Annotated in this window: 56 protein-coding genes, 1 tRNA gene and 1 riboswitch (1 of these 58 running past the window's edge); of the genes, 42 read left to right on the top strand and 15 right to left on the bottom strand. The window is 71.7% G+C overall.

The genetic code is table 11. The features are described 5' to 3' along the window. From ACYVIH_RS03230 to ACYVIH_RS03210, 5 genes are all read left to right on the top strand, one after another. Positions 1-1,008 carry the 3' portion of a hypothetical protein gene (locus ACYVIH_RS03230; RefSeq protein ID WP_460865929.1) on the top strand. 210 nt of this gene lie to the left of the window's left edge, so the window shows 1,008 of its 1,218 coding nt (coding positions 211-1,218); its start codon lies beyond the left edge, outside the window; the stop codon is at positions 1,006-1,008. Continuing rightward, positions 1,008-2,207 (top strand): hypothetical protein, encoded by a 1,200-nt coding sequence (locus tag ACYVIH_RS03225; protein ID WP_460865927.1) that lies wholly within the window; start codon positions 1,008-1,010, stop codon positions 2,205-2,207. The genes ACYVIH_RS03230 and ACYVIH_RS03225 overlap by 1 nt, the downstream gene beginning before the upstream one ends. Positions 2,208-2,422: 215 nt before the next feature. Continuing rightward, the gene (locus tag ACYVIH_RS03220; protein ID WP_460865924.1) at positions 2,423-2,608 is read left to right on the top strand and encodes a DUF5302 domain-containing protein; all 186 of its coding nucleotides are present in this window, start codon (positions 2,423-2,425) and stop codon (positions 2,606-2,608) included. Between the two features lie 109 nt (positions 2,609-2,717). Then, positions 2,718-3,251 carry a MaoC family dehydratase gene (locus tag ACYVIH_RS03215; protein ID WP_460865922.1) on the top strand — a complete coding sequence of 178 codons (534 nt, stop codon included), beginning with the start codon at positions 2,718-2,720 and terminating at the stop codon, positions 3,249-3,251. 83 nt (positions 3,252-3,334) lie between these two features. After that, positions 3,335-4,798, top strand: a complete 1,464-nt coding sequence (locus ACYVIH_RS03210; RefSeq protein ID WP_460865920.1) for a peptide MFS transporter — start codon at positions 3,335-3,337, stop codon at positions 4,796-4,798. Positions 4,799-4,808: 10 nt separating this feature from the next. On the opposite strand, the gene ACYVIH_RS03205 is transcribed toward ACYVIH_RS03210, so the two are convergent. Continuing rightward, positions 4,809-5,237 carry an NUDIX domain-containing protein gene (locus tag ACYVIH_RS03205; RefSeq protein WP_460865918.1) on the bottom strand — a complete coding sequence of 143 codons (429 nt, stop codon included), beginning with the start codon at positions 5,235-5,237 and terminating at the stop codon, positions 4,809-4,811. A gap of 61 nt (positions 5,238-5,298) precedes the next feature. On the opposite strand from ACYVIH_RS03205, the gene ACYVIH_RS03200 reads away from it, so the two are divergent. The 3 genes from ACYVIH_RS03200 to ACYVIH_RS03190 are packed head-to-tail and all read left to right on the top strand — an operon-like array spanning position 5,299 to position 7,465. After that, positions 5,299-5,934 (top strand): DUF6758 family protein, encoded by a 636-nt coding sequence (locus tag ACYVIH_RS03200; protein WP_460865916.1) that lies wholly within the window; start codon positions 5,299-5,301, stop codon positions 5,932-5,934. A gap of 32 nt (positions 5,935-5,966) precedes the next feature. Then, positions 5,967-6,848 carry a PHP domain-containing protein gene (locus ACYVIH_RS03195; protein ID WP_460865914.1) on the top strand — a complete coding sequence of 294 codons (882 nt, stop codon included), beginning with the start codon at positions 5,967-5,969 and terminating at the stop codon, positions 6,846-6,848. After that, complete coding sequence (locus ACYVIH_RS03190; RefSeq protein WP_460865912.1) at positions 6,845-7,465, top strand: MarC family protein; 621 nt, start codon at positions 6,845-6,847, stop codon at positions 7,463-7,465. The genes ACYVIH_RS03195 and ACYVIH_RS03190 overlap by 4 nt, the downstream gene beginning before the upstream one ends. A gap of 38 nt (positions 7,466-7,503) precedes the next feature. Here ACYVIH_RS03190 and ACYVIH_RS03185 read toward each other — a convergent pair whose 3' ends face one another. Then, positions 7,504-8,268, bottom strand: coding sequence for an SDR family NAD(P)-dependent oxidoreductase (locus ACYVIH_RS03185; protein ID WP_460865910.1), 765 nt, complete (start codon positions 8,266-8,268; stop codon positions 7,504-7,506). Positions 8,269-8,330: 62 nt separating this feature from the next. Here ACYVIH_RS03185 and ACYVIH_RS03180 point away from each other — a divergent pair, with 62 nt between their 5' ends. Together ACYVIH_RS03180 and ACYVIH_RS03175 are read left to right on the top strand one after the other, a co-directional pair. Beyond that, positions 8,331-9,101 (top strand): ParA family protein, encoded by a 771-nt coding sequence (locus tag ACYVIH_RS03180; protein ID WP_460865908.1) that lies wholly within the window; start codon positions 8,331-8,333, stop codon positions 9,099-9,101. Between the two features lie 11 nt (positions 9,102-9,112). Further along, entirely contained in the window at positions 9,113-9,781 is a 669-nt protein-coding gene (locus tag ACYVIH_RS03175) for a L,D-transpeptidase (RefSeq protein WP_460865906.1), read from the top strand. A gap of 1 nt (position 9,782) precedes the next feature. Here ACYVIH_RS03175 and ACYVIH_RS03170 read toward each other — a convergent pair whose 3' ends face one another. Further along, complete coding sequence (locus ACYVIH_RS03170) at positions 9,783-11,216, bottom strand: DEAD/DEAH box helicase (RefSeq protein WP_460865904.1); 1,434 nt, start codon at positions 11,214-11,216, stop codon at positions 9,783-9,785. Positions 11,217-11,297: 81 nt separating this feature from the next. On the opposite strand from ACYVIH_RS03170, the gene ACYVIH_RS03165 reads away from it, so the two are divergent. Then, a complete protein-coding gene (locus ACYVIH_RS03165; RefSeq protein ID WP_460865902.1) occupies positions 11,298-12,035 on the top strand; it encodes a ferritin-like fold-containing protein in 738 nt (245 codons plus the stop codon). A 12-nt stretch (positions 12,036-12,047) separates the two neighbouring features. Here ACYVIH_RS03165 and ACYVIH_RS03160 read toward each other — a convergent pair whose 3' ends face one another. Together ACYVIH_RS03160 and ACYVIH_RS03155 are read right to left on the bottom strand one after the other, a co-directional pair. After that, positions 12,048-12,272: a DUF3107 domain-containing protein gene (locus ACYVIH_RS03160; protein WP_460865901.1), complete on the bottom strand. Its 225-nt coding sequence runs from the start codon at positions 12,270-12,272 to the stop codon at positions 12,048-12,050. 145 nt (positions 12,273-12,417) lie between these two features. Continuing rightward, a complete protein-coding gene (locus tag ACYVIH_RS03155; RefSeq protein ID WP_460865970.1) occupies positions 12,418-13,035 on the bottom strand; it encodes a TetR/AcrR family transcriptional regulator in 618 nt (205 codons plus the stop codon). A gap of 426 nt (positions 13,036-13,461) precedes the next feature. Between ACYVIH_RS03155 and ACYVIH_RS03150 the strand changes: the two genes are divergently transcribed. The 10 genes from ACYVIH_RS03150 (at position 13,462) to ACYVIH_RS03105 (ending at position 28,564) form a co-directional block, all read left to right on the top strand. Beyond that, entirely contained in the window at positions 13,462-15,345 is a 1,884-nt protein-coding gene (locus tag ACYVIH_RS03150) for a hypothetical protein (RefSeq protein WP_460865899.1), read from the top strand. Beyond that, positions 15,320-16,015, top strand: coding sequence for a class F sortase (locus ACYVIH_RS03145; RefSeq protein ID WP_460865897.1), 696 nt, complete (start codon positions 15,320-15,322; stop codon positions 16,013-16,015). The genes ACYVIH_RS03150 and ACYVIH_RS03145 overlap by 26 nt, the downstream gene beginning before the upstream one ends. Positions 16,016-16,341: 326 nt before the next feature. Continuing rightward, positions 16,342-17,826 carry a hypothetical protein gene (locus ACYVIH_RS03140; protein WP_460865895.1) on the top strand — a complete coding sequence of 495 codons (1,485 nt, stop codon included), beginning with the start codon at positions 16,342-16,344 and terminating at the stop codon, positions 17,824-17,826. A gap of 229 nt (positions 17,827-18,055) precedes the next feature. After that, a complete protein-coding gene (locus ACYVIH_RS03135; protein WP_460865893.1) occupies positions 18,056-18,466 on the top strand; it encodes a class F sortase in 411 nt (136 codons plus the stop codon). A gap of 132 nt (positions 18,467-18,598) precedes the next feature. Then, the gene (gene moeZ, locus ACYVIH_RS03130) at positions 18,599-19,789 is read left to right on the top strand and encodes an adenylyltransferase/sulfurtransferase MoeZ (protein ID WP_460865891.1); all 1,191 of its coding nucleotides are present in this window, start codon (positions 18,599-18,601) and stop codon (positions 19,787-19,789) included. 84 nt (positions 19,790-19,873) lie between these two features. After that, entirely contained in the window at positions 19,874-20,737 is an 864-nt protein-coding gene (locus ACYVIH_RS03125) for a hypothetical protein (RefSeq protein ID WP_460865889.1), read from the top strand. A 72-nt stretch (positions 20,738-20,809) separates the two neighbouring features. Beyond that, positions 20,810-21,694, top strand: coding sequence for a hypothetical protein (locus tag ACYVIH_RS03120; RefSeq protein ID WP_460865887.1), 885 nt, complete (start codon positions 20,810-20,812; stop codon positions 21,692-21,694). Between the two features lie 24 nt (positions 21,695-21,718). Beyond that, positions 21,719-22,042 (top strand): MGMT family protein, encoded by a 324-nt coding sequence (locus tag ACYVIH_RS03115; RefSeq protein ID WP_460865883.1) that lies wholly within the window; start codon positions 21,719-21,721, stop codon positions 22,040-22,042. Between the two features lie 13 nt (positions 22,043-22,055). Next, the gene (locus tag ACYVIH_RS03110) at positions 22,056-25,295 is read left to right on the top strand and encodes an ATP-dependent helicase (protein ID WP_460865881.1); all 3,240 of its coding nucleotides are present in this window, start codon (positions 22,056-22,058) and stop codon (positions 25,293-25,295) included. Then, a complete protein-coding gene (locus ACYVIH_RS03105) occupies positions 25,292-28,564 on the top strand; it encodes a UvrD-helicase domain-containing protein (RefSeq protein ID WP_460865879.1) in 3,273 nt (1,090 codons plus the stop codon). Before ACYVIH_RS03110 ends, ACYVIH_RS03105 begins: the two co-directional genes overlap by 4 nt. Before the next feature lie 224 nt (positions 28,565-28,788). Here the strand turns inward: ACYVIH_RS03105 and deoD are convergent, their stop codons facing one another. Next, positions 28,789-29,499 (bottom strand): purine-nucleoside phosphorylase, encoded by a 711-nt coding sequence (gene deoD / locus ACYVIH_RS03100; RefSeq protein ID WP_460865877.1) that lies wholly within the window; start codon positions 29,497-29,499, stop codon positions 28,789-28,791. 23 nt (positions 29,500-29,522) lie between these two features. On the opposite strand from deoD, the gene nudC reads away from it, so the two are divergent. Continuing rightward, positions 29,523-30,425, top strand: a complete 903-nt coding sequence (gene nudC, locus ACYVIH_RS03095; protein WP_460865875.1) for an NAD(+) diphosphatase — start codon at positions 29,523-29,525, stop codon at positions 30,423-30,425. Positions 30,426-30,439: 14 nt separating this feature from the next. Here nudC and ACYVIH_RS03090 read toward each other — a convergent pair whose 3' ends face one another. Beyond that, positions 30,440-30,712 (bottom strand): mycoredoxin, encoded by a 273-nt coding sequence (locus tag ACYVIH_RS03090; protein WP_460865872.1) that lies wholly within the window; start codon positions 30,710-30,712, stop codon positions 30,440-30,442. Positions 30,713-30,843: 131 nt separating this feature from the next. On the opposite strand from ACYVIH_RS03090, the gene ACYVIH_RS03085 reads away from it, so the two are divergent. The 6 genes from ACYVIH_RS03085 (at position 30,844) to ACYVIH_RS03060 (ending at position 34,530) form a co-directional block, all read left to right on the top strand. After that, positions 30,844-32,967: an ATP-dependent helicase gene (locus ACYVIH_RS03085; RefSeq protein ID WP_460865869.1), complete on the top strand. Its 2,124-nt coding sequence runs from the start codon at positions 30,844-30,846 to the stop codon at positions 32,965-32,967. Positions 32,968-33,135: 168 nt separating this feature from the next. Continuing rightward, positions 33,136-33,387, top strand: a complete 252-nt coding sequence (locus ACYVIH_RS03080; RefSeq protein WP_460865867.1) for a hypothetical protein — start codon at positions 33,136-33,138, stop codon at positions 33,385-33,387. 104 nt (positions 33,388-33,491) lie between these two features. Next, on the top strand, positions 33,492-33,770 hold the full coding sequence (locus ACYVIH_RS03075) for a WhiB family transcriptional regulator (protein WP_460865865.1): 279 nt from the start codon (positions 33,492-33,494) through the stop codon (positions 33,768-33,770). A gap of 77 nt (positions 33,771-33,847) precedes the next feature. Continuing rightward, complete coding sequence (locus ACYVIH_RS03070) at positions 33,848-34,012, top strand: hypothetical protein (RefSeq protein WP_460865863.1); 165 nt, start codon at positions 33,848-33,850, stop codon at positions 34,010-34,012. Between the two features lie 63 nt (positions 34,013-34,075). Further along, positions 34,076-34,270 carry a hypothetical protein gene (locus ACYVIH_RS03065; protein WP_460865860.1) on the top strand — a complete coding sequence of 65 codons (195 nt, stop codon included), beginning with the start codon at positions 34,076-34,078 and terminating at the stop codon, positions 34,268-34,270. Positions 34,271-34,365: 95 nt separating this feature from the next. After that, a complete protein-coding gene (locus ACYVIH_RS03060; RefSeq protein ID WP_460865858.1) occupies positions 34,366-34,530 on the top strand; it encodes a hypothetical protein in 165 nt (54 codons plus the stop codon). A gap of 13 nt (positions 34,531-34,543) precedes the next feature. Here the strand turns inward: ACYVIH_RS03060 and ACYVIH_RS03055 are convergent, their stop codons facing one another. From ACYVIH_RS03055 to ACYVIH_RS03045, 3 genes are all read right to left on the bottom strand, one after another. Further along, positions 34,544-35,881, bottom strand: a complete 1,338-nt coding sequence (locus ACYVIH_RS03055) for an ABC1 kinase family protein (RefSeq protein ID WP_460865856.1) — start codon at positions 35,879-35,881, stop codon at positions 34,544-34,546. A gap of 42 nt (positions 35,882-35,923) precedes the next feature. Continuing rightward, on the bottom strand, positions 35,924-36,904 hold the full coding sequence (locus ACYVIH_RS03050) for a hypothetical protein (RefSeq protein ID WP_460865854.1): 981 nt from the start codon (positions 36,902-36,904) through the stop codon (positions 35,924-35,926). A 141-nt stretch (positions 36,905-37,045) separates the two neighbouring features. After that, positions 37,046-37,204, bottom strand: coding sequence for a DUF5679 domain-containing protein (locus tag ACYVIH_RS03045; RefSeq protein WP_011754982.1), 159 nt, complete (start codon positions 37,202-37,204; stop codon positions 37,046-37,048). A gap of 300 nt (positions 37,205-37,504) precedes the next feature. Here ACYVIH_RS03045 and ACYVIH_RS03040 point away from each other — a divergent pair, with 300 nt between their 5' ends. Then, positions 37,505-38,299: an enoyl-CoA hydratase/isomerase family protein gene (locus ACYVIH_RS03040; RefSeq protein ID WP_460865851.1), complete on the top strand. Its 795-nt coding sequence runs from the start codon at positions 37,505-37,507 to the stop codon at positions 38,297-38,299. Positions 38,300-38,366: 67 nt separating this feature from the next. Here the strand turns inward: ACYVIH_RS03040 and ACYVIH_RS03035 are convergent, their stop codons facing one another. After that, a complete protein-coding gene (locus ACYVIH_RS03035) occupies positions 38,367-38,942 on the bottom strand; it encodes a hypothetical protein (RefSeq protein ID WP_460865849.1) in 576 nt (191 codons plus the stop codon). A gap of 436 nt (positions 38,943-39,378) precedes the next feature. Between ACYVIH_RS03035 and ACYVIH_RS03030 the strand changes: the two genes are divergently transcribed. Next, positions 39,379-40,410: a PHP domain-containing protein gene (locus ACYVIH_RS03030; protein ID WP_460865847.1), complete on the top strand. Its 1,032-nt coding sequence runs from the start codon at positions 39,379-39,381 to the stop codon at positions 40,408-40,410. Positions 40,411-40,420: 10 nt separating this feature from the next. Next, positions 40,421-41,029, top strand: a complete 609-nt coding sequence (locus ACYVIH_RS03025) for a M48 metallopeptidase family protein (protein WP_460865845.1) — start codon at positions 40,421-40,423, stop codon at positions 41,027-41,029. A 3-nt stretch (positions 41,030-41,032) separates the two neighbouring features. Here the strand turns inward: ACYVIH_RS03025 and ACYVIH_RS03020 are convergent, their stop codons facing one another. Genes ACYVIH_RS03020 through ACYVIH_RS03010 form a run of 3 tightly spaced genes read right to left on the bottom strand, consistent with a single transcriptional unit; the run spans position 41,033 to position 44,153 of the window. Next, positions 41,033-42,229 carry an amidohydrolase family protein gene (locus ACYVIH_RS03020; protein ID WP_460865842.1) on the bottom strand — a complete coding sequence of 399 codons (1,197 nt, stop codon included), beginning with the start codon at positions 42,227-42,229 and terminating at the stop codon, positions 41,033-41,035. Between the two features lie 7 nt (positions 42,230-42,236). Further along, positions 42,237-42,788, bottom strand: coding sequence for an NUDIX hydrolase (locus ACYVIH_RS03015; protein WP_460865840.1), 552 nt, complete (start codon positions 42,786-42,788; stop codon positions 42,237-42,239). A 3-nt stretch (positions 42,789-42,791) separates the two neighbouring features. Beyond that, positions 42,792-44,153: a zinc-dependent metalloprotease gene (locus ACYVIH_RS03010; protein WP_460865837.1), complete on the bottom strand. Its 1,362-nt coding sequence runs from the start codon at positions 44,151-44,153 to the stop codon at positions 42,792-42,794. 43 nt (positions 44,154-44,196) lie between these two features. Between ACYVIH_RS03010 and ACYVIH_RS03005 the strand changes: the two genes are divergently transcribed. The 11 genes from ACYVIH_RS03005 to bluB all read left to right on the top strand — a co-directional run bounded on the left by ACYVIH_RS03005 (position 44,197) and on the right by bluB (position 54,813). Beyond that, the gene (locus tag ACYVIH_RS03005) at positions 44,197-44,631 is read left to right on the top strand and encodes a molybdenum cofactor biosynthesis protein MoaE (RefSeq protein ID WP_460865835.1); all 435 of its coding nucleotides are present in this window, start codon (positions 44,197-44,199) and stop codon (positions 44,629-44,631) included. A gap of 59 nt (positions 44,632-44,690) precedes the next feature. After that, the gene (locus tag ACYVIH_RS03000; protein ID WP_460865833.1) at positions 44,691-44,966 is read left to right on the top strand and encodes a hypothetical protein; all 276 of its coding nucleotides are present in this window, start codon (positions 44,691-44,693) and stop codon (positions 44,964-44,966) included. Positions 44,967-44,992: 26 nt separating this feature from the next. Then, on the top strand, positions 44,993-46,048 hold the full coding sequence (locus tag ACYVIH_RS02995; RefSeq protein WP_460865830.1) for a YlbL family protein: 1,056 nt from the start codon (positions 44,993-44,995) through the stop codon (positions 46,046-46,048). A 4-nt stretch (positions 46,049-46,052) separates the two neighbouring features. Then, positions 46,053-46,613, top strand: coding sequence for a PPA1309 family protein (locus ACYVIH_RS02990; RefSeq protein WP_460865828.1), 561 nt, complete (start codon positions 46,053-46,055; stop codon positions 46,611-46,613). Positions 46,614-46,626: 13 nt separating this feature from the next. After that, positions 46,627-49,599, top strand: coding sequence for a UPF0182 family membrane protein (locus ACYVIH_RS02985; protein ID WP_460865825.1), 2,973 nt, complete (start codon positions 46,627-46,629; stop codon positions 49,597-49,599). Between the two features lie 62 nt (positions 49,600-49,661). Next, a tRNA-Met gene (locus ACYVIH_RS02980) sits at positions 49,662-49,735 on the top strand. Between the two features lie 393 nt (positions 49,736-50,128). Further along, positions 50,129-50,312, top strand: a riboswitch (cobalamin riboswitch). Positions 50,313-50,368: 56 nt separating this feature from the next. Beyond that, the gene (locus ACYVIH_RS02975) at positions 50,369-51,214 is read left to right on the top strand and encodes a nitrite reductase (RefSeq protein ID WP_460865823.1); all 846 of its coding nucleotides are present in this window, start codon (positions 50,369-50,371) and stop codon (positions 51,212-51,214) included. Continuing rightward, the gene (locus ACYVIH_RS02970) at positions 51,211-51,876 is read left to right on the top strand and encodes a precorrin-8X methylmutase (RefSeq protein ID WP_224131692.1); all 666 of its coding nucleotides are present in this window, start codon (positions 51,211-51,213) and stop codon (positions 51,874-51,876) included. The genes ACYVIH_RS02975 and ACYVIH_RS02970 overlap by 4 nt, the downstream gene beginning before the upstream one ends. Next, positions 51,873-53,402, top strand: coding sequence for a precorrin-3B C(17)-methyltransferase (gene cobJ / locus ACYVIH_RS02965; RefSeq protein ID WP_302709887.1), 1,530 nt, complete (start codon positions 51,873-51,875; stop codon positions 53,400-53,402). The genes ACYVIH_RS02970 and cobJ overlap by 4 nt, the downstream gene beginning before the upstream one ends. After that, positions 53,399-54,172 carry a precorrin-4 C(11)-methyltransferase gene (gene cobM, locus ACYVIH_RS02960; RefSeq protein ID WP_224131696.1) on the top strand — a complete coding sequence of 258 codons (774 nt, stop codon included), beginning with the start codon at positions 53,399-53,401 and terminating at the stop codon, positions 54,170-54,172. Before cobJ ends, cobM begins: the two co-directional genes overlap by 4 nt. Beyond that, complete coding sequence (gene bluB, locus ACYVIH_RS02955; RefSeq protein ID WP_302709885.1) at positions 54,172-54,813, top strand: 5,6-dimethylbenzimidazole synthase; 642 nt, start codon at positions 54,172-54,174, stop codon at positions 54,811-54,813. The genes cobM and bluB overlap by 1 nt, the downstream gene beginning before the upstream one ends. Here the strand turns inward: bluB and cbiE are convergent. Continuing rightward, positions 54,788-55,970: precorrin-6y C5,15-methyltransferase (decarboxylating) subunit CbiE (gene cbiE, locus ACYVIH_RS02950; protein ID WP_460865819.1), on the bottom strand; the 1,183-nt coding region annotated here is incomplete at its 5' end. The genes bluB and cbiE overlap by 26 nt on opposite strands.

The raw sequence follows: 55,970 nt of genomic DNA, 5'->3' as shown, positions 1-55,970 counted from the left end.
GACCGGCTGGTGGCGGAGATGCGGGCCTGGCCCTCGGACGCGCTGATGTCCATGGAGTGGCTGTGCATGGCCACCGCCGCGCAGGTGGTGCGGATCGCCGACGACCTCGCCGACACCGAGACGCACGTCGTGTTCACCGTCCGCGACGTCGGCCGGACCGTGCCGGCGGCGTGGCAGGAGTTCGCGCAGAACCGGTCGACGTGGCGCTGGCCGGAGTTCCTCGAGCAGGTCAGCTCCGAGCAGGCGATGGAGACCGAGGCCGGGCTGGCCTTCTGGCAGCAGCAGGACATGGAGCTGCTGCTGGAGCGCTGGTCGGCGCTGGCGCCGCCGGAGCGTCTCCACGTGATCACCCTCCCGCAGAGCGGCGCCGACCCGGCCGAGCTGTGGCGGCGGATGGCCGCGGTCCTGGGGATCGACGCCGAGGGCTACGACCTCAGCGACCTGGGCTCGAACGCCTCGCTCGGCATGGAGTCCGCGGAGCTGATGCGCCGGATCAACGAGCGGCTGCGGGGGCGCGGGATCGGCATGCCCGCCTACAACAACCTGTTCAAGCACCGGCTCGCCAAGCAGGTCCTCGCGGCACGGAAGGCCGAGGAGTCCAAGGTCGTGCTGCCCGCGGAGTACCACGACTGGGCCCGGGCCCGCGCCGACCAGCAGATCCGCGCGATCCAGGCCTCCGGCGCACAGGTGGTCGGCGACCTCGAGGACCTGCGGCCCCGGCTGGACGCCGCGAAGGCCCCGGCCCGCGCCGTCGAGCCGGACCCGGCGGCGGTCCTGGACGCCGCGGTCGAGGCACTGATCCCGTTCGTCCTGGACTCGCGGCGCCGACGTGGGGCGCCGAGGCGCCTGGCCCCCGCCCCGGCGGTGCCTGCCGCCGAGCCCACCACGCCCGGCGGGCCGATCGCCCGGGCCCGGCACGCGGTGGCCGAGCGGGTCCGCGGCCGTTCCGCCAAGGAGCTCCTCCTGGCCGCCGGCCGGCGCGTGCGCCCGACCACGGGTGCCCGCTGATGGCACGCCGGGTCTTCCTGCACGTCGGCAGCCCGAAGACGGGTACGACGTTCCTGCAGGAGGTGCTCTGGTCGCAGAAGGACCTCGCCGCACAGCAGGGCCTGCTCCTGCCGTTGGACGCGTTCTTCGACCACTACCTCGCCACGCTCGAGGTGCGTGACATCGAGCCGCAACCGCAGGACCTCGAGCGAGCGGCCGGGGTGTGGGGCCGCATCGTCGAGGCCGCCCACGACTGGGACGGCGACGTGCTCGTCTCGCACGAGCTGTTCGCGCCCGCCACCGCCGAGCAGGCGCAGCGGGCGATCGCGTCGTTCGGACCGGGCACCGAGATCCACCTCGTGCTGACGGTGCGGGACCTGGTCCGCCAGATCCCCGCCGAGTGGCAGGAGCACGTCAAGCACCGCTCGACGTCGACCTTCGACGAGTTCGTCGCCGACCTGCGCCGGGAGGACCCCCGGACCTGGTTCTGGCAGGTCCAGGACTTCGTCGACGTCCTGCGGCGGTGGGGCTCCACCCTCCCGCCCGAGCACGTCCACGTCGTCACGGTCCCTGCGCCGGGGCAGCCGCCGACACTGCTGTGGGAGCGGTTCGCCGGCCTCCTCGGGCTGGACCCCTCGACGTTCACGACGACCGGGCTGCGCGCGAACACCTCGCTCGGCTACGAGCAGGCCGAGCTGCTGCGCCGGGTCAACTCCGCGCTCGGCGACCGGCTGCCGCTGCCCGGCCCCTACGCCCCCGACGTGAAGTCGATGTTCGCCGAGCGGGTGCTGGCCGCCCAGCCGGGCTCGAAGCTCGCGCTCGCCGGGGAGGGCCACGGCTATGCCGTCGAGCGCTCCGAACGGCTGGCCCGGGACATCGCCGCCCTCGGCGTCGACGTGGTCGGCGACCTCGGCGAGCTGGTGCCCGACGCCGCGGCGGCCACCGCCCCGGTGCCTCCGCCGGACGACGCCGCGGTGCTCGGCGAGGCGGTGGCCGCGCTGACCGGCCTGCTCGAGGAGTACTCCGCGCTGCGACGACGCGCCCAGCGCGAGCGGGTCGAGCTGCAGGAGCTGCGCCTGCACGAGCACGAGATGCGCGAGCACACCACCAAGCAGGTCCTGCGCGTGCTCAGCGAGCGCTGGGAGTGGGCCGGGAAGGCTCGAGGGGTTGCCCGTCGTACCCGGGACCGGGTGCGCGAGGTCCGCGGCGACCGGGGCTGACCGCTCGGGCCGGCCGGTCGGTCACGACGAGCCGGTTCGTCACAACAGGTCAGCTGAACGGTTGTGACGGTGAGATGGCCGGTTCGGCTGTCACAACAGCTCACCTGAACGGTGGTGACGGTGGGAGGAGCGGGCGGGGCCGGAGGCGGAAACCGCTCGACCCGGGCATCGGCCCATGGCAGGCTGGCACCCGAACCGCACCGAGGAGGTTGGCAATGGCCGCGAAGAGCAACGGCTCGGGCAACAACGAGGACCTGAAGGCCAAGATGCGGGAGGCCCTGGCGCGCAAGCAGGGCAACGACCGCGGCGTCGACCACCCCGCCGGCAACCGGGAGAAGGCACACGGTCCCGAGGTGCTCGGGGGAGCCCCGAAGATGCACCGCCGCAAGGCCGGGGGCTGAGCCGCGGGCTACGCGTGAGTAACACCACCCGCCCCGGCACTCCCGCGCGACGCCGCGTTTCGGCACGATAGGGCGCACCGCCGACGTCGAGACAACAGGAGTGTGTGGGATGCAGTTCGGTCGCAGCTACGAGGAGTTCGAGGTCGGGGCCACCTACAAGCACTGGCCCGGCAAGACGGTCACCGAGTACGACGACCACCTGTTCTGCCTGCTCACGATGAACCACCACCCGCTCCACATGGACGTCAACTACGCCGAGAACACCACCCAGTTCGGCAAGAACGTCGTGGTCGGCAACTACGTCTACTCGCTGCTGCTCGGGATGAGCGTGCCCGACATCTCCGGCAAGGCGATCGCCAACCTCGAGATCGAGTCGCTGCGCCACGTCGCGCCGACCTTCCACGGCGACACCATCTACGGCGAGACCACCGTGCTCGACAAGTGGGAGAGCAAGTCCAAGGACGACCGCGGCGTCGTCCACGTTGAGACCATCGGCTACAACCAGGACGGCAAGGTGGTCTGCATCTTCCGCCGCAAGGTGATGGTGCCCAAGGAGAACTACCTCGCCGAGCGCGGCGGCGAGCAGCCGGGTCGCCCGGTGCCGCAGCCGGACAAGAACTGGCCGGGCGAGAAGACCGACTGAGCGACTCCCGTCCGGGCAGACCGTGAGGAGAACCACGCCCTCACGGTTTGTCCGGTCGCGCGTGCCGTGGCAACGTCGAGACAGTGAGTGTCCAGACAGCCCCTGACAAGGCACAGCAGAAGACGTTCTTCGGACAGCCCCCGGTCCTGGCCAACCTGTTCGGCGTCGAGCTGTGGGAGCGGTTCTCCTTCTACGGCATGCAGGGGATCCTGCTGATCTACCTGTACTACGCCGCAGCCGACGGCGGTCTGGGGATGGACAAGGCGACCGCGGCCGGGATCGTCGGCGCCTACGGCGGTCTGGTGTACCTGTCGACGATCCTCGGTGCCTGGGTCGCCGACCGGCTTCTCGGCTCCGAGCGCACGCTCTTCTACAGCGCCTCCGTGATCATGCTCGGGCACATCGCGCTGGCGCTGCTGCCCGGCTACCTCGGGGTCGGCGCGGGCCTGATCCTGGTCGGCGTCGGCTCGGGTGGGCTCAAGGCCAACGCCACGTCGCTCGTCGGCAGTCTGTACGACGAGCAGGACCCCCGCCGTGACGCCGGCTTCTCGCTGTTCTACCTCGGCATCAACCTCGGTGCGCTCGCCGGGCCGCTGCTCACCGGTCTGGCGCAGAAGAACTGGGGCTTCCACTTCGGGTTCGGCCTCGCCGCGATCGGCATGGCCGCCGGCCTGGTGCAGTACACCCTGGGCCGGAGCCGGCTGCCGGAGCAGTCGCACCACGTCAGCAACCCGCTGCCGCCGGAGCGTCGTCGGGTGGCCGGTGCTGTCGCGGTCGCGGCGGTCGCCCTGATCGTCGTACTCGTGCTCTCGGGGCTGCTCACGGCGACCAACCTCGAGAACGTCGTGATCGGCGCGATCATCGCGGCATCCGTGGCGTACTTCGTGGTGATCCTGACCAGCTCGCGGGTCACCAGCGTCGAGCGCAGCCGGGTGGTGGCGTTCATCCCGATGTTCATCGCCAGCGCGGCCTTCTGGTCGCTGTTCCAGCAGCAGTTCACGGTGGTCACGATCTACTTCGACGAGCGTGTCGACCGGACGATCCTCGGCTGGGAGATGCCGGTGTCGTGGGCGCAGTCGATCAACCCGGTGTTCATCATCCTCATGGCCGGCGCGTTCGCCGGCCTGTGGACCCGCCTCGGCACGCGCCAGCCGTCGACGCCGGTGAAGTTCGCGCTGGGCACCGCACTGATGGGTGTCGCGTTCCTCGCCTTCATCCCGATGGCCGGCGGCGGCGCCAACAGTGCGCCGTTCCTCGGCCTGGTCGGGGTGCTGTTCCTGTTCACCGTCGCCGAGCTGCTGCTCTCCCCGGTCGGTCTGTCGCTGGCGACCAAGCTGGCGCCGGCGATCTTCCGGACCCAGATGGTCGCGCTGTTCTTCCTGTCGGTGGCGCTGGGCTCGGCGATGTCGGGCTGGCTGGCCGGCTTCTACAGCGCCGAGAACGAGACTGCCTACTTCGGGGTGCTCGGTGGGGTGGCGATCGGGCTCGGTGTCCTGCTCGCCGCGGCCAGCCGGCCGATCCGCAAGCTGATGGCCGGAGTGCACTGAGCCTGCGACCTCAGCCGGACCCGCGGTCGTCCAGCACGCCCCAGCCGTCGAGGGCCTCCACGAGCCCGGGCGCGCAGTCGAGCGCACGCACCTCGTCGGGCGTGAACCAGCCCACCTCGGCGGCGTCGTCGCCGGCGACCGCAGATGCGGGGTCGGCGTCGGGGGAGAGCCGGCAGCGGTAGTCGCTGATCGCGTACACCGACCCGTCGGGCGCGTCGCGCTCCACGGTCCCGACCAGCTCGTGCACGCTGACGGCGAGGCCGGTCTCCTCCAGCACCTCCCGGGCGGTGGCCGCGGCGTCGGCCTCACCGGCCTCGACACGGCCCCCGGGGACCGACCAGCGGCCCTGCGCCGGCTCCTGGCCGCGTCGGACGAGCAGGATCCGGCCGTCCGCGTCGTGCACCACGGCGCCGACACACGGCACCCGCCTGCGCTCCATGCCACACAGGGTATGCCGCGCCTTCCTTGACGCGGACCGGCCAGGGCAGGACGGTTAGCCCATGAGTCTCGCCGCCGGCTGCCCTCGCTGCACGTCGCCCGTGTCCGAGGACGACGACGGCTGGCACTGCGACACCCACGGTCGGATCAGCCCGTTGTGGCGGCCTGGGGTCGCCGCCTACGAAGGGATCGCCGAGCACCTGCGACGCGCCGGTGCGACCCCGACCCTGGTGCCGTGGCCGCTGGCCCCCGGCTGGATGATCACCGACTTCGGGTGCGTGGCCGACGGTGGCCAGGACGCGCACGCAACCCTGGTCTCGTGCAACGGGGTCACCGACGCCGACGGCGTGGTGGAGCTGACCATTGTCTCGGAGGAGCCCGGCGTCGGGCTCGGCGCGCGTTGCGCCGGTCTCGACCGCACCGACCCCGGCGCCGAGATCGGCGACGGTCCGCCGCACGCGAGAGTGCGGATCGACGGCGTGACCCTTCCGCTCTGGTCGGTCTCGACCGCGGACGCCACGGCCGACCTGGACCGTTCGGTGTTCGCGGGGGAGGCGCACGGGCGCTGGCTGTGGCTGGTGCTGCGCCCGGCGTCGGCCGCGCTGCTGCTGTGCGACGAGTGGCTCCTCGCCGACGTGGCCGGGCTCGGTCCGGAGCTGCTCGAGATGCCCTTCGGCGGAAACCCGCCTCCCTGGTGAGGGGTGTCGCCGGGCCCCACTAGGCTGCCTGGGTGCGCATCGACCTCCACACCCACTCCGACCGGTCCGACGGCACCGACACGCCGCGTGACCTGGTGCGGCGGGCCAAGGAGTGCGGGATCGACGTGCTGGGGCTGACCGACCACGACACCACCGAGGGCTGGGCCGAGGCGGCCGAGGCAGCCCTGGAGGCGGGCATCACGCTGGTCCGCGGCCTGGAGATCAGCTGCAAGCTCGCCGGCCACGGCGTGCACCTGGCGGCGTACCTGCCCGATCCGACCTACGAGCCGCTCGCGGCCGAGCTGCGCCGGATCCTCGACGGCCGCGACGCCCGCCTGCCGGCCACGCTGCAGAAGCTCCGCGACGTGGGGATCGACATCCACGAGCACGACGTACGCCGGCTCGCCTCCGGCGCCGCGGCGGTCGGCCGACCCCACGTGGCCGACGCCCTGGTGGAGAAGGGGGTGGTCACCCACCGCGGCGAGGCCTTCGACAAGCTGCTCGGCTCGCACGGGCCCGCCTACGTCCCGCGCTACGCCGCCCCGCTGGAGGCGATGGTGCGCACGGTCCGCGAGGCCGGCGGCGTCAGCGTCATCGCCCATCCCTGGGCCAAGCGGCACAACTTCGAGGCGCTCGACGAGGAGCGGTTCGCCGCGCTGAAGGAGCTCGGCCTGGCCGGCCTGGAGGTCGACCACGAGGACCACGACCCGCAGACCCGGGACCGGCTGCGCGCGGTCGCCCGCAACCTCGGGCTGGTCGTGACCGGCTCCAGCGACTACCACGGTGAGGGCAAGCTCGACCACGAGCTCGGCTGCAACACCACCGCCCCCGACGAGTACGCCCGGCTGATCGAGCTGGCCCATGCCTCGGCCGCATCCTCCGGCCGCAGCACACCCGAGGTGCTCAACCCGTGAGCTGGCTCGACTACGTGCTGATGACCGAGGTCTTCGTGACGCTGTTCGTGATCATGGACCCGATCGGCACCATCCCGATCTTCCTGTCCCTGACCAGTGGCCGCTCCTTCGACGCGATGCGCCGCGCCGCGTGGCAGGCCGTCGCGGTGTCGTTCGGCGTGATCGTGGCGTTCGCGTTCTTCGGCCAGCAGATCCTCGACTACCTCAACATCTCGCTGCCCGCGCTGCAGATGGCCGGTGGCCTGCTCCTGCTGCTGATCGCCCTGGAGCTGCTGACCGGCAAGCAGTCCTCGGTCAGTGCCGGTCCCGAGGGCAACGTCAACGTCGCCCTCGTGCCGCTCGGCACGCCGATGATGGCCGGACCGGGTGCCATCGTCGCCACGATGGTGTTCTCCGACCGCGTCGACGGGGTGGCGACGTTCGGCGGGGTCGCGCTCGGCGTGGTGCTGGTGCACGTCGCGCTGTGGGTGTCGATGCGGTTCTCGGTGCCGATCCTGAAGGTGATCCGCGAGAGCGGAGTGCTGCTGGTCTCCCGGATCGCCGGTCTGCTGCTCTCGGCGATCGCGGTGCAGCTGATGGCGAACGCGATCCGGGCGTTCCTGGCGGGCGAAGGCTGAGCCCCTGCGACGCGGCCCAGTCGCGCGGCGCGCGAGTGCTACTTGCGGCCGAGGCCCTGGAACCGGGCCTGCAGCGAGGACGGCGTGTAGCGCGCGACCGCGGCGAGCACCTTGTAGCGCTTGCTCGGGATGGACACCGACTTCCCGCGGTCGAGGTCGGCGAGGGCGTCGCGGACCAGCCGGTCGGCGTCGAGCCACATCCACCGCGGCGCGGAGTCGCGGCCCACTCCCATCCGCTGGTGGAACTCCGTGCGGACAAAGCCCGGGCACACCGCCATCGCGCGGACCCCACGGTCACGGTAGGTCAGGTCCAGCCACTCGCTGAACGACACGACGTAGGCCTTCGCGGCGCTGTAGGTGCCGCGCGGCAGGAACGCAGCGACGCTGGCGACGTTGACGATCCACCCCTCGCCCCGCTCGAGCATCGGCCCGATCGCGGCGTGACTGAGCCGCAGCACCGAGGTGACCAGTACGTCGAGCATCTCCTGCTCTGCCTCGATCGGGTTCTCGGTGAACGGGTGCTTGTGGCCGAACCCGGCGTTGTTGACCAGCACCGAGACCGGGCGGGCCGGGTCGGCCAGACGCGCCTCCACGACTGCCAGGTCGTCGCGGTCGGCGAGGTCGGCGGCGATCACCTCGACCTCGACCGCGTGCTCGGAGCGGAGCTGCTCGGCCAGCTGGTCCAGTCGGGTCCGGTCACGGGCCACCAGGACCAGATCGTGCCCTCGGGAGGCGAGCGCCTCGGCGAAGGACCGGCCGATCCCGGCGGTGGGGCCTGTGACGAGGGCGGTTCCACGGGGCATGGCGCACAGCATTCCACGAGACGGCAGCGCCCCCGCCAGGGGTCTCGGGCACAATGAACGCGATGAAGACTCAGATCCTCGCCGTCGCGAACCAGAAGGGCGGCGTCGCCAAGACGACCACGGTGGCCTCCCTCGGCGCGGCGCTGGCCGAGCAGGGCAAGCGGGTCCTGATCGTGGACCTGGACCCCCAGGCCTGCTTGACCTTCTCGCTGGGTGTGGACCCCGAGGACCTCGACCTGTCGGTCCACCACGTGCTGACCAAGGGCGTCGACGCCGCGGACGTGATCCTCGAGACCGACGACGGCGTCGACCTGCTGCCCGCGACGATCGAGCTCGCCCGAGCCGAGGCCGACCTGCTCACCCGCACCGGGCGGGAGTACGTGCTGCGCGCCGCGCTCGAGAACCTCGAGGGCTACGACTGGGTGCTGCTGGACTGCCCGCCGTCGCTGGGGGTGCTCACCGTGGCGGCGCTCACCGCAGCCGGCGGCGTGCTGATCCCGCTGCAGTGCGAGACCCTCTCGCACCGCGGTGTGGGGCAGCTCCTCGACACCGTCCACGACGTGCGCCGGTTCACCAACAAGAAGCTCTCGGTGTGGGGCGTGCTGCCCACGTTGTACGACGGGCGCACCAACCATGCGCGCACCGTGCTGGAGACCATCTCCGACACCTACGACCTCGACGTGATCGAGCCGCCGATCCCGAAGTCGATCCGGTTCGCCGAGGCTCCGGCGGCCGGCCGGTCGATCCTGGCCACCGCCCGGAAGACCCGCGGCGCCGACGCGTACCGCGACGTGGCCGTCAACCTCATCGAGAAAGCGACGTCGGGCTCCTAGACTCAGGCGGCATGAGGCAGCGTTCCGGGGCGCACGTGTCTGCCCGCCGGGTCCGCCCGCGTTATGGGCGGATCGCCTCGATGCTGTGCTCGGTGGCGGTGACCTCCGTGGCGGTGCTCGGCGCCGCCGGGGTGCTCCCCACGACGACGGGGCGGCCCTCGCCCCTCGAGGTGACCGCCGCGAGCGTCGTACCCGTCGAGGAGGCGATGCGGCTCACTGGCTTCACCGCACCGGTCCGGAGCACGGCCGCGGTCGCGGCCGTCACCGCCGAGTCCGACGAGCTGCCGACCTCGTCCGGCCACGGCAGGCGGGTGGTGTTCGACATCAGTGCGCAGCGGGTCTGGCTCGTCGACGACGGGGACCGGGTGCGGCGCACCTACCTCGTCTCGGGCAGCCTGACCGACAACCTGCAGCCGGGACGCTACGAGGTGTACTCCACCTCCCGGCACGCCGTGGGCGTCGACGACTCCGGCACCATGCAGTACATGGTCCGGTTCGCCCACGGCGAGCAGGCGCCGATCGGCTTCCATGACATCCCCGTCGACCGTGGCGAGCTCGTGCAGACACGTGCCGAGCTCGGCACCCCCCAGTCGCACGGCTGCATCCGGCAGTGGCGTCCGGACGCCCGCGCGCTGTGGTACTTCGCGACCGTCGGCACGAAGGTGGTCGTGACCGCCTAGGTCAGTCGTTCGAGGTCTTGGCCGCCTCGTTGCTGCGCGTCCGGCGACGCCTGCGGTTGCGGCTGCGCGCCGGCTTCTCCTCACCGTCGGCGGGTGCCTGCGTCGCGGTGGCCTCGGACGCGCCACCCTGGTCGGCCTGGCCACCGCGGGTCCGGGTCCTGCTGCGCTCGCGGCGCGGCCGCTCGCTGCGTCCGCTGCCCGCCTCGCGCGACCTCGGCTCGCGGGCCGACGGCTCCGCGGGCTTCTCGGGCACGATCCGGCCCTTGGTGCCCGGCGCGATGCCCTGGTCGTGGAAGAAGTGCTCCGAGGTGGAGTACGTCTCCGGCGGGTCTTCGAACGGCAGGTCGAGCGCCTTGTTGATCACCTTCCACCGGGTGATGTCGGCCCAGTCCACGAAGGTGATCGCGATGCCGGTGGCGCCGGCGCGCCCGGTGCGGCCGATCCGGTGGACGTAGGTCTTCTCGTCCTCGGGGCAGCTGTAGTTGATCACGTGGGTCACGTCCGCGACGTCGATGCCGCGGGCCGCGACGTCGGTGGCGACGAGGACCTTGAGCTTGCCCTCGCGGAACTTGGTCAGCGCCTTCTCGCGGGCCACCTGGGGCATGTCCCCGTGCAGCGGGCTGCTCGGGAAGCCGCGCTCGGCCAGGTCGTCGGCCACCCGCTGCGCCTGACGCTTGGTGCGGGTGAAGACGATCGTGATCCCGGAGTTCTCCGCCTGCAGGATCCGCGCGAGCATCTCGGGCTTGTCGAGGTCGTGGACCTGGTAGATGAACTGTGCCGTCGCCGGCACGGTCTGCTCGTCGGAGGAGGACTCCGCGCGGATGTTCATCGGGTGGCGCATGTGGACGCGGGCCAGGCTCACGATCGCGGCCGGCATGGTGGCCGAGAAGAGCATCGTCTGCCGGGTCTCGGGCGTCTTCGCGAGCAGCTTCTGCACGTCGGGCAGGAAGCCGAGGTCGAGCATCTCGTCGGCCTCGTCGAGGACCAGGACCTTCACGTGCGAGAGGTCCAGCGACCGGCGGTTGGCCAGGTCGAGCAGCCGGCCCGGCGTACCGACCACCACGTCGACGCCGGCCGCGAGGGCGTCGAGCTGGGGCTCGTAGCCGACGCCGCCGTAGACGGTGAGGATCCGGGTGCCGCGGTCGGCGGAGGCCGTCTTGAGGTCGTTGGTGACCTGGAGGGCCAGCTCGCGCGTCGGCGCGATGACCAGCGCCTGCGGCTTGCCGGGCGCCGCGAGGTCGGCGAAGTCGGGGTCGTGCGGGGCCAGCGTGCGCTGGATCAGGGGGATGCCGAAGGCGAGCGTCTTGCCGGTGCCCGTGCGTGCCTGGCCGATCAGGTCGGTGCCCATCAGGGCCACCGACAGGGTCATCTCCTGGATCGGGAAGGGGGTCGTGATGCCGGCGCGCTCGAGGGCGTCGGCGATCTCGGGGAGCACCCCGAGTTCTCTGAAGGTAGTCAGGGGTCTTGCCTGTCTCTCTACGTAATGTCTCCCCGAGTCTATCGGTAGGCTGCGCGCATGACCGACTTGCCGCTGGAGCCCCCTGCTACGGAGCCCGTCCCCGGCGGTGCCGGACAGACCCCGCTGGTGTTCTCCGACCCGACCTACCGGGCGGCGGTGGTGGACCTGCTCGGTGCGATCGCCTACGGCGAGATCTCGGCGTTCGAGCGGCTCGCGGAGGACGCGAAGATGGCTCCGGCCCTGGAGGACAAGGTCGAGCTGGCAGCCATGGCCTCGCGCGAGTTCGGGCACTTCGTCAGCCTGCGCGACCGGCTCGCAGAGCTCGGCGCGGACCCGTTCGCGGCGATGGAGCCCTTCCGCGGACCGGTCGAGGCCTTCCACGCCCACACGGCACCCCGGGACTGGCTCGAGGGGCTGATCAAGGCGTACGTCGGAGACGGGCTGGCCGCCGACTTCTACCGCGAGATCGCTGCCTTCCTCGACGTCGAGACCCGCGAGCTGATCATCGACGCGCTCGAGGACTCCGGCCAGGCGGAGTTCGTCGTCGACCGGGTCCGCAAGGCCATCGACGCCGACCACCGGGTCGGGGGTCGGCTGGCGCTGTGGGGACGGCGGCTGATGGGCGAGGCGCTCTCGCAGGCCCAGCGGGTCGCTGCCGAGCGCGACGCGCTGGCCGCGCTGCTGTCCGGCGGCGTGGACCGGCCGGGCATGGACCTGGCCGCGATCGGCCGGATGTTCACCCGGCTGACCGAGAACCACGCCAAGCGGATGGCCGCGCTGGGCCTGGCCTCCTGACAGCCGCTGCGGTCAGCTGCGGAAGCCGACCTGGCCGATCGTGGGGGAGCCGAGCTCGACGTAGGCCAGCTTGTCGAGCGGAACGATCACCCGGCGGCCCTTGTTGTCGGTCAGGGAGAGGACCCCGCCCTCACCGGCCAGTGCCTTCTCCACGGCAGCCACGATCTCGTCGCCCTCCTGGTCGGTGTCGAGGACCAGCTCACGGTTCACGTTCTGGACGCCGATCTTGACCTCCATGGGAGGACCTCCTCGTTGCTCGCGCCGGGACCGACCCGGCGGTGATCAGGGAACCCTCGGCTCTCGCCGGGGCGTGTACGACGACCCTACAGTCGCCCGGGGCAGCGGCTGAGTCCGCAGGATCGACCCGTGCCTGCTCGGCCGGTCAGGGCTCCTCGTGGCGGGGGAAGCCGCTGATGCCTCGCCAGGCCAGGCTCGAGACCAGGTTTGCCGCGTCGTGCTGGCCGATCCCGCGCCGGTCGTCGAGCCAGAACCGTGCGCTGACCTGCGCCATGCCGACCAGGGAGACCGCGAGCAGCCGGGACTGCGCGTCCGGCAGGCCGGTGTCGTCGTGGATCACCGCGGCGACCAGCGAGGCGGTCTCGGTCGTCACCCGGTCGACCCGCTCGCGCACCGCCGGCTCGTTGGTGAGGTCGGACTCGAACACCAGGCGGAAGGCGCCGTGCGCGTTGGCGACGTAGTCGTAGAAGACCCGCATCGTCGCGGCGACGCGCTCCTTGTTGTCCTCTGTCGACTCCAGCGCCTTGCGGGTCGCCTCGATGATCGTGTCGCAGGACTGGTCGAGCAGCGCGAGGTAGAGCTCGAGCTTGCCGGGGAAGTGCTGGTACAGCACCGGCTTGGAGACGCCGGCGCGCTCGGCGATGTCGTCCATCGCGGCAGCGTGGTAACCCTGGGCGACGAAGACGCCGAGCGCGGACTCCAGCAGCTGGGCTCTGCGGGCCGTACGGGGCATGCGACCGCCGCGCGGCCGCTCCTCATCCATGGTGGACACGTGTCGTCGCCTCTTTCGGTTCTCGTGCCGACGGAGCAGAAGACTACTCTCCGGTAATCCTCGTATCCGGACGATGTCCGAGGACGCGCCCTCAGGTCCTCACCTGCCGTCCCCGGAACTCACTAGTGAACCTGGGCCATTTCGGCAGGACAAAGCCGGACGTAGCGCGACCGGGTGGGGCCATTCAGGTCCAACGGCCTTGTGGCCCGCGACGGGCAGGTCGATAGTGAGAGCAGGGGGTTGGAACCTTCGGGGAGGGGTCCCCGAAGGAAAGGTTGGGGGGCTACACATGCGCCCGACGACGTTCTCGGGCAAGCGACCGGTGCACGTCCGGTCGGGGGATCACTTGTGCTCACAGGCTCCATGTCGGCCTGCCCACGGATGCTCGCATCGGGCAACAGATGGGGTGGGATGGCGATGCGCACAACACGCAAGGCCCGGAGGCTCCGGGAACGGCTGACGGCCGTACTGGCGGTGGCGGGGGCCGCAACACTCATGACGGGGTTCATCGTCACCGGCACGGCCGGGACGGCTTCCGCCGAGGTCGGGAGCGAGGGACGCGGTGGTCAGGACCACTGGTACGTCTGCAAGTACGTCGGGAAGCCAGGGGTCGACGAGCGGCTGCAGACGGGGAACAACCCGATCCGGCTCGCAGCCCCGGCGATCAAGATCAGTCCTGTGGTTCCCGGGAAGTACTTCGCGGACGCGCAGGACGATTCCTATGTGCTGGTGAAGGACGAGGGGCAGCCAGCACCGACCGTGGCCGACTGCCCGGCTCCGCGACCGACCGTTGTCACACCGGCAGCACCGACCTTCACGGACCCGACGTGTGACAACAAGAAGGCGACCCTGACCGGTGCCGACGACACCGATGCTGTCGACTACACGGTGGAGGGTCCGATGGCTCCGGGCGGCACGGTGGTCGTGACCGCCCAGGCGAAGGCCGGCTACGCATTCCCCGAGGATGTGGTCACCAGTTGGTCGCACAACTATCCGACGATCGAGTCGCTGGAGTGCGGCGGCGGTCACCAGACCATCGTCGTCACGCCCGAGGGGGAGCCGGTGTTCAAGGACCCGTGCGGCACGAAGTTCGACAAGACGATCGTGCCGGAGGACACCCGCCTGGTCGACTGGGAGAAGACGTACGAGGGCAGCACGGTCACGGTGACCGCGCAGCTGCGGCCCAACCTGCCATCGCACTACGTCCTGGCCGAGGGGGACTGGACGTGGACGTACACGTTCACCGACGAACCCTGCTTCGTGAAGGTCGACCTGGACCTGAGCTTCGTGCCGGACTGTGTGGCCACCCACCAGTGGAAGGTGACCAACCCGTCCGACGTCGCGGTGACGGCCTGGTACGGCCTGGGCAAGTCGGTGCTGGTGCCGGCCCACGGGACCGCGACCTTCACCACGGATGCGGAGAAGGACTACGCGTGGATCTTCTGGGGTGGCAAGGGGACCGGCATCTGGCCGGGATTCGACAAGGAGCACGCCGGTGCCGACCGCACCGACTGCAACTACACGCCGCCCCCGCAGCCGGTGCTGATCCCGGTGACGCCTGAGATCACCTACACCGACCCGTGCGGCACCGAGGACGACACCGTCAACGGTGTGACCAAGGCCGGCTACACGTTCGTGGTGGACCAGGTCGCGGGCAAGGTCACGTTCACGGCGGCCCCGGGGTACTACATCTCGGGTCCGGCGACGCTGACCGCGCCGTGGACCGACGTCCCCTGCCCGGTCGAGGCGACCCCAGTGGCGCCGACGGTCGTGCAGTCCGACGAGTGTGAGGTCGAGGGCAGCTACACGATCCCGGACACCCCGGGCGTGCAGTACCTCATCGACGACGAACCGGTCGAGCCCGGCACCTATGAGGGTCCGATCGCGGCCGTGGTGACCGCGGAGGCGGTGGGCAACACCGTCCTGACGGTCGAGGACTGGTCGTTCGACCTGGTGGTCACGCCGGCCACCGACTGTGAGGTCGCACCGACCGAGGCCGCCGACGTCTGCACCAACATCAAGGGTGCCCAGACGGAGGTCCCCGAGGGGTACTCGCTGGTCGAGGGTCTGTGTGTCGCGGACGAGGTCGCACCGACCGAGGCCGTGTCGCCGGCAGCGCCGGCTGTCGGACCGGTGGTCGTCCCCACCGCGGTCGACGCCGGACTGCCCGGCCCGACCAGTGTTGAGACCGGCATCGGATCGCCGCTCGGGCTCGGCCTGATCGGCGCGGGTCTGATGATGCTCCTCGCAGCCGGAGCGCTGCAGACGGGTCGACGTGAGCGTGGGACTCACGAGTTCTAGGAGGAGACGACCCGGGCGCGGAGGCCTCTCCCTGACGGTCTCCGCGCTCGGGCTTGCCCTGGCCGTGGTCGGTGGCGTCGTCGCCGCACGGTCGGGTCCGCCGCCGGAAACGGCGGTCGCCGAGCCGGGGTCGCAGCAGGTGCCGCCGTTCGTGGCGGCGCCGCGGGTCCGGCTCGAGCCCATCAGCGGGAAGCGAGCGCGACCTCATCCGGGCCGGCCCCGGGCTGATCGGGCGCGTGGTGTCCCGCTCAGGCTGGCGCTGCCACGGCTCGGTGTCGACGTCCCGGTCGTCGAGACGACCGCCCCGGCAGGGATCCTCGAGCCGCCGCCCGATCCCCAGGTGCTCGGCTGGTGGGCCGACGGCGCGGTGCCCGGGGCCCGCCGAGGCTCGGCGCTGGTCACCGGCCACACGGTCAGCACCGGTGGCGGGGCCCTGGACGACCTGGAGCTGATGCGGGTCGGCGACCGGGTGAGGGTCCGTACGGCGACCGGCGTGATCGGCTACCGGGTGACCGGGGTGCGCACCTACCGCAAGGCCAGCCTGGCCCAGGACGCGCACGAGCTGTTCAGCCAGACCGTCCCGGGTCGCCTCGTGCTGGTCACCTGTGAGGACTGGGACGGGTCCGTGTGGCGCAGCAACGTGGTCGTGATGGCCCGACCGGTCGGCTGAGGGGCCGCCCCGGACCGACACAACACGCGACGCTCCACCGATCGGACAGTGCGGCGGCGCCGTACGACCGGCGTACGGGCCGACGTTCGGCCGACCGGTCTAGGGAGAGCGGACCACGCGCGACCGGCCGAACGGGTGATCTTTGCGCGACACAAGCCCACCAATCCGGACAGGTCGGACTTGGTCGTCTCGCAGGCGATTGTCGCCACTGCGGGCCGACGGAAGACTGACCCGTGGGGGGGGGCAGACCGACAGGATCGGTCACGGCGGCCGTGTCGCATGCGCGCAGGCAGCCGGCCCTGGGGAAACCAGTGGGGTGGATTCACATGCACAGCAGGACTCTGCGTGCGCGCAGCCGTCGCAACGTCCTTCGCAGGACATTCGCGACCGGCGGCGTCGTCGCGCTCCTCATGAGCCTCTTGGTCATCGTCGGCGCCGGCACCGCGCAGGCTGCCGGAACGCCGGCCGCCGGTGGCGCGAAGACCGCCACGGCCTCGATGACCTGGGGCAGCGACTGCTACTCCAAGGCGGTCGTCAGCCGGACCAAGTCCGGCAAGGTCAAGCTGACCGGCGGGGGCCACGACAAGTGGGGCGGCAAGGACAAGTGGGGCAAGGACCACGACAAGAAGTGGGACTGGAAGGACTGGGACTGGGACAAGAAGAAGAAGGACTGTCCGCCGCCCAAGAAGCCAGACCCGATCGTCAAGGAGGTGCCCTCCACCACGGTGGACTGCGCCAGCGAGAAGGTCGTCACCACGATCACCCGCACGACCATCGACTGGGTCCTGGTGGGCAAGAAGTGGGTCCAGACCGCGCCGGTGGTGACCACCAGGACCGAGTCCCGCTCGGCCACCAAGGCCGAGCTGAACCAGGCGAACTGCCCACCACCGAGCAAGCCGGACCCGATCAGGTCGGCCGTGCCCTCCGAGCGGGTGGACTGCACCTCGCAGGAGGTCATCACCACCACGAGGTTCACCACGATCGACTGGAGCTACGACGCCGCGAGCCGCACCTGGGTCAAGCAGGCTCCTGTCGTCGAGGAGCGAATCACCGGCCGTCGTCCGGCCACTGCCGCGGAGCTGAACCAGGCCAACTGTCCGCCGCCGACCAAGCCGCGGCGTGAGGTGACCGTCGAACGGTCGAGCAGGGTCGACTGCACGAGCAAGAACGTCGTCACCACGACGATCACCACCACCGTCGAGTACGTGTACAACTCCACGACCCGCACCTGGGTCAAGGGGACGCCGGTGGTCACCCGGGACACGGCGAGCCGCCCGGCGACCGACGCCGAGCTCGACGCCGCGGGATGCGAGCAGCCCGAGGAGCGCCGGCCGATCGTCCGGTACGACGTCGTCGAGACCGTCGACTGCACCGCGGACGTGGTGACCACCAAGACCACCCGGACGACGAGGACCTGGTCGCAGGTCAACGGCACCTGGGTGCTCGGTGACCCGGTCACCGTCGTGGTCGACACCAGCACCCGCAAGCCCACGCAGGCCGAGTGCCCGGACGAGGTCGCGGGTGTCGAGACCGAGGCGCCGACGCCGTCGCCGGTGGCCCCGCCCACGACGTCGTCGCCGACGCCGATCGCCCCCGTGGTGGTCGCGCCGACCCCGACGCAGAGCGTGGTCGTCCCCGAGGCCGTGCCGACCTCCGTCGCGGCCGGGGTGGACAGCGAGGCGGCACCGTCCCGTGCCGTCGAGGCGATCACCCGCAGCATGGTCGGTCCGCTGCTGGTGGGCGCCGGACTGCTGGTCATCCTCGTCGCGGTGCACCTGAGGCGTCGCGGACGTGGCGTCCACGAGGTCTAGGCCGACGTCCGGGCGCGGGGGCCTGTCCCTGACGGTCTCCGCGCTCGGGCTCGCCCTCGCGGTGAGCGGTGGCGTCGCGACCGCCCGGTCGGCGGACGGCTCACTGCGCGCGGGCGAGGGTTCGCGGGCATCCCTGCCGCCCTACACGGTGGCGCCCGCGGTCCGGTTCGAGGCGGCTAACCCCCCAGGGCCGCCTCGAACCACCCCCCGGCCACCGCGTCGGCTCGTCGTGCCCCGCCTGGGGATCGACGCCAAGGTGGTCGGGGTCGAGGCGCCCGGCGGTGTCCTGCTGCCGCCGGCCGACCCTCAGGTGCTGGGGTGGTGGCGCTCGGGCGCCCGCCCCGGCGCCGTACGCGGCTCCGCCCTGATCACCGGCCACACGGTGAGCAGCGGCGGCGGGGCCTTCGACGACCTCGAGCGGCTACGCCGTGGTGACCGGGTGAGGGTCCGTACGGCGGCCGGGTCGCTGCTCTACGAGGTCAGCGGCGTCCGGATCTACCGCAAGGCCGGCCTGGCCCGGGACGCCGCGGAGCTGTTCAGCCAGTCCGTGCCCGGACGGCTGGTGCTCGTCACCTGCGAGGACTGGAACGGCACGACGTACCTCAGCAACGCCGTCGTCGTCGCCGAACCCGTGCCCTGACCGCGCCGCCGGGGTCCGGATCGCGGACCGCCGGCCACGCTCGTCGCCGGCCCGGGAGAGCATGAGGGAACATGCTGGACCGCTCGGTTGTTCAAACCAGACCGGCAGTCCGAAAACCCACGAGGAGCACGCGTGTCCCTTCCAGCCCTGGTCGAGCCCGCCGACGAGCTCACCATCGACGAGGTCCGCCGATACAGCCGGCACCTGATCATCCCCGACGTCGGGATGACCGGGCAGAAGCGGCTGAAGAACGCCCGGGTGCTGGTGATCGGCGCCGGTGGTCTCGGCAGCCCGGCGCTGCTCTACCTCGCCGCTGCCGGTGTCGGCACGATCGGCATCGCGGAGTTCGACGAGGTCGACGAGTCCAACTTGCAGCGCCAGATCATCCACGGGCAGAGCGACATCGGGAAGTCCAAGGCGCAGTCGGCCAAGGAGTCGATCCTCGAGGCCAACCCGTACGTCGACGTCGTGCTCCACGAGGGCCGGCTCGACAACGACAACGTGCTGGGCATCTTCGAGCAGTACGACCTGATCGTCGACGGCACCGACAACTTCGCGACCCGCTACATGGTCAACGACGCCGCCGTCCTCCTCGGCAAGCCCTACGTGTGGGGGTCGATCTACCGCTTCGACGGGCAGGCATCGGTGTTCTGGGCCGAGCACGGCCCTTGCTACCGCTGCCTCTACCCCGAGCCCCCGCCGCCGGGCATGGTCCCCTCGTGCGCCGAGGGCGGCGTGCTCGGCGTGCTGTGCGCCAGCGTCGGCTCGATCCAGGTCAACGAGGCGATCAAGCTGCTGACCGGGATCGGCGAGCCGATCCTCGGGCAGCTGATGATCTACGACGCCCTCGAGATGGAGTACCGCAAGATCAAGGTCCGCAAGGACCCCAACTGCGCGATCTGCGGCGAGAACCCGACGGTGACCGAGCTGATCGACTACGACGCGTTCTGCGGTGCGATCAGCGAGGCCGCGGCCGACGCCGCCGTCGGCTCGACGATCTCGGTGACCCAGCTCGAGACGATGCTCAAGGAGCGGGAGAACGGCGAGCGCGACTTCGTGCTGATCGACGTACGCGAGCCCAACGAGTTCGAGATCAACCAGATCCCCGGCTCGGTGCTGATCCCCAAGGGCGACTTCCTCAACGGCACCGCCATCGAGCAGCTGCCGCACGACAAGCAGATCGTGCTGCACTGCAAGTCCGGCGTGCGGTCCGCCGAGGCGCTCGCGGTCGTGAAGGGCGCGGGGTTCAACGACGCCGTGCACGTGGGCGGCGGCGTGGTGGCCTGGGTGAACCAGATCGACCCGTCGCAGCCGTCGTACTAGACCAGCGTTTGGGGCGTGACCTCCCGAGGGCATCGTCGTTGTGCTTGCCACAACCCTGATGCTCTCGGGAAGGAGCACACCTTCATGGCCGTTCGGACCCGCGCCGCTGTTGCCACGCTCGCCAGCGCCGTCCTCGCCACCGCCGCCATCGCGGCGACCAGCACGTCGACCGCAGCCGCCCCCACCTGGGCGCCCGCGGACTCCGCGACCATCCACCCGGGCGTGCAGATGTACACCGCAGGCGCCCAGTGCACCGGCAACTTCGTCTTCACCGACAGCTCCTCCAACGTCTACGTCGGCTACGCCGCGCACTGCGCCGGCACCGGCGAGGCCACCGACACCGACGGCTGCGACGCGGGCTCCCTGCCGCTCGGCACGAAGGTCGACTTCGTCGAGGGCGGCAGCCTGGTGACCTCCGGTCAGACGGTCGGCACCGGCACCCTGGTCTACAGCAGCTGGCTGGCCATGCAGGAGGCGGGCACCACCGACGCCGACACCTGCGCCTACAACGACTTCGCGCTGGTCAAGGTCGACTCGCAGTACGTCGGCGACGTCAACCCCTCCATCCCGTTCTGGGGTGGCCCGATGGGCATCAACACCGACGGCACCGGGATCGGTGAGACGGTGTACTCCTTCGGCAACTCCAGCCTCCGCGGGGGCATCGAGGTGCTCTCGCCGAAGCAGGGCACGAGCCTCGGCACCTCCGGCGGCGGGTGGACCCACCCGGTCTACACCCTGACCCCGGGAGTCCCCGGTGACTCGGGCAGCGCCTTCCTCGACGCCGAGGGCAACGCGCTCGGCACCCTGTCGACGCTGGCTCTGGCACCGCTGGCCGGTTCCAACGGTGTGGGCGACCTGAACCACGAGCTCAACTTCGCCAAGCAGCACTCCGGCATCGCCGGTCTGTCCCTGGTCCAGGGCACCGAGCCGTTCTCTCCGCTGCTCTGATCCCTGCCCAGCACGTCGAGCAGGGCCCGCTCCCCAGCCGGAGCGGGCCCTGTGTCTTCCCCGGAGGTAGTTGTGCCCACCCCTCGCACCGCACGGCGCCGTCCTGTCCGCCGGCTGGCCCTGGCTCTCGCCGCTCTGCTGAGCGTCGCGCCTGCGAGCCCGTCCCTGGCCGTCGCGCCGGCCGACGGAGGACGCTGGGCCCCGGCTGACCGGGCGACGATCACGCCCGGGGTGCAGATGTACACCGCAGGCGGCCAGTGCACCGGCAACTTCGTGTTCACCGACCGGCGCCGGCGCGTCTACGTCGGCTACGCCGCGCACTGTGCGGGCACCGGCGAGGCGACCGACACCGACGGCTGCCGGGCGGGCTCCCTGCCCCTGGGCACGCGTGTCCGGTTCGCTCGCGGCGGCTCCGCCGTCACCGAGGGCACGACGGTGGGGTCGGGCCGGCTCGTCTACAGCTCCTGGCTCACCATGCGCCGGCTGGGCACGGACGATCCGGACGCCTGCGCCTACAACGACTTCGCCCTGGTCCGGGTCGGCCCGGCACACGTGCGCAAGGTCAACCCCAGCGTGCCGTTCTGGGGCGGTCCCGTGGGGCTGCGCCGGACCCTCCCCGCCGAGGGCGAGATCGTGCACTCCTTCGGCAGCTCCAGCCTGCGCGGCGGCCTCGAGCCGCTCTCACCCAAGCAGGGGCTCGCGCTCAGCAGCTCCGGCGGCGGCTGGAGCCACCTGGTCCTCACCCTGACCCCCGGTGTCCCGGGCGACTCCGGCAGCGGGTTCCTCGACGCGGAGGGCCGAGCCGTCGGCACGCTGTCCACGCTGACCATCGCGCCGCTGGCCGGGTCGAACGGGGTCGGCGACCTGCACCGCGAGCTCGCCTTCGCGCGCCGGCACGCCGGCATCCCCGGGCTCCGGCTGGTGCGCGGGACCGAGGAGTTCTCCCCGATCCTGTGAGCTCGCGGCACTACCCTGGGCGCCGTGGACCGTGAGGAGTACGTCGAGCGGGTGCTCGCCGTGGTCGAGACGATCCCGCCCGGCCGCGTGATGAGCTACGGCGCGATCGCCGAGGTGGTCGGCGTCGGCGGCCCGCGACAGGTCGGCCGGGTGATGTCGATCGAGGGCTCCGCCGTACCGTGGTGGCGGGTCGTGCGCGCCGACGGCGGCCTGCCGGTGTGCCACGACGGCGAGGCGCTGGCCCACCACCGCGCCGAGGGAACCGCGATGCGTGGCTCCGGCCGGGTCGACATGGCGGTGGCCGCGTGGTGGCCGGACGCGGGCGAGGAACCTGTCGGTCGGCTCTGATGAGATGGGGAGCATGACGAAGTACCGCCTCGTGCCCCCGACCGCGGGACGCACCGCCGCGCCGCTGCTGGACTCCTTCCAGCAGTCGGTGGTCGACCACGAGGCCGGTCCGTTGCTGGTGCTGGCCGGCCCGGGCACGGGCAAGACCACCACCCTGGTCGAGGCGATCGTCGACCGGATCGAGCGGCGCGGGGTCTCCCCGGAGGCCGTGCTCGCCCTCACGTTCAGTCGCAAGGCCGCCGAGCAGCTGCGGGACCGGGTGACCGCACGCGTCGGCCGGACGATGTCGACCGCATTGAGCTCGACCTTCCACTCCTTCGCCTACGGCCTGGTGCGCGCGCACGGCCCCAAGGGTCTGTACGACGAGCCGCTGCGCCTGCTGAGCGCTCCAGAGCAGGACGTGGTGCTCCAGCGGCTGCTGACCCACGAGGCCGAGTCCGTGCGTTGGCCGGCCTCGCTGGACCGGGCGGTCGGCACCCGGGGATTCGCCCGTGAGGTGCAGAACGTCCTCGCCCGCGCCCGCGAGAAGGGCCTGGACCCGGCCGACCTGGTCGAGCTGGGTCGTCGCGAGGACCATCCCGCGTGGGAGGCCGCGGGGCTGTTCATGGAGCAGTACCTCACCATCCTCGACAACGAGAGCGCGATCGACTACCCCGAGCTGGTCGCCCGCGCGGTCGCGCTCGCCGAGCAGCCCGAGGTGCAGCAGCGGCTCCGCCGGCAGTACTCCTGGGTCTTCGTCGACGAGTACCAGGACACCGACCCCGCGCAGGTGCGGCTGCTCCAGGCCCTCGCCGGCGACGGGCGCAACCTGGTCGTGGTCGGCGACCCGGACCAGTCGATCTACGCCTTCCGGGGTGCCGAGGTGCGGGGGATCCTCGACTTCCCCGACCAGTTCCGGACCCGGGAGGGCGAGCGTGCGCGCACGGTCGCACTGCGGGTGACCCGCCGATTCGGGCCGGTGCTGCTCGAGGCCTCGCGCGCCGTCGCCGGAGCGATCCCGACCAGGGGCGCGATCGACGCCGAGCTGTTCGGGGCGTTCCGCAACCCCCGCCCCACCGACACCCCGTTCGGGCCGGGCGAGGTCGTCGTGCGCACCTTCGACACCCCCCGGGCAGAGGTGGAGCACGTCGCCGACCTGCTCCGCCGCGCTCACCTCGAGGACGGCATTCCCTGGTCGCAGATGGCCGTGCTGGTCCGCTCCGGCCGCAGCTCGATCCCGGCGCTGCGCCGCGGCCTCGGTGCCGCGGGGGTGCCCGTGGAGGTCGCAGCAGACGACACGCCGCTGGTGCGGGAGCCGGCCGTGGCGACCCTGCTCGACGCTCTCCACATCGTGGTCCACCTCGACGACACCGATCGTGGCGACCACGACTACGTCGGCACGGACCGGATCGAGTCCCTGCTCGCCTCCCCGCTGGCCGGCCTCGACGCCACCGAGGTGCGTGCTCTCGCGCGGGGCCTGCGGGCGTGCGAGAAGGTCGCAGCCGGCTCCGCGGACCGCACGCCCCGGCCCTCGCCGGAGCTGCTGCGGGAGGCGGTGCTCCAGCCCGACGTGCTGGCGGACGTGGAGGGCCGGGCGGCGGCGAAGGTCACCCGGCTCGGCCGGCTGCTGCGGGAGGCGCGCGAGCAGCTCGACGCCGGCGCCACCGCCGAGGAGGTGCTGTGGACGCTGTGGAGCGGCACTCGGTGGCCGCAGCGGCTCCGGGGGATGGTGGACGAGGGCGGCGCCGCGGCCCGCATGGCCCACCGCGACCTCGACGCGCTGTGCGCGTTGTTCGACGTGGCCGCGCGCACCGAGGAGCAGCGCGGCCACACCAGCGTCGCGAGCTTCCTGGCGACCTTGGTCGCTCAGCAGATCCCCGCCGACACCCTCGCCGAGCGGGGGGTCCGTGGCGACGCGGTCCGCCTGTTGACCGCCCACCGCTCCAAGGGCCTGGAGTGGCGGCTCGTCGTCGTGGCTCAGGTGCAGGAGGACGGCTGGCCCGACCTGCGGCGCCGGAGCACGCTTCTGCAGGCGGACCGGATCGGCGCCGACGGGATCCTCCCGCCGGTGACCATGGCGTCACTGCTGGCCGAGGAGCGGCGGCTGTTCTACGTCGCCTGCACCCGAGCCGGCCAGCGGCTGCTGGTCACCGCGGTGCAGTCCCCGGAGGAGGACGGCGACCAGCCGTCGCGCTTCCTCGACGACCTCGGCGTTCCGGTGGTCCCGGTCAAGGGCCGTCCGCCGCGCCCGCTGTCGCTGGCCGGCCTCGTCGCCGACCTGCGTCGCACGGCCTCCGACCCCGACGCATCCGACGCGCTGCGCCGGGCCGCAGCCAAGCGACTGGCCCGGCTCGCCGTGGTCACCGCCAACGGCAAGCCGCTGGCGCCGCAGGCCGACCCTGCCCACTGGTGGGGCACCCGCGGCCGCAGCCTCGCGGACCACCCGGTCCGCAGCGCCGACGAGCCGGTCCGGCTCTCTGCCAGCGCGCTCGAGGCGATCCTGGCCTGCCCGGCCAAGTGGTTCCTCGAGCGTGAGGCCGGAGGCGCGACCCCGTCCACGGCGGCCCAGGGGTTCGGCCTGGTCGTGCACGCGCTGGCCGACCGGATCGGCAAGGGCGAGCTCGCCGGCAGCGACGACCTGATGGCCTACGTCGACCGGGTCTGGACCCGGTTGCACTTCCGGACCCCGTGGTCGAGCACCCGCGAGCGGCAGGAGGTCGAGGCCGCCCTGCGCCGGTTCCTGGCCTGGCACTCGCGACCCGGCGCCCGCACCGTGATCGGCACCGAGCAGCACCTCGCCGCCGAGGTCACGCTGCCCGACGGGTCACAGGTGCGCCTCAACGGCTACGCCGACCGGCTCGAGCTCGACGAGGACGGCCGCGTGGTGGTGATCGACCTGAAGACCTCGAAGTACCCTCCCGCCGACAAGGACCTGCCCACCAACGCCCAGCTCGGGCTGTACCAGTACGCCGTCGACCACGGCGCGGCCGACGAGCTCCTCGCCGAGCACCCCGACCGGGCGCCGGGGCCGGTGCGCGCCGGAGGCGCCGAGCTGGTGCAGCTGCGCAAGGAGGTGCGCGGCGCGGCGAAGGTGCAGCCCCAGGCGCCGCAGGAGCCGGATGCCGATGGGCACCTGCCGATCGAGAAACAGCTGATGGAGGCGGTGCGCGTGGTGCGCGGCGAGGCGTTCGAGGCTCGAGCCGGCGCCCACTGCGACCACTGCTCCTTCCACGCGATCTGTCCGGTCAAGGGCGCCGGTACGGTGCTGTCGTGACCGGGCCGTTCCGTCCCCGGCCGGTGGACACCCCCGAGCAGCTGCGCGCGCTGATGCAGGAGGACTTCACCTTCAGCGACCAGCAGTTCGCGGTGGTGACCGCGCCGCTGTCGCCGCACGTCGTGATCGCCGGTGCCGGCTCGGGCAAGACCACCGTGATGGCCGCACGGGTGGTGTGGCTGGTGGCCACCGGCCAGGTCCGCCCCGACCAGGTGCTCGGCCTCACCTTCACCACCAAGGCCGCGGGCGAGCTCGCCTCCCGGATCAGGTCGGGCCTTCGCGCGGCAGGGATCCTGCCTCCACCCGGTGCCCGGCGCCTGCTCAGCGACGAGGAGATGGCGGAGGAGCCCGAGGAGCCCGTGGTGGCGACCTACAACGCCTACGCCGCGGGGCTGCTCACCGAGCACGGCCTGCGGATCGGCCACGAGCCCGACACCCGGGTCATCGCCGACGCGTCGCGCTACCAGCTCGCCGCCCGCGCGATCGCCCGCTACGACGGCCGGGTCGAGCTGCTCAGCGACCACCCGCCCACGGTGATCAACTACCTGCTCGCCCTCGACGGCGCGATGGCCGAGCACCTGCTCACCCCCGACGACGTGCGTGCCTTCCACGCCGAGCAGCGTCCCCGTGTCGTCGCCGCCAAGGCGGCCGAGACCGGGAAGACGAAGATCGCCGAGGTCGACAAGGTGCTCAGCTCCATCGACCGGCGCGAAGAGCTCCTCGGCCTCGTCGAGGCCTACCGCAGGTTGAAGGCGCACCTGGGGCTGATGGACTTCTCCGACCAGATCGCACTCGGCGCCCGGCTGGCCTCCGAGCAGCCCGAGGTCGGCACGGCCGAGCGCGAGCGCTACCGGATCGTGCTCCTCGACGAGTACCAGGACACCTCCGTCGCCCAGGCCACGATGCTGAGCCGGCTCTTCTCCGGTGACTCTCCGGAGCAGGGCCGGGGGCACGCGGTCACCGCCGTCGGCGACCCGAACCAGGCGATCTACGGCTGGCGCGGCGCGTCGGTGTCCAACATCCTCGGCTTCGGCCGCGACTTCCCGCGTGCCGACGGTTCGCCCGACGTCGACACGTTCTCGCTGACCGTCAACCGGCGTTCCGACGGGCGGATCCTCGAGCTGGCCAACGCGCTGGCCCGGCCGCTGTACAACCGGATGCCGCAGGTGCAGCCCCTCGAGCCGAAGCCGGGTGCGGCACCCGGCACGGTCCGCAGTGCGGTGCTCGAGACCTATCCGGAGGAGCTCGCCCACCTTGCCCGCGAGGTGATCCGCGCCCACGACGAGATGTTTGAGCCGGCGTGGTCGAAGATCGGGGTGCTCACCCGCGACAACTCCCACGCCGCGGACGTCTTCGACGCCCTGAGCGAGGCGGAGGTGCCGGTCGAGATCGTCGGCCTGCAGGGCCTGCTCAGGTTGCCCGAGGTGGCCGAGGTGGTCGCCACCTTGACGGTGCTCCACGACCTGACCGCCAACGCCGAGCTGCTCACCTTGCTGTCGGGGCCACGCTGGGCGGTCGGAGCGCGCGACCTGGCGCTGCTGGGCCGGCGGGCCAGGCAGCTCGCCGACGTCGCCGGCGCCGGTGCCCGAGAGGCCGTCCGCAGCGTCGACGAGGAGCTCGCCGCGGCGGTGGAGGGCGCCGACCCGACCGAGGTGGTCTCGCTCGGTGACGCCCTGGACGACCCCGGCGACCTGCCCTACTCCACCGAGGCTCGCGAGCGGTTCGGGTTGCTCTCCCGCGAGCTGCGGGACCTGCGCGGCTACGCCGGCGAGCCGCTGCTCGACCTCGTGCGCCGGATCATCGACACCACCGGCATCGACGTCGAGCTCGCCTCGTCCGTCAGCCCGGCTGCACACGCGCGACGCGACAACCTCGACCTCTTCGTCAAGGCGGTGGCCGACTTCCAGGCCGTCGACGGCAACGTCACCCTGCCTGCGCTGCTCGCCTACCTCCAGGCCGAGGACGAGCACGGCAACGGCCTCGACGTGGCCACCCCGACCGAGGCGGACTCGGTGAAGCTGCTGACCGTGCACCGGGCCAAGGGCCTGGAGTGGGACGCGGTGTTCCTGGTCGGAGTCGCCGAGGACAAGTTCCCCACCTCGCGGGCCCGCACCAAGTGGACCGCCGGTCCCGAGGTGCTGCCCTACCCGCTGCGCGGGGACGCCGCCGACCTGCCGGTGCTCAAGGGCTACTCGGCCGAGGAGCTCAAGGACTTCGCCGCGGCCTGCAAGGACCACGAGCTCGAGGAGGAGCTGCGTCTGGGCTACGTCGCCTTCACCCGGGCGCGACACCTGCTGTCGGTGTCGTCGTACTGCTGGAGCGCCTCCCGGCAACGCTCCCTGGGCCCCTCGGCCTACCACCAGGTCGTGCGCACCAAGCTCCAGGAGTGGGGGGAGCGGTGGGAGCCCTGGCTCGACAAACCCGCGAAGGAGGCGGACAACCCGCTGCGTGCCCAGCCCGTCAGCCGACCCTGGCCGGTCGAGGCGCACGCCGCCGAGGTGGCCAGACGAGCGGAGGCTGCAGCGCTGGTGCGGTCGGCGGTCGCGGACCTGCAAGCCTCGGGAGGGGCGGAGCAGCTGCCGCTCGACGCCGGGCTCACCGCCGAGGAGGCCGCGCAGGTCACGGTGTGGGACGACGAGCTCGACCGGCTCCTCGAGGAGGCGCGAGCCGGGATCTCCGACGAGGTGGTGGTGCCGCTGCCCTCCAGCCTGTCCGCGACCTCGCTCGCCCGGCTCCGTGACGACGCCCAGGCTCTGGCCGCCGACCTGGCCAGGCCGATGCCGCGCAAGCCATCGCCGGCGGCGCGGTTCGGCACACGGTTCCACGCCTGGGTCGAGGCACGGTTCGGGCAGCAGCAGCTGGTCGACCTCGACGAGCTGCCTGGCCGCGGTGACGAGGGCATCGAGGACGAGCGCGAGCTGCACGAGCTGGTGGAGCGGTTCACCGCAGGACCGTTCGGCGACCGGGTGCCGCACGCGATCGAGCCGCCGTTTGCCCTGGTGCTCGCCGGGCAGGTGGTGCGCGGGCGCATCGACGCGGTCTACGAGACCGACACCGGGTTCCTCGTCGTGGACTGGAAGACCAACCAGCAGCAGACCGCCGACCCGCTCCAGCTGGCGATCTACCGGGTCGCCTGGGCGGAGCTGGCCGGCGTCCCGGTCGACCACGTCCGGGCGGCGTTCTACTACGTCCGGACCGGGGACCTCGTCCAGCACGACGACCTCCCCGGCCGCGCCGAGCTCGAGCACCTCATCGCCGGGACCCGCTGAACTCCTCCTGGCTCGTGCAGGAGGCTTCCGGTCGACTCGGTTCGTGCGCAGGTGAGACCGACCTGCGCGGCGTGGTCTGCCCGGTGGCGGGACTGGGCACAAACCGCAGCCGGCCGTCCGGATTGGGCAAGAACCGCAAGCTCGAGCGACGGTCGCTGCTGTTCGTGCCCATTTCGCGGGCGCACCTGCTGTTCGTGCCCACTCCTGGCCTCAGGCGAGGATCTTCAGGCGAGCATCGCGTCGAGCGCGATCTCGACCATGTGACCGAAGGTCTGCTCGCGTTCGAGAGCCGTGGTCTCCTCCCCGGTGACGATGTGGTCGGAGACGGTGCACGCGGTCAGGGCGCGCCGGCCGAACCCGGCGGCGAGGGTGTACAACGCGGCCGCCTCCATCTCGACGGCGAGCACGCCGTAGTCGACCATCCGCTTGGTCAGCTCGGGCCGAGCGCTGTAGAAGGAGTCGCTGGAGAAGATCAACCCGACCTTGGTCTGCACGGGCAGGTGCTTCGCCTCCGCCGCGTCGCAGGCCGCCCGCAGCAGGCCGAAGTCGGCGACCGGGGCGTAGTCGAGACCCTCGAAGCGGATCCGGTTCATCGACGAGTCGGTGCAGGCACCCGAGGCGAGCACGATGTCGCGCAACCTCAGGTCCTCGCTCAGCGCACCGCACGAGCCGACCCGGATGATCGTCTGGACGTCGTACTCCGCGAACAGCTCGTGCGCGTAGATCGCCAGCGACGGCTGACCCATGCCAGACCCCTGCACCGACACCCGCTCCCCGCGGTAGCGGCCGGTGTAGCCGAACATCCCGCGCACCTGCGAGTAGAGCTCGGCTCCCTCGAGGAAGTGCTCGGCGATCCACTTCGCGCGCAGCGGGTCGCCGGGCATCAGGACGTGGGGGGCGATCTGCCCGGGTTCGGCTGAGATGTGGGTGCTCATGGCCGCATCCTAGGCTCGGAGTCGTGACCCCTCACCACGATCCTGGCTCCACCCCGCCGCAGATCGCGTTGTCGGTCCGTGCCCACGACAGGGTCGGGCACCGACGTACCGACGACGCCTGGCTCGCGGAGACCTGGGCCTCACCGACGACCCGCGTGCTGCTGCTGGCTCGTGGCCACTTTCCCGTCGCCGAGGACGGTACGGCGGTGCGCTGGCTGAGCCCGCCCGAGGCGCCGGAGGGGCAACGCGTCTTCCTCGGCCAGAGCGGAGACGTCGCGCACTTCGCCGTGCTGCTCGACGAGCCGCAGGAGGACTGGGCGAACCTGCGGATGGTCGGCCCGGCGCTCACCACCGAGGACGCCAGCCTGCTGGTCCACGCGGTGGCGCTGGCGGAGTGGCACCACGCGCACCGCTTCTGCTCGCGGTGCGGCAGCCGGCTGGAGGTCGCCGCGGCCGGCCACGTGCTGACCTGCACCGGCTGCGGGCGCCAGCACTTCCCGCGCACCGACCCGGCGGTGATCATGCTCGTCACCGACGGCGACGACCGGGCGCTGCTCGGCCGCCAGCCGCGCTGGCCGGAAGGTCGGTTCTCGACGCTGGCCGGCTTCGTCGACCCGGGGGAGTCCCTCGAGGACGCCGTGCGCCGCGAGGTCGCCGAGGAGGTCGGCGTCGAGGTCGGCGAGGTGACCTACCTCGGCAACCAGCCGTGGCCGTTCCCGGCGAGCCTGATGGTCGGCTTCTTCGCGCACGCGCTGACCACCGACATCGAGGTCGACGCCGACGAGATCAGCGAGGCCCGGTGGTTCACACGCGAGCAGATGCGTGCTGAGGCCGAGGCCGGGACGCTGCTCCTGCCCGGACGGATCTCGATCTCGCGGACGCTGATCGAGAGCTGGTACGGCGGGCCGCTGCCCGGCCACTGGTAGCCGGGGACGCGCGGTCAGTTCAGGGACGCCAGCTTGGCCTTGACCTCGGCGAGCGAGGGGTTGGTCTGGGCCGAGCCGTCCTTGTAGATCATCGTCGGGACGGTCTGGTTGCCGCCGTTGACCTGCATCACCAGGACCGCCGCCTCCTCGTCACGGTCGATGTCGACCACGTCGTAGGCGATGCCCTCACGGTCGAGCTGCTTGCGCAGCCGGAAGCAGTAGCCGCACCACTGCGTGGAGTACATCGTGACGGCTGCTCCGGAGGTGGCCGGTGAGCTGGCAGGCATGAACTGTCCCTTCTGACGTCTACCCTGAGGGCTGGCGCTGTCCGGCCCGCTGGCGCGGACCGGACACACAACGAGCCGTGCCGCCACGGCTCGCATCCAGCACAACACCCGATGTGAGGAGATTGTTCCGCGTGGTCGCCTTCGACCCCTCCGCCGGTCTCGGCGCAGCCTCGGCGGACCGCCTGCTCGAGGCTCTCGACCCGGAGCAGCGGGAGGTCGCGCTCGCGCTGCGCGGGCCCGTGCGTGTGCTCGCCGGTGCGGGCACCGGCAAGACCCGCGCGATCACCCATCGGATCGCCTACGGCGTGGCCACCGGCATCTACAACCCCTCCGAGGTGCTCGCCGTCACGTTCACCACTCGCGCGGCGGGCGAGATGCGCACCCGGCTGCGCGAGCTCGGAGCGGGCGGGGTGCAGGCGCGCACCTTCCACTCCGCCGCCCTGCGCCAGGCCCGCTACTTCTGGCCCCGGGTGTACGGCGGTGAGCTCCCCGTGCTGACCGAGTCCAAGCTCCCCCTGCTGGGCAACGCCGCCCGGCGCAACCGGATCCAGACCGACCAGGCGACCCTGCGCGACCTGGCCTCGGAGGTCGAGTGGGCCAAGGTGAGCAACGTCCGTCCGGACGACTACGCCAAGGTCGCGGAGGCCCGGGGTCGGTCGGTCTCCGGCCACGACCCGGCCACGATCGCCCGGGTGTTCGCCACCTACGAGGAGGTCAAGCGCGACCAGGGCCGGATGGACATGGAGGACGTCCTGCTGATCACCGCCGCGTTGCTGGCCGAGGACGAGCGGGTCGCGGCCGAGGTGCGCCGGCAGTACCGCTGGTTCGTGGTCGACGAGTTCCAGGACGTCAGCCCGATCCAGTCCGCGCTGCTCGACCTGTGGCTCGGCGGACGCGAGGACCTGTGCGTCGTCGGCGACCCGGCGCAGACCATCTACTCCTTCGCCGGGGCCAGCGCGAGCTACCTGGTCGACTTCCCCAAGCGCCACCGCGGCACCACCTCGCTGGAGCTGGTGCGCAACTACCGGTCGACGCCGCAGGTGGTGGCCGCGGCCAACCAGCTCCTGGCCGGCACCCCGTCGGCCGGGGTGTCGCTGCGGTCGCAGCAGGCGGCAGGTCCGGAGGTCGGCTACGCCGAGCACACCGACGAGGTCGCGGAGGCCGAGGCGGTCGCGGCCCAGATCCTGGACCTCCAGCGCGCCGGGGTGCCGATGCGGGAGGTCGCCGTGCTCTTCCGGGTCAACGCGCAGTCGGAGGCGTTCGAGGAGGCGCTCGCGGCGCGCGGCATCCCCTACGTCGTGCGCGGCGCGGCCAGGTTCTTCGAGCGCGCCGAGGTGCGCCAGGCGGTGACCCTGCTGCGGGGCAACGCCCGGAGCGACGGCGGCTCCGGTGACGGTCTCGTCGCCGACGTCAAGGCGGTCCTCGCCGGGATGGGCTGGACCGAGCAGGCGCCGACCGGCAGGGGCAACGTCCGCGACCGGTGGGAGTCCCTGCAGGCGATCGTGTCGCAGGCCGAGGAGTTCTCGGAGACCCACGCCGAGGGCGACCTCACCGGGTTCGTCGCCGAGCTCGACCGCCGCGCCGCCGAGCAGCACGCACCGGTGGCCCAGGGCGTGACGCTGGCGACCCTGCACGCCGCGAAGGGCCTCGAGTGGGACGCGGTGTTCCTGGTCGGCATGCACGAGGGCACCATGCCGATCGTCTACGCCGAGGGCGCCGCGGCGGTGGAGGAGGAGCGGCGGCTGCTCTACGTCGGGATGACCCGGGCCCGGGAGCGGCTCTCGGTCTCGTGGTCGCTGGCCAGGTCGCCGGGGGGCCGGTCGACCCGCAAGCCGTCGCGGTTCCTCACCGGACTGCGCCCTCAGGTCGGCTCCGACCGCGCCGCGGAGGGTCGCTCCGCGCGCTCGCGCAGCAAGCGGGGGATCGCGCACTGCCGGGTCTGCAACGCACCGCTCAGCACCACCGCCGAGCGCAAGGTCGGCCGCTGCGAGGGCTGCCCGGCCTCCTACGACGAGGAGCTCTTCGAGCGACTCCGTGCGTGGCGGGTGGCCCGCGCCGCGCAGGAGAAGGTGCCGGCGTACGTCGTCTTCACCGACCTGACCCTGCAGGCGATCGCCGAGGTGCGCCCCAGCGACCCGGCCGCGCTGCTGCGCGTCAGCGGCGTCGGTCCGGCGAAGATCGACAAGTACGCCGACGACGTGCTCGCCCTGGTCGCCGGCGAGGACGTCTTGCCCGGGATGGGTGGGTCCGCATAGCCCAGGTGGGCCATCTTCTTGATGCGTCCTCAAGTTTTTTGGGAAATACCCAATAAATGGTTTGCCGCTTACAGGCCCGGACCGCTAGTTTTTCTCTCACCGCATGACGACCGCGCGCACACGGCCCTGACGAAGCCGGCGCCCTACGCATCGAAGGAGGTGCTCACAGTGATCAAGAACATCCAGACCAGCTCGCAGAACGGCGGCATCAGCATGCCCATTTCCTGGCTCGACGCCGTTCCCGCTGCCGCTGTGCGCACCCTCCCGGCCATGGGTGGAGTGTCGACCGTTGCAGCCGCCGCTGGCACCAAGCGTCGTTTCGCGGACGTGGCACAGGTGTGCACCTACACGCACACCACCGGTGTCGTCGTCCTCGAGGGCGCCTTCCCGGGTACCTCTGCCTGGAGTCCACCGATCTAGATTGCGATCTACATCGGCAGCCTCCAGGCCGCGGAACCCGAAACCCGGGATCCGCGGCCTTTTTGATTCTCGCAAACCAGCGACTTCTCACAAGGAGGTGACAGATGAGTATCAGCGTCCTCGACCCACAGGTCGGCGTCGACGAGGAGCAGCTTCCCTGCCGCAGGGAGAACCCCGAGCTGTTCTTCGCCGAGAGCCCCGCCGACGTGGAGACCGCCAAGGCCCTCTGCCTGGACTGCCCGGCCCGCACCGAGTGCCTCGCCGGCGCCCTCGACCGGAGGGAGCCCTGGGGGGTCTGGGGTGGCGAGCTGTTCCTGCACGGAGCGGTGATCCCCCGGAAGCGTCCCCGTGGCCGACCGCGCAAGAACGAGGTGGCCGCCTGAGCCCGACCACCCGCACCAGCAGCACCGCAGCACCAGCAGCACCGACAACCACCACCGAGAGACAACGGAGTCTTGAGATGCAGTACCTCCACGAAGAGCTCGCCCGAGCTCAGATGGCCGACCGCCTCGAAGAGGCCAGGGCCCAGCGCCGCGGGCAGCAGCTTGCCAGGGCGAAGCGGAAGGCCCAGCGGGCCGAGCGCCACTCCCTGCAGGCCCGCCTCGCGCTCCTGCGTTCGCTGTAGGCAGCGCACCGCACACCTGCAGCACGCCCGAGCCAACACGTCCGAGAAAGCGACTACAGACCCATGACGACCACACCGAAGCGGAGCACCAAGATGAACTTGCTCAACGAAGATCTCGCCCGAGCCCAGATAGCCCAGCGCCTGGGGGAGGCGCAGGACCTGCGGCTGGGACACCAGATTGCTCGGGCACGCCGCCTCTCGCGCCGGGCCGAGCGGGCGGCGCAGCAGGCGCGCCTGGCACTGGCTCGCTCCTTGTGAGCCGGTGAGCCCCTCCCAGGGGGCGACACCTCACCGGGCCCCCGGCAGCCGAAGGACGGCTGCCGGGGGCCCGGCCGTGTGCGTAGGGTGTGACCGTGCCCGCCACCTGCGACCTCTGCGGCACCACCGTGCCACAGGACCACCCGCCGCTGACCTGGACCAGTGCGCTCGAGCACGGTCGCTGGAAGTACTTCTGCGAGTCCTGCTCGCGGGAGAACCTGCGCGCGATCGAGGGCAAGCTCGACAGCGAGTGGTGGTAGCCGGCCTCCGGGCTCAGGCCGGCTCGGCGAAGCCGGGCAGGGACTCCTCGAGCAGCCGCCGGAACGGCGCCTCGGCCTCGAGCTGGCACATCACGCCCACCCCGCCGAGCCACACCCGGTGGATGAGCAGGTACGACGGCGGCAGGTTCAGCTTCAGGCTGAGCGTGTAGCCGGGTTCACGGGGGTTGTTCAGCCGGGTGAACTGCTCACGCATCCACTCCCGGGAGAACCGGAACGTCTCGTGGCGCGCCGGCTCGATGAACGGGGCGAGGAAGTCGCGGAGCTCGTCGGGGTCGACGACGATCCTGGGCTTGATGAAGCCCTCCTCGCGCAGCTGCTCCACGACGCGCGCGTAGTCGTCCTGCAGCGCGATCCGCATCAGGGTGCCGATCGCCAGGGGCAAGCCCTTCTCGGGGAGCCGGGCGACCGCGCCGAAGTCGAGGACGCCCAGCCGGCCGAGGCCACCGCCCTCGGCAGGAAGGACCCGGAAGTTGCCGGGGTGCGGGTCGGCGTGCAGCATCCCGGTGCGTGCCGGGCCGGAGAACAGGAACCGGACGTACAGCTCGCCGTAGTGGTCGCGCTCCTCCTGCGTGCCCTCGGCGACCATCCTGGCCAGCGAGGCCGGGCTCTCCAGCCACTCGCTGACCAGCACCCGGCTGCTCCCGGCGACGACGTCGGGGATGAAGAAGTGCGGGTCGTCGGCGAACTCCACGGCGAACCGGTGCTGGGCGTCGGCCTCGAGCTCGTAGTCGAGCTCCTCGGCGACCCGGGACTGCAGCTCCTCGACCAGCGGCTTGATGTCGATCCCGGGGACCACCGACCCGAACGTCCGGGCCAGTCGGCCGAGCTGCCGGAGGTCGGAGGTCAGCGCCTCCTCGGCGCCGGGGTACTGCACCTTCACGGCGACCTCGCGGCCGTCGTGCCACCGGCCGCGGTGCACCTGCCCGATGGAGGCGGCGGCGGCCGGGTTGTCGTCGAACTCGACGAGCTTCTTGCGCCAGGACGCCCCGAGCTCCTTGGCGAGTACCTGGTGCACGGTGGCGGCCGCCATCGGCGGCGCGGAGTCCTGCAGCCGGGTGAGGTGGGCGCGGTACGGCGCGGCGAGGTCCTCGGGGAGCGCGGACTCGAGGATGGACAGGGCCTGGCCGACCTTCATCGCCCCACCCTTGAGGTCGCCGAGCGTGCGGAACAGCTGCTCGGCGGTGCGCTGCTGGACGTCGCTCATGACGGCCTCGGCGGGTGCGCCACCCAGCCGCTTGCCGACCCCCATCGCGGTGCGGCCGGCGAACCCGAGCGGCAGTGCGGCCAGACGGGCCGTGCGCGCGGCGGCCTTGCGGGGGAGCTCGGTCATGTCCCCATTGTCGCGTACGACGCCAAGCCCGCGTCGCGCCGCTCAGGCCCACCCGCAGCCGCAGGCGGGATGCCGCGGCCAGCAGTCGGTCTCCAGGCAGGTGAGGTGGGGGTCGAGGCGTACGGTCGTCGAGGACGTCGCCGGGGTCCGGCCCTCGGCGTGGGAGACCAGCTCCCGGGCCGCCCAGGCCGCCGCGAGGGTGGCCAGGGCGGGATCCACCGGCTCGGGGAGCGTGTCGTCGCGCGGCCGGACGACCACGGCGGCGTACTGCTTCACCAGCAGCGGCCAGGCGGGGTCGGTGTCGGTGTGGTGCGCGTCGATGCAGCGCAGGCACGCCGTGGTGCCGGGTGCGACGAACGGTCCGACCACGGCGTGGCCCTCGACGAGCCGCAGCAGCAGGTGCGGGGTGCCTGCCCGCAGCCACGGGTCCAGCAGGTCCCGGTCGGGTTCGCCGACCGCGACCAGCAGGCCGACCGTGCCGTCGGCGACGACCTCCCGATCCTCGTTGCCGCGACCGGGGCCGGCGGCTCGCATGTCGTACGGCACGCCGGCCAGGCGCAGCAGCTCGGTCACCGACTCGCCGACGGTCCCGACCTCGCAACCGCCGGAGAGCATGACCTGGACCCGGCAGGCCGCCCGCCGGGCCAGCAGCGTGGCCGTCTCGTCGCCGGCCTCGGCGGCCGCAGCGGCGACACCGGTGCGCGACGGCGCCCCGGACCCGGCCGCGTCGCGGAGGGGCATCAGCGGGAGCAGCCGGTCGGTGTCGACGAGCAGCCCGCTGCGTGAGAGCAGGTCGAGGGTGCCGGGGTCGGACGACCTCGGGTCGGCCGTCGGGGCCGGGCTGCGCAGCGCGTCGAGCAGCTCCCGGGTCGCCGGGGTGTCGGGGAGGACCACGGCTCGTGCGGGGTCGAGGCCGACCTGCAGGGAGGTGGCGTCACGGCGCAGCACGTGCACGCCGGGGCGGAACGTGAGGTGGCCGGTCGTCACGGCGCCGGCGGCAGGACGGGGGCAGTGGGTGGGCACCCCACCGAGGGTGCCGCAGACCGGGCAAGGACGTCGGCGGCCGTCCACAGCCCCCGGCGCGGGCAACGGTCAGGGACCGCAGACGCAGCGACGGCGGGCCCGTGCGGGTCCCGCCGTCGACGTCGGTCGAGTGGGCTCGGCTCAGGCCTTGCCGAGGATGCGGTTGAGGTTCGTGCCGCAGACCGGGCAGACGGCCTTGGCCATCCGCGTGCCCTTGTCGTTGACCTTGACCTCGCCCTCGGCCTCGCGCTTCTCCTTGCACTTCACGCAGTAGAACTCGCCGCTCCAGGTCTCCGCCATGACGGCCTCCCTTGCTGTGGTCGATCTGGTCGTCGCGGCGGTGGCTCGCGCGGACCCGCCGGGGCGCCGATTCGTCGGCAACCGTCTCGCACCCTACGACAGCGCGGGGCGCGATGTATGCAGGAGAGCCCGTGGTTGCGCGTGTCCGCGGCGAATGGATGCCGGAAATGCCCGCTTTGCACGTTTTCGGACGCTGCGTGCCGCGAGCGGCGGGCCGCGGTGTCGGCGTCGGTCGCGTCGGCGGGTCTCGCCGGACGGGTACGCCGGGCCGCCGGTGCCGGCTTGGGTAGTCTGCGCCGCATGCCGAACACCCCCCACCTGCGCGTCGAACGACCCTCCGACGGCGTCGTCCTGCTCACCCTCGACAACCCCGACCAGCGCAACGCGATGTCGGACGAGATGACCGCCTCCTGGGCCGCGACGGTCGAGGACCTGGCCGGGGACCGGTCGGTGCGCGCGGTGGTGGTCACCGGCGCCGGGTCGGCGTTCTGCTCCGGCGGCAACACGAGCTGGATCGCGAGTGAGCCCGACGCCACGGTGGACCAGCTGCGCACCCGGATGATCGCGTTCTACCGCGCGTGGCTGTCGATCCGCCGGCTCGAGGTGCCGACGATCGCCGCGGTCAACGGCCCGGCGATCGGCGCGGGGCTGTGCGTGGCGCTGGCCTGCGACATCCGCTACGCCGGAGCCCGGGCGAAGCTGGGTGCGCCGTTCGTGAAGCTGGGCATGCACCCGGGGATGGCTGCGACCTACCTGCTGCCCAACGTCGTCGGGGACGCCGCGGCCCGCGACCTGCTGCTCACCGGCCGGGTCGTCGACGCGGAGGAGTCGCTCCGGCTGGGGATGGTGTCGCGGGTGCTGCCCGACGACACCTTGCTCGCGGAGACGCTCGAGGTCGCGGCCGGCATCGCGGCCAGCGCCCCGATCCCGAGCCGCTACACCACGCTGGCCCTGCGCGGCGGCGGCCACGCCGACTTCGAGACCGCGCTGCAGTGGGAGGCGCTGGCCCAGCCGATCACGCTGGCCACCGCCGACCTGCAGGAGGGGATCCGGGCGGCGCAGGAGAAGCGCCCGCCCCGGTTCACCGGCGCCTGAGCTCGCCGAAGGTCCCGGCCAGCGTGGACCTGCCGACGGATCCCCGACCGACGCGGTGCCCGTCCGGTCAGGGCCCCGAGAGCGTCAGGTCGACGGCTGCGACCCTGCCTGAACCGTCGAGCGACAGCGCGACCGCGAAGTCGGAGAAGCAGTCGCGGTGCGTCTCGTCGGGTCGGATCCAGATCGTCTCCGCGGACCTCGCGGCCGCGTCCTGGTAGCGGCTGCACCCGACGATGCGAGGCGGCTCGGAGTCGAAGGTGACCTCGCCGCCGTCTCGGACCAGGAGCGTGATCGTCCGGAGCGGCGAGACCGGGCAGTCGCGGCCTTCGTAGGTCGACGAGGCTCTGGGGCAGCCGTCCCAGGTGCTCCGGCGGTCGGCGAGGTCGGCCGCGAACCGGGCCACCTGCTCGCCGGCGATCCGATAGCTGACCTCGCTGGCCCAGGGCACCTCGGTAGCAGTCCCCTCGGCATACGCGACGAGCGCCTGAGCAGCGGACGCCGCGTCTGCTCGGCTGTCGAACGCTGGGGTATCGGGCGCGTGGGTCGCCGGGGAGCCGGCTTCGCCGCCGGCGCTGCACGCGGTCAGCCCGGTCGACAACGCGAGCCCGGCCAGCACGAGCCGGGCGGGAGGGGTCGGCCTCATGCCCATGAGACGCCGGCACCGCCGAGAAGGTTGACCAGGACGTCAGAAGGCGCGTCGAAGGGCAGCAGGGGCGGCCGACTCGGCGCCGCGAGGGACCGCTCCGCGGCGCCGTCGGCCCACCGCCGGTCGGGGTCCGGGACCGGTCAGGTGACGATCAGAGAGGCCCTCGATCGAGCGGCACGGCGCTTGCCTTCCCCTTGCGAACGCCGGGCCCCTGGATGATCGAGGGCCTCTTCCGCGCTCACGCTAGGTGGCCCGCGCCACGGCGGTCAACACAGCACCGTCCACGGCTGTGGACAACGCTGTGGACAGGGTGTGGAGACTCGCGGAGGTGCTTGTGGAGCGCGCCGGAGCGCCGGTGCACAACACTGTGGGAGACACGCCCGGCAGTCGGGCTGTCAGGTGTCTGACCAGCGGAAATGGGGAGATACAGGCTGTGGACGAAAGAAAGTCGGGCGACCCGGTCGCCGCACTGCGCCGGATCGCCTTCCTCCTCGAGCGGACCCGCGCCGAGACCTACAAGGTTCGGGCGTTCCGCACTGCGGCGGCCACGCTGCTGGCGCTGTCGCCTGAGGAGCTGCGGGCCCGGGCCGAGCAGGGCACCCTGCGGGAGCTGTCCGGCATCGGTGCGTCGACGGAGAAGGTGGTCCGTGAGGCGCTCGCCGGCCAGACCCCGTCGTACCTGCAGAAGCTGGAGGAGACCGCGGGCCCGCTGGCCGAGGGCGGAGCGACGATGCGTGGCCTGCTGCGCGGTGACCTGCACACGCACTCGGACTGGTCCGACGGCGGGTCGCCGATCCAGGAGATGGCGATGACCGCGGTCGAGGTCGGCCACGAGTACGTCGCGCTGACCGACCACTCCCCGCGGCTGAAGGTGGCCAACGGGCTGTCTGCGGAGCGTCTCGCGCGCCAGCTCGACGTGGTGGCCGCGGTCAACGACCAGCTCGGCGGCCAGCTGCGGATGCTCACCGGCATCGAGGTCGACATCCTCGAGGACGGTGCCCTGGACCAGAGCGAGGAGATGCTCGGGCGGCTGGACGTGGTGGTCTCCTCGGTCCACTCCAAGCTGCGCATGGAGTCGGCCGCCATGACGCGCCGGATGGTGGCCGCCGTACAGCACCCGCGCACGAACGTGCTCGGCCACGCCACCGGACGGCTGGTCACCGGGGGAAGGGGGACCCGGCCGCAGAGCACCTTCGACGCCGAGGCGCTGTTCACCGCGTGCGCCCGGCACGACGTCGCGGTGGAGATCAACTCGCGGCCCGAGCGGGTCGACCCGCCCGACGAGCTCGTCGCGCTGGCGCTCGAGGCCGGCTGCCTGTTCGCGATCGACAGCGACGCCCACGCACCCGGACAGCTGGACTTCCTCGACCACGGGTGTGCGCGGGCCGAGGAACTCGGGGTGCCTCCGGAGCGGATCGTGAACACGTGGCCGGCAGAGGAGCTGCTGGCCTGGACGGCCGGGTAACCTGCATCACATGCCCACCCGTGCCCCCGATCCGCAGGGGCCCACCGTCGAGGTGCGACGCAGCCGCCGGCGCCGTCGCACGGTCTCGGCGTACCGGGAGGACGACCGCGTGGTCGTGATGATCCCGGCTCGGCTGAGCGCCAAGGAGGAGCGCGAGTGGGTCGCCACGATGATCGCCCGGCTGGAGAAGGCCGAGAAGCGGCGCCGGCCCAGTGACGCCGGCCTGAAGCGACGCGCGATGGAGCTCAGCGACCGCTACCTCGGCGGGCTCGCGCGGCCGGTGACCGTGCGCTGGGTGGACAACCAGAACAGCCGGTGGGGTTCGTGCACCCCGTCGGACCGCTCGATCAGACTGTCCACGCGGCTGAAGGGGATGCCGCCGTGGGTCATCGACTACGTGCTCGTGCACGAGCTCGCGCACCTGATCGAGGCCGGACACACGCCCGCGTTCTGGGCCTGGGTCGACCGCTATCCCAAGGCCGAGCGGGCCAAGGGGTTCCTCGAGGGCATCGCGGCCGCGACGCACCTGGGTCTGCAGGCCGAGCCGCCGGACTGCTCCGAGGAGGGTGCGGCGGAGATGATCGCCGACGACGAGATCGGCGCGGTCGCCCTGGAGTGAGGCTCAGGTGACCAGCCAGACCCGCCACATCGCGGCCGGGTCGGAGAGCGGGTCGCCGTGCACCAGCACGATGTCGGCCGGCCCGCCCTCGCGGATCACGCCGGCCTCCGGCTCGTCGAGCAGCGTCCCGCCGTTGCGGGTCGCCGCGGCGAGTGCCTGCCACGGCTCGAGGCCGGCGGTGACCAGGCACTCGATCTCCCAGGCCATCTGGTTCGCACGCAGCGAGCCGCCACCGAAGTCGGTGCCGGCCGCGATCAGCACGCCGGCCCGGGCGGCGAGCCGGATGCTCTCGTGGGCCCACTCGCGGCGCGCTGCGATCAGCGAGCGGCCCTCGGGGGAGGCGAACCGGGGGAGGTCGGTGGTGCGGGCGAAGGAGCGCCACGACTCGAGCACGGCCAGCGTCGAGACGACCGCGACGCCGTTGTCGGCCATCAGCCGGGCGACGTCGGCGTCGAGCTGGAAGCCGTGCTCGAGGGAGTCGACGCCGGCCTCCGCGCCGACCCGCGCGCCGGGAAGCACACCGGAGTGTGCGGTCACCTTCGCGCCCCGGGCATGCGCGGCCTCGACCACGGCGCGCACCTCGTCGACGGTGAAGGGCGCGGTGTCCTTGTCGGGGCCGTCGAGGTAGAGCTTGATGAAGTCCGCGCCGTCGTCGAGCTGACGCATCGTCGCGTCGAGCAGCGACCCGCCGTGCTCGACCTCGACGGCGAGCCCGGGCGGCAGCGAGCCGGTCCTGCCGACCCAGGAGCCGGCGGCGCGCACGTAGGGGTACTCGCGGTTGCCGGCCCACCGGTCACGTACGCCGAGCGCCAGCGCGCGCTCCCGCCCGTCGACGGGGTCTGTCTTCATCGGCGAGCCGACGTCGCGGGCCCACCGGACGCCTGCGGAACGCTGCAGCCGAGCGTTGTGCTCGGCGACACCGAGCAGCCGTTCGGCCGGGTCCAACCCGCGCTCGACCCAGTGCGCGCCGCCGGGCAGGGTCAGGTGGCTGTGGCTGTCGACCATGCCCGGCACGATCGTGCTGCCGGAGGCGTCGACCACCTCGACGTCCCGGCCCGGGTCCGGCTCGTCGCCGGTGGGCCGGATCCAGGAGATCCGGTCGTCCTCGACCAGGATGCTCACGCCCAGGCGCAGCTCCGGGCCGGTGCCGTCGGCGAGGGCGGCGTCGCGGTACAGGGTCCTGGTCGGGCTGCCGGGCATGCGGCCACTATGGCACGCGGGTCGCCCACCGGGCCCGAGCCAGTCGCACCAGCTCGTGCATGTCGGCGTCGTCGGTCGGCAGCGCGTCCCATGGCCACCAGCGCACGTCGAGCGACTCGTCGCTGACGGCGTGGCTCGTCCCCTCCGGCGCCACCGCCAGGAACCGGACGTCGAGGTGGTGCACGGTCCCGCGCGGGTCGCAGAACGGCACCGGGTGCGCGTTGAGCTGCACCGGCTGCGGGTCCAGGTCGAGGTCGCGCAGGCCGGACTCCTCCAACGCCTCCCGCAGTGCCGCGCCGGCCAGGGTGTCATCGGTGTCCTCGCAGTGCCCGCCCATCTGGAACCAGGCGCGGGCCTTGGCGTGCAGGGTGAGCAGCACCTGCGCACCGTCGGCGGAGAGGATCAGCGTGCTGGCGGTGAGGTGGTCGGGGAAGCAGGAGCGGTGCAGTCCGTCGGCGTGCGCCTCCAGGTGGGCGACGTAGCGGCGTCGTACCTGCTCCTGCGACTCGTCCGGGGGTGTCCAGGCGCGCAGCAGGGCCAGCGCGTCGTCGTGCAGCACGGGTCAGCGGTCGCCGTCGCCGGAGCCGTCGGCAGGGCCCTCGTCGGGACCGTCGTCCTTGGGCCGGGCACCGCTGTCGAGCAGCTCCGCGAGCGCGGCGTCGAACTCGGCGTCGGTGAGCGCCTCGGGCTCCTCGATGTTCTCCCGGAAGCCGAGCGGGTCGTCGAGGTCAGCCGAGGACGGCAGCAGGTCCGGGTGCGCCCACACGGCGTCGCGGGCCTGCTGGCCCTGGCGGGAGCGCAGGGAGCCCCACAGCGTCGAGGCGTCCCGGAGCCGGCGGGGGCGCAGCTCGAGGCCGACCAGGGCGGCGAAGGTCTGCTCGGCGGGACCACCCGCGGCCCGGCGTCGGCGCACCGCCTCCATCAGCTTCGCGGCGCTGGGCATCCGGTCGGCGGTCGCCTGGCCGACGACCTCGTCGACCCAGCCCTCGACCAGCGCCAGCGTCGTCTCCAGGCGGACCAGCGCGGCCTCCTGCGCGGGGGTCTTCTGCGGCTCGAACAGCCCGCCCTCCATGGCCTCCTGGATCGCGGCGGGGTTCATCGGGTCGATGTTGCGCATCGACTCCTCGATCTTGGAGATGTCGATGGTCATCCCGCGGCCGTAGTCCTCGACCGCGGCGAGCAGGTGGCCGCGCAGCCACGGCACGTGTGCGAACAGCCGCTGGTGGGCCGCCTCGCGCAGCGCGAGGTAGAGCAGCACGTCCTCGTCGGGCACGTCGAGGCCCTCGGAGAACGCCTTCACGTTCGCCGGCAGCAGCGCGGCCTTGCCGGCCGGGCCGAGCGGGAGACCGATGTCGGAGGCGGTGAGCACCTCACCGGCCAGCCCGCCGATCGCCTGACCGACCTGGGTGCCGAACATCGCCCCGCCGGCCTGGTTGAGCATCCCGAGCAGCGGCCCGGCCATCGTCCGCGCCTCCTCGGGGAGGGCGTTGCCCATCGCGGCGACCACGTGCTCGGCGACCGGCTCGACGAGCCGCTGCCAGACCTCGATCGTCTCCTCGACCCACTGGGCGCGGCTCCACACCGCCGACGTGGAGACACCCGACGGCAGGTCGGTGACCTCGTCGAGCCAGTGGTCGGCCAGCTGCAGGGCGTCGGCGGCGGCCGAGCGCTGGCGATCGGTCGGGGTCGGGTCGGGCTCCTGCGCGACGGTCTTGCGGGCGACGTCCTTGGCGAGGGTCCAGTTCACCGAACCCTCGTGCGGGGTCATCATCGCCTGCATCTGGCTCATCAGCATCGACAGGTCGGGCATGCCCGAGCCGCCGCCGGAGAACGCGCCTCCGAGCTGGGAGAAGAGCTGCTCGAACGGGGTGCCCTTGAACGGGTTGTTCTCGTCGCCAGGGCGCTCGTTCGGGTCGTTGGTCATGCCTCCCAACGTACTCGTGGGATCAACCTCTAGTCTCGGTGGTGTGAGCGAGATTCCGCCCGTCGTACGCCTGGTCGACATCCGTGACACCGCGCTGTCGGTGGACGAGGTGCTGGCCGCCGTCGCCGACGCCGCAGCCGGGGGCGTGACCCTGTTCGTGGGCGCGGTGCGCGACCACGACGAGAACAAGTCGGTGACCGGGCTGGAGTACTCCGCCCACCCGACCGCGCTCGACCAGCTCCGTGACGTCGCCGAGGAGGTGGCCCGGGAGTACGACGTCCTGGCCGTCGCCGCGGTGCACCGGGTCGGCGAGCTCGCGATCGGCGACGCGGCCGTCGTCGTCGCCACCGCCGCCGCCCACCGGGGCGAGGCGTTCGAGGCGTCGCGCGCACTGATCGACCGGCTCAAGCAGCGGGTGCCGATCTGGAAGCACCAGCTGTTCGCCGACGGCACCGACGAGTGGGTCGGCACCCCCTGACCGCCGCAGCAGCCGTGTTGCTGCCCGCTCCCGCGCCCGGCTCGGCCTAGCCTGGGCGCGTGGAGATCCTGCTCTGGCTCGCGCCCACCGGCGTCGTCGCGGTGGTGATGATGGCGTGGGCCGCCTGGGCGGGCCGGCCGCGCACCGAGCAGCAGGACCGGTCCGAGGCCGCCTACGAGCGGTTCGCCGCCGCGATCGCCAAGGACCACCCGGGCGCCCGACGGCCGCGCCCGCCGGTGGTCCGGGACCGCAGCACCGGGATCGCGATCCGGCCCTCGCGCAGCGGACGGCCCCCGGCCGGGGGCCCGTCGGAGCGGACCCGGCGCTCGGCGTAGTTGTCCCTGAGTGAGAAGGTGACCGCATGAGTCGCCGCACCGTGTCGAGCATTCTCGCCAGCGTGCTGCTGGCCGTGCTCTTCTACGTCGCGGCCTCCACGCCGGTGCCCTACATCACGATGAGCCCCGGCCCGACCGTCGACGTCCTCGCCGAGAACCGCGGCGAGGAGATCGTCCAGGTCGCCGGCCACGAACGCTACGACACCGAAGGCCGGCTCGAGCTGACCACGATCAAGCTGACCGGCCCGGACCAGGACGTGAACCTCGGTGAGGCCCTTGCGGCGTGGTTCGACCGGTCCCGGGCGGTTTACCCGCGGGAGGCGTTCTACGCACCCGAGGAGTCCGAGCAGGAGGTCGAGACCGAGAGCGCCGTACAGATGGTCAGCTCTCAGGACACGGCCGTGGCGGTGGCGCTGACCGAGCTCGGCTACGACCTCGACAAGATCACCGAGGTGCTCGCGGTGAACCCCGGCAGCCCCGCTGAGGGCAAGCTCGAGGTGCGCGACGAGATCCTGGCCGTCGACGGTGAGAAGGTCCGCAACGCCACGGACGTCGCCAAGCTGGTGCGCAGCACGCCCAAGGGCGAGAGTGCGAGCTTCCGGATCCGGCGTGGCAAGCAGGAGCTGACGGTGAGCGTCGAGCCGCGGCCCTCCGAGGACGACCCGGACATCCCGGTGGTAGGCATCGTCGTCGGGCCGAGCTACGACTTCCCCTTCGACGTGTCGGTGAACATCGACGACCGGATCGGCGGACCCAGTGCGGGGCTGATCTTCTCGCTCGGTGTCTACGACACCCTCACCCCCGGTGCGCTCACCGGCGGCGCTTCGGTCTCCGGCACGGGAACCATTGCCGAGGACGGAAGCGTTGGACCCATCGGAGGCATCCAGCAGAAGATCGTGGCCGCGGAGGCGTCCGGCGCCGAGCTGTTCTTCGTCCCGCCGGGCAACTGCGAGTCCGCGCTCGCGGTCGGGCTCGACGAGGAGGAGATGAGACTGGTGAAGGCGCCGACGATGCACAGCGCGGTCGAGTCCCTCCAGAAGTACGTCGAGAACCCCGACGCCGAGCTCCCGAGGTGTGAGTGAGCAGATGAGCGAACAGCAGCCCGGCCCTGACGCGGACGCACCCGAGGTCGACCCCGTCCTCGCGGCCGCGGTCCGCGAGATCGAGATGCACGCCGCCGAGGACGGCTGGGACCAGCCCTCACGTCTCTACGCCCTGGTGCCCACCGCCGACCTCGTCGCCCGCGAGCCGGCGCTGGCCGCGGCGATGGGGCTCGACGCCGCCACCGCGGCCGGGTCGCTGACCCCGGTCGAGCAGGACCACACCCCCGTCGACCGGTCGCTGGAGGAGGTGCTCCAGCAGATCATGTGGCCGGCCGAGGTGTTCGGCTGTGCTGCGGTGGTGGAGCGGTTCGTGCTCCCGCCCGAGGCGGACGCCGACATCCCCGAGGACGCCGATGCCGCCGAGGAGTTCGCGGCCAACCACCCGCTGCGGCAGGAGGTCCGGATCGTGGCAGGGGCCACCCGGGAGGGTGCGACGTACTGCGCGCTGCGGTTCCGCTCCCACGACGACGCCGCGTCGGTCGTCGAGAGCCCAGACCTGGTGCCGGGGCTCCTAGAGTTGTTGACCAGCACGCTCGAGAACTAGCCAGAGGACAGCAGTGAGCGGATTCTTCGACGAACCACCCCCGACCCGGCCGCGGCCGGCGGCCCCGACACCGCCGCCGGGACGTTCACGGGCGCTGATGCTCACCGGTCTGGTGCTCGTCGCCGCGTTCTTCCTGGTCTCGATCTTCACCGGCATCTGGACCGACCGGCTGTGGTTCCGCAGCGTCGACTACGGCTCGGTGTTCACCAAGATGCTCAGCACGCGCGTGGTGCTGTTCGCGTTCTTCGGGCTGCTGATGGCCGCGATCATCGCGGCGAACCTCTTCCTGGCCTACAGGTTCCGGCCGCTGTTCCGCCCGGCCTCGCTTGAGCAGGCCAGCCTCGACCGGTACCGCGAGGTGGTCGAGCCGCTGCGGCGCTGGCTGCTGCTCGCGGTCAGCCTCGTGTTCGGTCTGTTCGCCGGCGCCTCCGGTGCTGGTCAGTGGCGTGAGTTCCTGCTGTGGCGCAACTCCACGGAGTTCGGGCAGACCGACGCGCAGTTCGACAAGGACATCAGCTTCTACGTCTTCGACCTGCCCTGGCTGCACTACCTGGTCGGCTTCGCGATGACCGCGACGGCGCTGAGCCTGGTGGTCGCCGTGGTGATGCACTACCTGTACGGCGGCATCCGGCTGCAGGACAAGCACGACCGGATGTCCGGGGCCGCGCAGGTGCAGGTTTCTGTGCTCGCCGGGCTGTTCGTGCTGTTCAAGGCCGTCGACTACTGGCTGGACCGCTACGACATCACCTCCGACGCCTCGGGCCTGATCACCGGTGTCACCTACACCGACGACAACGCCGTGCTGCCGTCGAAGGAGATCCTGACCTTCATCGCGCTGATCTGTGCGGTGCTGTTCTTCGCAAACGTCTTCCGCCGCACGTGGATGCTGCCGTCGGTGGGCCTGGCCCTGCTCGTGCTGTCGGCGGTGCTGCTCGGTGCGGTGTGGCCGGGTGTCGTGCAGCAGTTCCAGGTCTCCCCGTCGGAGCCGGACAAGGAGCGGCCCTACATCCAGCGCAACATCGAGGCCACCCGCGCGGCGTACGACATCGACGACGTCGAGATCACGCCCTACAGCGCGAACGTCTCGGTGAGCACCGAACAGCTGCGCGAGGACGCCCAGTCGATCCCGGGCATCCGGCTGCTGGATCCCTCGCTGGTCTCGGAGACCTTCGAGCAGCTCCAGCAGGTGCGTGGTTACTACAGCGTGAGCAACGTGCTCGACGTGGATCGGTACCCGGTCAGCGGCGAGCTCCGCGACCTGGTACTCGCCGTACGCGAGCTGAACCAGGAGGGCCTGCCCGAGGACCAGCGGAACTGGGCGAACCTGCACACCGTCTACACCCACGGCTACGGCATGATCGCCGCCTACGGCAACCAGCGGACCGCGGAGGGACAGCCGGTCAGCAACGACGGCGAGCCGGTGTGGGCCGAGCGCGACATCCCGCCGGTCGGTGACCTGACCCAGCTCACCGAGGACGGCTACCAGCCGCGGATCTACTTCGGCGAGAACAGTCCGCTGTACTCGATCGTCGGCCGCCCCGACGGCGCGGACCCGATCGAGTTCGACGTCCCCGAGGGGGAGGGCGAGGGCAGCGCGGCGGAGAACAACACCTACGACGGCGAGGCGGGTGTGCCGGTCGGCAACCTGTTCAACAAGCTGCTGTACTCGATCAAGTTCAGTGAGCCGAACATCGTGTTGTCCAACCGGGTCAACGAGAACTCCAAGATCATCTACGACCGCGAGCCGCGGACCCGGGTGCAGAAGGTGGCGCCGTGGCTGACCGTCGACGGCGACTCCTATCCCGCGGTCGTGGACGGCCGTGTCGTGTGGATCCTCGACGCGTACACCACCACGGACCGCTACCCGATGTCGGAGAAGAAGTCGCTCTCGGAGATGACCCGGGACAGCCTGCAGCCGCAGACCGCCTACGCGACGCTACCCACCGACGAGATCAACTACATCCGCAACTCGGTCAAGGCGGTCGTGGACGCGTACGACGGCACCGTCACGCTTTATGAGTGGGACGAGCAGGACCCGATCCTCAAGGCGTGGTCCTCGGCGTTCCCGGACGTGGTCGAGCCCAAGGACTCGATCCCCGACGAGCTGCGTGCGCACATGCGCTATCCCGAGGACCTGTTCAAGGTGCAGCGCAACATCCTGGCCACCTACCACGTCACGAACCCGAGCATCTTCTACGAAGGCAGTGACCAGTGGGAGGTCCCGGAGGACCCGACCAAGAAGACGCAGAACCAGCCGCCCTACCGGCTGTCGGTGCGCACGCCGGGCAGCGAGGAGCCGGTGTTCTCGCTGACCAGCGTCTACGTGCCGAAGAACCGGCAGAACCTCGCGGCGTTCATCTCCGTCGACGCCGATGCGGCCCAGGACGACTACGGCAGCATCCGGGTGCTCAGGCTCCCGGGCAGCACCCAGATCCCCGGCCCGTCGCAGATCGCCAACCAGTTCGGTGCCGACCAGGAGATCCAGGACGCGCGACTGGCGTTCACCAGGACCAACTCGAAGGTGATCGACGGCAACCTGCTGACGCTGCCCGTGGGCGACGGGCTGCTCTACGTGCAGCCGCTCTACACGCAACGCGAGTCCGGCGAGGGTCGCTATCCGGTGCTGCGCTACGTGCTCGCCTCCTTCGGCAAGGAGGTCGGCATCGGCACCAGCCTGACCGCGGCGCTCGACGACGTGCTCGGCGAGATCGACCCGTCCAACGAGCCGGTCGAGCCCGGCGACGGCGAACCCGCGCCGCCCGACGACGGTGAGCCGGCGGCCCCGGGCGATGTCACCTCGCTGCTCGAGCAGGCCGAGGAGGCGTTCACCGAGGCTGAGCGGGCGCTGCAGGACGGAGACCTCGCGGCGTACGCCGAGGCCACCGAGCGTGCCCGGCAGCTCGTCGCCGACGCGCTCGAGGCGGCCGGGGTCACCGAGGCTCCTGCTGACGAAGGCGCCGCGGCCGAGGACTCCGCTGGGGGGTGACCGGCGCCACAGCCCTCGATTTGGAGTCGGTGCTGACCGTCCCGTAAGGTTGTGTTCACCGACGCGGGGTGGAGCAGCTCGGTAGCTCGCTGGGCTCATAACCCAGAGGTCGCAGGTTCAAATCCTGCCCCCGCTACTGAAAACTGGCCCGTGACCTGCGGAAACGCAGGTCACGGGCCACTCGTCATTTGAGCCATTCCGGCTTGTGTCGCGCTTTCGTGACCCAGAAACCCCGTTGGTCGCGAAGCGAGGCGCGGCCCGACGGGGCCCGAGTGACGACGCGGTCCATAGCCAGCGAACCGAGGCGTGACCGGAATGGCGCCGATGTCTCGGGCCGTTGGAGGCGCGGCGGACTTAGCCCGCGCGGGATCAGATGTCGTAGTTCTCGTCAGGCTCTCGTTGTCTTCCAACCTCTTCCATTGCCTGGTCAGAGCGGGCCCGGCGATGGCCGATCCGCACACTGACAGCCCTGCAGCAAGCGGGGCGGAGGTCTCCGCGGGTTCGCCCTATCGGTCGCGGGAGTGGGAGGCGCTAGTGTGTGGGCGCCAGTCGTACTCCACTCGTGGAGTCAGGGAACCCGGTGAGATTCCGGGACTGACGCGCAGCGGTGAGGGTGACGGGCGAGGCAACACGCCACTGGAGCGATGCTCTGGGAAGGTGCCTCGCACCGGTTGATCCCGAGTCCGAAGACCTGCTGGCACTGGTGACAACCGTCGCCAGGTCGTACGTGGACTCCGCGACAGGGTCCCTGACCAGATAGGTCCTGGCAGTGTCAGCCTCCCGCACTCGCGCCGACCGGTGTCCTGGCGCCCTCCGGCCGTGGCGGGCTGCGGACGGCCTTCTCGTACGGCTTCGGCTGATCGGGGGCAGGGTTCCCGCGAGAGCGCTGAGGTCGCTCGTCGAGGTCGCTGAGGAGTACGGCGACGGACGCGTGCACACGACGTCGCGGGCGAATCTTCAGGTGCGCGCCTTCCCCGGCTTCGAAGGCCGGTTGTCATCCGAGGCGCTCGCCGCCCTCGAGCGAACGGGCCTCCTGCCGAGCAGGACCCATGAACTGGTCCGCAATGTGATGGTGTCGCCGCAAACCGGTTTGGCCGGGGGTCGCGCCGACCTCCGAGCGGTTGCACGTGAGCTGGACGACCGGTTGTGCGCTGACCCGGATCTCGCGGCTCTGTCGGGCCGGTTCCTGTTCGTGCTCGACGACGGACGCGGCGATCTACTGGCTCGCAGCTGCGACCTGGGGCTGGTCGCGCTGGACTCGACCTGGGCTCAGCTACGGATCGGGACCGGGTGGGGGGCGACCGTGGAGCTCGCGGAGGCGGCAGGGCGGATCGCGGAGCTGGCGCATGAGTTCGTCGTATGCCGAGGGCGCGGGCCGGGCGCGGCCTGGCACGTGTCGGAGCTGGCCGAGGCCCTCGCCGTACCGAGAGCGACCGATCCAGGCCTCCCTGACCCGGCGGAACCGTTGCCATTCGGGGCAGTGCCCGGTGGGCGTCATGTCGAGGTTTCCGAGACCGGTCTCGACCAACAGGTCATCGAAGACCTGACCGCAGCAGTCGATCACGTGATTGTCACACCGTGGCGTGGCGTGCTCATTCCCGAGGAGAGCAGATGACCAACCTGCGCAGGCCAACGCGCCACTACGAGTACGTCGACTCCGGACCCGCCATCTATGTCGACTCCTTCGCCACCATCCGGCGAGAGGCCGACCTGCGGGCCGTGCCGGCCGATGCCGAGAAGCTCGCCGTCCGCATGATCCACGGCAGCGGGCAGGTCGACCTCGCTGATGACTTGATCGTGCATCCGCAGATGGTGTCGACTGCCCGGGCCGCGCTGGAGTCGGGCGCGCCGATCCTGTGCGATGCGACCATGGTCGCGACCGGCGTCACCCGGAGCCGACTGCCGAAGGACAACGACGTCGTCTGCCTGCTCAACGACCCGCGGGTGCCCGGGCTGGCCCGCGAGTGGCGTACCACCCGTACCGCCGCCGCCGTCTCACTGTGGGGGCCGCGACTAGACGGTGCCGTTGTCGCCATCGGCAACGCTCCGACTGCACTGTTCCACCTACTGGAGATGATTCTCGACGGGGGCCCACGACCCGCGGCGATCGTGGGCTGCCCGGTCGGCTTCATCGGTGCTGCCGAGTCCAAGCAGGCTCTCGTGGACCTCCACGCCGAGCACGGCATCGACATCCCCTACGCGACCGTCCGCGGCCGTCGCGGTGGATCGGCGATGACCTCGTCAGCACTCAACGCTCTCGCGCAGGAGGCAGAATGACCGGCCGTTTCACGGTTGTCGGCATCGGCCCCGGCGACCCGGAGCTCATGACGCTGAGAGCCGCTCGGATCATCGGCGCGTCCGACGTCGTCGCGTACCACGCTGGCGTGAAGAAGAAGTCCCACGCACGCCGCATCGCCGACGGCGTCATTCCGGCCGACGCCATCGAGGAGGAGCTGCGCTACCCGGTCACCACCGGCACCACGGACCACCCCGGTGGGTATGTCGGGGCGATGGCCGACTTCTACGAGTCCTGCGCGGTGCGGCTCTCGGATCACCTCGACGCCGGTCGCGACGTGGTTCTGCTCTCGGAGGGCGATCCCCTCTTCTACGGCTCGTCGATGTACCTCCACGACCGGTTCAAGGAGATCTACCCGACCGAGGTGGTGCCGGGCGTGCCCGCCTTCGCGGCGGCGACAGCGGCGATCTCTGGTAGCTCTGGCCCGCTGGTTCGACAGACAGACGTCCTGACCGTCCTCCCCGGAACCCTGCCCGAGCCGGAGCTTGCGAGACGGCTGGCGGACACGGAAGCCGCCGTCATCATGAAGCTCGGCCGGACGTTTCCGGGCGTGCGCTCAGCGCTGGCGCAGGCCGGGCGGCTCGAGGGCGCTTGGTACGTCGAGCGGGCGTCGCAGTCCGAGGAGCGTTGGCTGCCCGTCGCCGAGGTCGACCCGGACTCCGTGCCCTACTTCTCCCTGATCGTCGTCCCTGGCGACACGGCCAACCGGCCGACCGCTGACCGGCTGCGCGCTCGCGACGCGGAGCCCAGTGGATCCGCCGCGACACACGACGAGCGGACCGCTGAACTCCTGGTCGTCGGCCTCGGTCCCGGCCCCGACCACTGGCTCACGCCAGAAGCCTCGGCGGCGTTGGGCGAGGTCGACCACGTGGTCGGCTACGCCCCGTACGTGGCTCGCGTCCCGCAGCGTGCCGGACTGACCCGCCACGCGTCGGGCAACACCGTCGAGGTCGACCGGGCTCGTGTCGCGCTCGACCTGGCCAAAGCGGGGGAGAGGGTCGCGGTCGTCTCAGGCGGCGACGCTGGCGTCTTCGGGATGGCAGCAGCCGTCTTCGAGGCGGCCGAGGACCCGGCGTACGCGGGCGTGCCGATCCGGGTGCTGCCGGGGGTCAGCGCCGTGCAGGCGGTGGCCGCCCGTGCCGGTGCGCCCATCGGGGCAGACTTCGCCGTCGTCTCGCTCTCCGACAGGCTCAAGCCGTGGGAGGTCGTGGAACGGCGCCTCCGCGCCATCGCCGACGCCGACCTCGTGCTAGCGATCTACAACCCGGCCTCCCGCTCCCGGACCGAGCAGATAGCCACCGCCCACCGTGTCCTGCTGGAACACCGCAAGCCAGAGACCGTCGTCATCGTCGGGCGCGACATCGGGCGCGACGAGGAGTCGCTGACCGTCACGACGCTGGCCGACCTGGACCCGGAGACGATCGACATGAAGTGCCTGCTGATCGTGGGTGCCGAGAGCACGCGGGTGAGCCGCGCCGGCGTGTGGACGCCGAGGTACGTGCGGTGAGTGCTGCCGTCCACTTCGTCGGCGCCGGACCGGGCGCGGCCGACCTGCTGACCGTGCGCGCGACGCACCTGCTGGCGCAGGCGGACCTGGTGCTCTATCCCGGCACCTACCTCGATCCCGACGTGCTCGCCCACGTCGGCCCGAGCGCAGAGCTCGTCGACACCCAAGACCTCGACCTCGACACGATGGTCGCGCGGATGGTCGGCGCAGCTGGCGCGGGGCAGACGGTGGTGCGATTGACGTCCGGCGACCCGTCGCTCTATTCCGCGCTGCACGAGCAGACCCGCCGGCTCGATGCTGCCGGGGTTGCCTGGTCGGTGACGCCCGGGGTGCCCGCCTATGCTGCCGCTGCTGCGCTGGTCGGGAGCGAGCTGACGGTGCCGCTGGTGGCGCAGTCGGTGGTGCTGACCCGCACCCAGGCCCGCTCTACCGCGATGCCGGAGTCCGAGTCGCTGGCGGCGTTCGCTGCGACCCGCTCGACGCTCGTGCTGCATCTGGCGATCACGCGTGTGCGGGCGCTGATGGCCGAGGTCGAACCGGAGTACGGCGAGGACTGCCCGGTGGCCGTCGTCTACCGCGCCAGCCAGCCCGGGGAGCAGGTGCTGCGTGGCACGGTGGCGACCATCTCGGAGGTGGTGGAGGCGGCAGGGCTGCGCCAGGCGGCCGTGATCCTGGTCGGCTGGGCGCTGGCCCGCGAGGGCGGCGAGTCCTATCTCTACGACGCGGCCCGCGACCGGAGCTCGAAGCGACGCGGCGATCGGGGGCTCTGATGGAGCTCTACGACGTCATCAACCGTCGTCGTGACACTCGCCGAGAATTCACAGGTGAGCCGTTGGCCGCCGAGGTGCTGGAGCGGCTGCTGTCGGCGGCTCACTGTGCACCGAGTGTCGGGATGAGCCAACCGTGGGACTTCGTGCTGGTCCGCTCGCCGGCCGCGCTCAGCGCTTTCGCCGACCACGTCGCGCTCGAGCGGGACACGTTCGCGGCGACGCTCAGCGGTGAGCGCGCCGAGACGTTCTCGCGGATCAAGGTCGAAGGGATCCGCGAGTCGCGGCTCGGGATCGTGGTCGGCTACGACCCGACCCGCGGCGGGCCGAGGGTGCTCGGGCGGCATGCCATCGCCGACGCCGGGCTCTACTCGGTGGTCTGCGCCATCCAGAACCTCTGGCTCGCCGCGACCGCCGAGGGCCTCGGGGTGGGGTGGGTCAGTTTCTACCGCGAGGAGTTCCTGCGCGACCTCGTCGGCATGCCGGAGCACGTACGGCCGGTGGCGTGGCTCTGCGTCGGCGCCGTCTCGGAGCTACCGGACGTGCCTGACCTGGAGCGCTACGGCTGGCGGCACCGCTCGCCGTTGGCGAGCGTCCTGCATGAGGAGAGGTACGGCGTCAGCGCGTCAGTGCCCACTGCGTGACGGCACGGGCCGGAGTCCACCCGGTGAAGGCGCCGACCGGTGCACTGGTCTCGACCGAGACTCGGGTCAGCTCGCCGCCGTGCTCGCGGTAGAGCCGACCGAGCAGCATCTCGGTCTCGAGCGTCACGCCGTGCACCACCAGCCGGCCGGCCGGTCGCAGCGCCGTCAGGCAGGCGTCGATCACCCCGTCGCGGGTGGCACCGCCGCCGACGAAGATGGCGTCCGGCGGGCGGAGCCCGGCGAGCGCGCCGGGGGCCCGTCCGTGCACGACCTCGAGCCCCGGCACACCGAGACTCGTGGCGTTGCGGATGATCCGCGCAGCACGGTCGGCGTCCGCCTCGACCGCCGTCGTCGTGCAGGACGGGTGGGCGCGCATCCACTCGATCCCGACCGAACCGGCGCCGGCGCCGACATCCCACAGGTGCTCGCCCGGGGTCGGGGCGAGCCGGGCGAGAGCGCTGGCGCGCAGGTCGCGCTTGGTCAGCTGGCCGTCGTGCGCGAAGGCGTCGTCGGGCAGACCGGCGACCCAACCGCCCAGGCGCGGGCCGACGCAGTCGATCGCGACGACGTTGAGCCGAGGCAGATCGAGCTCCGTGCCGGTGAGGATGGCGGCCTTGTCGGACAGGAAGGAGTGCTCGCGTCCGCCCAGGTCGCCGAGGACGGTGAGCACGCTCTCGCCGTACCCCTCCGCGACCAGCAGTGCGGCCACCTCCCTCGGGGTGTGCTCATCGGACGAGAGCACCAGGATCCGACGGCCAGGGGCGAGCTCACGACGCACCAGCGCGACGTCGCGACCCACCACGCTCACGACCGCATGGCTCTCCGCCGGCCAGCGCATCGCCGCCCGTGCGAGCGCGACCGAGGAGATCGCCGGGACGACAATCACCTCGTCAGCCCCGAGCAGGTCGATCAGGGTCGTGGCGACCCCGGACACCAGCGGGTCGCCGGAGGCCAAGGCGACGACCTGCCCGACGGCTGCCTCGTCGGCCAGGGATGCCAGCAGTGCTGGCAGCCGGTCACGCAGCGGGGAGGGCCAGGGCTCGCGGCGCTGCCCCGGCACGTCGGGCAGGAGGTCGAGGTGTCGGCGCCCGCCGAGCACCACGCGGGCTCGCTCGACCCAGGCCCGGCCGACCTCCGACACACCGTCCCAGCCGTCA

This window comes from Nocardioides pakistanensis (assembly GCF_054781215.1).
Note: the sequence above shows the minus strand (reverse complement) of the source record. Positions and strands in the feature narration are given on the sequence as shown.

Coding starts and splice junctions, on each gene's coding strand:
- ACYVIH_RS03225 (WP_460865927.1), top strand. CDS start 1,008: ATGGCACGCCGGGTCTTCCTGCACGTCGGCAGCCCGAAGACGGGTACG.
- ACYVIH_RS03220 (WP_460865924.1), top strand. CDS start 2,423: ATGGCCGCGAAGAGCAACGGCTCGGGCAACAACGAGGACCTGAAGGCC.
- ACYVIH_RS03215 (WP_460865922.1), top strand. CDS start 2,718: ATGCAGTTCGGTCGCAGCTACGAGGAGTTCGAGGTCGGGGCCACCTAC.
- ACYVIH_RS03205 (WP_460865918.1), bottom strand. CDS start 5,237: ATGGAGCGCAGGCGGGTGCCGTGTGTCGGCGCCGTGGTGCACGACGCG.
- ACYVIH_RS03200 (WP_460865916.1), top strand. CDS start 5,299: ATGAGTCTCGCCGCCGGCTGCCCTCGCTGCACGTCGCCCGTGTCCGAG.
- ACYVIH_RS03185 (WP_460865910.1), bottom strand. CDS start 8,268: ATGCCCCGTGGAACCGCCCTCGTCACAGGCCCCACCGCCGGGATCGGC.
- ACYVIH_RS03180 (WP_460865908.1), top strand. CDS start 8,331: ATGAAGACTCAGATCCTCGCCGTCGCGAACCAGAAGGGCGGCGTCGCC.
- ACYVIH_RS03175 (WP_460865906.1), top strand. CDS start 9,113: ATGAGGCAGCGTTCCGGGGCGCACGTGTCTGCCCGCCGGGTCCGCCCG.
- ACYVIH_RS03165 (WP_460865902.1), top strand. CDS start 11,298: ATGACCGACTTGCCGCTGGAGCCCCCTGCTACGGAGCCCGTCCCCGGC.
- ACYVIH_RS03160 (WP_460865901.1), bottom strand. CDS start 12,272: ATGGAGGTCAAGATCGGCGTCCAGAACGTGAACCGTGAGCTGGTCCTC.
- ACYVIH_RS03155 (WP_460865970.1), bottom strand. CDS start 13,035: ATGGATGAGGAGCGGCCGCGCGGCGGTCGCATGCCCCGTACGGCCCGC.
- ACYVIH_RS03150 (WP_460865899.1), top strand. CDS start 13,462: ATGCGCACAACACGCAAGGCCCGGAGGCTCCGGGAACGGCTGACGGCC.
- ACYVIH_RS03140 (WP_460865895.1), top strand. CDS start 16,342: ATGCACAGCAGGACTCTGCGTGCGCGCAGCCGTCGCAACGTCCTTCGC.
- ACYVIH_RS03125 (WP_460865889.1), top strand. CDS start 19,874: ATGGCCGTTCGGACCCGCGCCGCTGTTGCCACGCTCGCCAGCGCCGTC.
- ACYVIH_RS03110 (WP_460865881.1), top strand. CDS start 22,056: ATGACGAAGTACCGCCTCGTGCCCCCGACCGCGGGACGCACCGCCGCG.
- deoD (WP_460865877.1), bottom strand. CDS start 29,499: ATGAGCACCCACATCTCAGCCGAACCCGGGCAGATCGCCCCCCACGTC.
- ACYVIH_RS03090 (WP_460865872.1), bottom strand. CDS start 30,712: ATGCCTGCCAGCTCACCGGCCACCTCCGGAGCAGCCGTCACGATGTAC.
- ACYVIH_RS03075 (WP_460865865.1), top strand. CDS start 33,492: ATGAGTATCAGCGTCCTCGACCCACAGGTCGGCGTCGACGAGGAGCAG.
- ACYVIH_RS03070 (WP_460865863.1), top strand. CDS start 33,848: ATGCAGTACCTCCACGAAGAGCTCGCCCGAGCTCAGATGGCCGACCGC.
- ACYVIH_RS03065 (WP_460865860.1), top strand. CDS start 34,076: ATGACGACCACACCGAAGCGGAGCACCAAGATGAACTTGCTCAACGAA.
- ACYVIH_RS03055 (WP_460865856.1), bottom strand. CDS start 35,881: ATGACCGAGCTCCCCCGCAAGGCCGCCGCGCGCACGGCCCGTCTGGCC.
- ACYVIH_RS03045 (WP_011754982.1), bottom strand. CDS start 37,204: ATGGCGGAGACCTGGAGCGGCGAGTTCTACTGCGTGAAGTGCAAGGAG.
- ACYVIH_RS03040 (WP_460865851.1), top strand. CDS start 37,505: ATGCCGAACACCCCCCACCTGCGCGTCGAACGACCCTCCGACGGCGTC.
- ACYVIH_RS03035 (WP_460865849.1), bottom strand. CDS start 38,942: ATGAGGCCGACCCCTCCCGCCCGGCTCGTGCTGGCCGGGCTCGCGTTG.
- ACYVIH_RS03025 (WP_460865845.1), top strand. CDS start 40,421: ATGCCCACCCGTGCCCCCGATCCGCAGGGGCCCACCGTCGAGGTGCGA.
- ACYVIH_RS03020 (WP_460865842.1), bottom strand. CDS start 42,229: ATGCCCGGCAGCCCGACCAGGACCCTGTACCGCGACGCCGCCCTCGCC.
- ACYVIH_RS03010 (WP_460865837.1), bottom strand. CDS start 44,153: ATGACCAACGACCCGAACGAGCGCCCTGGCGACGAGAACAACCCGTTC.
- ACYVIH_RS02995 (WP_460865830.1), top strand. CDS start 44,993: ATGAGTCGCCGCACCGTGTCGAGCATTCTCGCCAGCGTGCTGCTGGCC.
- ACYVIH_RS02990 (WP_460865828.1), top strand. CDS start 46,053: ATGAGCGAACAGCAGCCCGGCCCTGACGCGGACGCACCCGAGGTCGAC.
- ACYVIH_RS02970 (WP_224131692.1), top strand. CDS start 51,211: ATGACCAACCTGCGCAGGCCAACGCGCCACTACGAGTACGTCGACTCC.
- cobJ (WP_302709887.1), top strand. CDS start 51,873: ATGACCGGCCGTTTCACGGTTGTCGGCATCGGCCCCGGCGACCCGGAG.
- bluB (WP_302709885.1), top strand. CDS start 54,172: ATGGAGCTCTACGACGTCATCAACCGTCGTCGTGACACTCGCCGAGAA.